General features: G+C 37.1%; 47 protein-coding genes, 3 tRNA genes, 1 other RNA gene and 6 pseudogenes (1 of these 57 running past the window's edge). 29 read left to right on the forward strand and 28 right to left on the reverse strand.

The features are described from left to right. From ACFIKG_RS04840 to rpsL, 4 genes and pseudogenes are all read right to left on the reverse strand, one after another. Positions 1 to 76 (reverse strand): annotated as a pseudogene (locus ACFIKG_RS04840) (elongation factor Tu); the annotation flags it as partial. A 62-nt stretch (positions 77 to 138) separates the two neighbouring features. Further along, complete coding sequence (gene fusA / locus ACFIKG_RS04845) at positions 139 to 2,223, reverse strand: elongation factor G (RefSeq protein WP_375651851.1); 2,085 nt, start codon at positions 2,221 to 2,223, stop codon at positions 139 to 141. Between the two features lie 24 nt (positions 2,224 to 2,247). Next, on the reverse strand, positions 2,248 to 2,718 hold the full coding sequence (rpsG, locus tag ACFIKG_RS04850) for a 30S ribosomal protein S7 (RefSeq protein ID WP_015856589.1): 471 nt from the start codon (positions 2,716 to 2,718) through the stop codon (positions 2,248 to 2,250). A gap of 18 nt (positions 2,719 to 2,736) precedes the next feature. Continuing rightward, the gene (gene rpsL / locus ACFIKG_RS04855) at positions 2,737 to 3,108 is read right to left on the reverse strand and encodes a 30S ribosomal protein S12 (RefSeq protein ID WP_005773262.1); all 372 of its coding nucleotides are present in this window, start codon (positions 3,106 to 3,108) and stop codon (positions 2,737 to 2,739) included. Between the two features lie 495 nt (positions 3,109 to 3,603). Here rpsL and xth point away from each other — a divergent pair, with 495 nt between their 5' ends. From xth to ACFIKG_RS04880, 5 genes are all read left to right on the forward strand, one after another. After that, on the forward strand, positions 3,604 to 4,386 hold the full coding sequence (xth, locus tag ACFIKG_RS04860; RefSeq protein WP_375626583.1) for an exodeoxyribonuclease III: 783 nt from the start codon (positions 3,604 to 3,606) through the stop codon (positions 4,384 to 4,386). Between the two features lie 122 nt (positions 4,387 to 4,508). Beyond that, positions 4,509 to 5,414, forward strand: a complete 906-nt coding sequence (locus ACFIKG_RS04865; RefSeq protein ID WP_375626581.1) for a transporter substrate-binding domain-containing protein — start codon at positions 4,509 to 4,511, stop codon at positions 5,412 to 5,414. Positions 5,415 to 5,555: 141 nt separating this feature from the next. Beyond that, positions 5,556 to 6,308 carry an amino acid ABC transporter permease gene (locus ACFIKG_RS04870; RefSeq protein ID WP_375627146.1) on the forward strand — a complete coding sequence of 251 codons (753 nt, stop codon included), beginning with the start codon at positions 5,556 to 5,558 and terminating at the stop codon, positions 6,306 to 6,308. Between the two features lie 2 nt (positions 6,309 to 6,310). Then, the gene (locus ACFIKG_RS04875) at positions 6,311 to 7,027 is read left to right on the forward strand and encodes an amino acid ABC transporter permease (protein ID WP_375651852.1); all 717 of its coding nucleotides are present in this window, start codon (positions 6,311 to 6,313) and stop codon (positions 7,025 to 7,027) included. A gap of 11 nt (positions 7,028 to 7,038) precedes the next feature. Continuing rightward, positions 7,039 to 7,785 carry an amino acid ABC transporter ATP-binding protein gene (locus ACFIKG_RS04880; RefSeq protein ID WP_375626577.1) on the forward strand — a complete coding sequence of 249 codons (747 nt, stop codon included), beginning with the start codon at positions 7,039 to 7,041 and terminating at the stop codon, positions 7,783 to 7,785. A gap of 102 nt (positions 7,786 to 7,887) precedes the next feature. Here the strand turns inward: ACFIKG_RS04880 and ACFIKG_RS04885 are convergent, their stop codons facing one another. The 6 genes from ACFIKG_RS04885 to ACFIKG_RS04910 all read right to left on the reverse strand — a co-directional run bounded on the left by ACFIKG_RS04885 (position 7,888) and on the right by ACFIKG_RS04910 (position 15,825). Then, the gene (locus ACFIKG_RS04885; RefSeq protein ID WP_375627143.1) at positions 7,888 to 8,679 is read right to left on the reverse strand and encodes a tetratricopeptide repeat protein; all 792 of its coding nucleotides are present in this window, start codon (positions 8,677 to 8,679) and stop codon (positions 7,888 to 7,890) included. A 1,142-nt stretch (positions 8,680 to 9,821) separates the two neighbouring features. Beyond that, complete coding sequence (locus ACFIKG_RS04890; RefSeq protein WP_375626592.1) at positions 9,822 to 12,545, reverse strand: valine--tRNA ligase; 2,724 nt, start codon at positions 12,543 to 12,545, stop codon at positions 9,822 to 9,824. A 137-nt stretch (positions 12,546 to 12,682) separates the two neighbouring features. Continuing rightward, a complete protein-coding gene (locus tag ACFIKG_RS04895; protein ID WP_375626573.1) occupies positions 12,683 to 13,249 on the reverse strand; it encodes a DUF2497 domain-containing protein in 567 nt (188 codons plus the stop codon). Positions 13,250 to 13,497: 248 nt separating this feature from the next. Then, a complete protein-coding gene (locus tag ACFIKG_RS04900) occupies positions 13,498 to 14,703 on the reverse strand; it encodes a TolC family outer membrane protein (protein ID WP_375651881.1) in 1,206 nt (401 codons plus the stop codon). Between the two features lie 153 nt (positions 14,704 to 14,856). Next, entirely contained in the window at positions 14,857 to 15,531 is a 675-nt protein-coding gene (locus ACFIKG_RS04905; protein WP_375651853.1) for a protein-L-isoaspartate O-methyltransferase, read from the reverse strand. Between the two features lie 220 nt (positions 15,532 to 15,751). Beyond that, positions 15,752 to 15,825, reverse strand: a tRNA-Cys gene (locus tag ACFIKG_RS04910). Between the two features lie 184 nt (positions 15,826 to 16,009). Between ACFIKG_RS04910 and ACFIKG_RS04915 the strand changes: the two genes are divergently transcribed. Further along, positions 16,010 to 16,084, forward strand: a tRNA-Asn gene (locus ACFIKG_RS04915). Between the two features lie 1,340 nt (positions 16,085 to 17,424). Here the strand turns inward: ACFIKG_RS04915 and ACFIKG_RS04920 are convergent. The 3 genes from ACFIKG_RS04920 to ilvA form a co-directional block, all read right to left on the reverse strand. Then, a complete protein-coding gene (locus ACFIKG_RS04920) occupies positions 17,425 to 18,807 on the reverse strand; it encodes a DEAD/DEAH box helicase (protein ID WP_375626569.1) in 1,383 nt (460 codons plus the stop codon). 291 nt (positions 18,808 to 19,098) lie between these two features. Then, complete coding sequence (locus ACFIKG_RS04925; protein ID WP_375651854.1) at positions 19,099 to 19,629, reverse strand: hypothetical protein; 531 nt, start codon at positions 19,627 to 19,629, stop codon at positions 19,099 to 19,101. A gap of 35 nt (positions 19,630 to 19,664) precedes the next feature. Beyond that, positions 19,665 to 20,942, reverse strand: coding sequence for a threonine ammonia-lyase IlvA (gene ilvA / locus ACFIKG_RS04930; protein ID WP_375651855.1), 1,278 nt, complete (start codon positions 20,940 to 20,942; stop codon positions 19,665 to 19,667). A 147-nt stretch (positions 20,943 to 21,089) separates the two neighbouring features. On the opposite strand from ilvA, the gene ACFIKG_RS04935 reads away from it, so the two are divergent. After that, positions 21,090 to 21,175: transfer RNA gene (locus tag ACFIKG_RS04935), tRNA-Leu, on the forward strand. 255 nt (positions 21,176 to 21,430) lie between these two features. Here the strand turns inward: ACFIKG_RS04935 and ACFIKG_RS04940 are convergent. Beyond that, positions 21,431 to 21,583, reverse strand: coding sequence for a hypothetical protein (locus ACFIKG_RS04940; RefSeq protein ID WP_375648425.1), 153 nt, complete (start codon positions 21,581 to 21,583; stop codon positions 21,431 to 21,433). 49 nt (positions 21,584 to 21,632) lie between these two features. Between ACFIKG_RS04940 and ACFIKG_RS04945 the strand changes: the two genes are divergently transcribed. The 4 genes and pseudogenes from ACFIKG_RS04945 to ACFIKG_RS04960 all read left to right on the forward strand — a co-directional run bounded on the left by ACFIKG_RS04945 (position 21,633) and on the right by ACFIKG_RS04960 (position 23,277). Then, the gene (locus ACFIKG_RS04945) at positions 21,633 to 21,761 is read left to right on the forward strand and encodes a hypothetical protein (RefSeq protein WP_375627136.1); all 129 of its coding nucleotides are present in this window, start codon (positions 21,633 to 21,635) and stop codon (positions 21,759 to 21,761) included. Between the two features lie 130 nt (positions 21,762 to 21,891). Next, the gene (locus tag ACFIKG_RS04950) at positions 21,892 to 22,245 is read left to right on the forward strand and encodes a hypothetical protein (RefSeq protein WP_375651856.1); all 354 of its coding nucleotides are present in this window, start codon (positions 21,892 to 21,894) and stop codon (positions 22,243 to 22,245) included. 186 nt (positions 22,246 to 22,431) lie between these two features. Beyond that, a pseudogene (locus ACFIKG_RS04955) lies at positions 22,432 to 22,752 on the forward strand (hypothetical protein); the annotation flags it as partial. Between the two features lie 12 nt (positions 22,753 to 22,764). Next, a pseudogene (locus ACFIKG_RS04960) lies at positions 22,765 to 23,277 on the forward strand (hypothetical protein). Positions 23,278 to 23,417: 140 nt separating this feature from the next. Here ACFIKG_RS04960 and ACFIKG_RS04965 read toward each other — a convergent pair. Both ACFIKG_RS04965 and ACFIKG_RS04970 read right to left on the reverse strand, forming a co-directional pair. Next, positions 23,418 to 23,830: pseudogene (locus ACFIKG_RS04965) on the reverse strand (type II toxin-antitoxin system HicB family antitoxin). A 79-nt stretch (positions 23,831 to 23,909) separates the two neighbouring features. Then, positions 23,910 to 24,089, reverse strand: a complete 180-nt coding sequence (locus tag ACFIKG_RS04970; RefSeq protein WP_375626563.1) for a hypothetical protein — start codon at positions 24,087 to 24,089, stop codon at positions 23,910 to 23,912. 266 nt (positions 24,090 to 24,355) lie between these two features. On the opposite strand from ACFIKG_RS04970, the pseudogene ssb reads away from it, so the two are divergent. Further along, positions 24,356 to 24,828, forward strand: a pseudogene (gene ssb, locus ACFIKG_RS04975) (single-stranded DNA-binding protein). Here the strand turns inward: ssb and ACFIKG_RS04980 are convergent. Beyond that, a pseudogene (locus ACFIKG_RS04980) lies at positions 24,762 to 25,068 on the reverse strand (hypothetical protein); the annotation flags it as partial. The pseudogenes ssb and ACFIKG_RS04980 overlap by 67 nt on opposite strands. 592 nt (positions 25,069 to 25,660) lie before the next feature. Between ACFIKG_RS04980 and ACFIKG_RS04985 the strand changes: the two are divergent. The 4 genes from ACFIKG_RS04985 to ACFIKG_RS05000 all read left to right on the forward strand — a co-directional run bounded on the left by ACFIKG_RS04985 (position 25,661) and on the right by ACFIKG_RS05000 (position 31,000). Further along, the gene (locus tag ACFIKG_RS04985; RefSeq protein ID WP_375626562.1) at positions 25,661 to 26,269 is read left to right on the forward strand and encodes a fumarylacetoacetate hydrolase family protein; all 609 of its coding nucleotides are present in this window, start codon (positions 25,661 to 25,663) and stop codon (positions 26,267 to 26,269) included. Positions 26,270 to 26,350: 81 nt separating this feature from the next. After that, the gene (locus ACFIKG_RS04990; protein WP_375651857.1) at positions 26,351 to 26,656 is read left to right on the forward strand and encodes a hypothetical protein; all 306 of its coding nucleotides are present in this window, start codon (positions 26,351 to 26,353) and stop codon (positions 26,654 to 26,656) included. A gap of 832 nt (positions 26,657 to 27,488) precedes the next feature. Then, complete coding sequence (locus tag ACFIKG_RS04995; RefSeq protein WP_375627125.1) at positions 27,489 to 28,889, forward strand: amino acid permease; 1,401 nt, start codon at positions 27,489 to 27,491, stop codon at positions 28,887 to 28,889. Between the two features lie 719 nt (positions 28,890 to 29,608). Continuing rightward, complete coding sequence (locus tag ACFIKG_RS05000) at positions 29,609 to 31,000, forward strand: amino acid permease (protein WP_375627123.1); 1,392 nt, start codon at positions 29,609 to 29,611, stop codon at positions 30,998 to 31,000. Between the two features lie 114 nt (positions 31,001 to 31,114). Here the strand turns inward: ACFIKG_RS05000 and ilvC are convergent, their stop codons facing one another. The 3 genes from ilvC to ACFIKG_RS05015 form a co-directional block, all read right to left on the reverse strand. Continuing rightward, on the reverse strand, positions 31,115 to 32,134 hold the full coding sequence (gene ilvC, locus ACFIKG_RS05005) for a ketol-acid reductoisomerase (RefSeq protein WP_375627121.1): 1,020 nt from the start codon (positions 32,132 to 32,134) through the stop codon (positions 31,115 to 31,117). A 1,068-nt stretch (positions 32,135 to 33,202) separates the two neighbouring features. Next, positions 33,203 to 33,937: a pyridoxine 5'-phosphate synthase gene (locus ACFIKG_RS05010; RefSeq protein ID WP_375626555.1), complete on the reverse strand. Its 735-nt coding sequence runs from the start codon at positions 33,935 to 33,937 to the stop codon at positions 33,203 to 33,205. 84 nt (positions 33,938 to 34,021) lie between these two features. Further along, positions 34,022 to 35,143 (reverse strand): ATP-dependent RecD-like DNA helicase, encoded by a 1,122-nt coding sequence (locus ACFIKG_RS05015; RefSeq protein WP_375627119.1) that lies wholly within the window; start codon positions 35,141 to 35,143, stop codon positions 34,022 to 34,024. 1,037 nt (positions 35,144 to 36,180) lie between these two features. Between ACFIKG_RS05015 and ACFIKG_RS05020 the strand changes: the two genes are divergently transcribed. The 5 genes from ACFIKG_RS05020 to ACFIKG_RS05040 all read left to right on the forward strand — a co-directional run bounded on the left by ACFIKG_RS05020 (position 36,181) and on the right by ACFIKG_RS05040 (position 39,481). Next, positions 36,181 to 37,107: a D-2-hydroxyacid dehydrogenase family protein gene (locus ACFIKG_RS05020; RefSeq protein WP_375627117.1), complete on the forward strand. Its 927-nt coding sequence runs from the start codon at positions 36,181 to 36,183 to the stop codon at positions 37,105 to 37,107. A gap of 279 nt (positions 37,108 to 37,386) precedes the next feature. Next, a complete protein-coding gene (locus ACFIKG_RS05025; protein WP_375651858.1) occupies positions 37,387 to 37,803 on the forward strand; it encodes an MFS transporter in 417 nt (138 codons plus the stop codon). Positions 37,804 to 38,137: 334 nt separating this feature from the next. Then, positions 38,138 to 38,359 carry a hypothetical protein gene (locus tag ACFIKG_RS05030; RefSeq protein WP_375648639.1) on the forward strand — a complete coding sequence of 74 codons (222 nt, stop codon included), beginning with the start codon at positions 38,138 to 38,140 and terminating at the stop codon, positions 38,357 to 38,359. Between the two features lie 149 nt (positions 38,360 to 38,508). Further along, positions 38,509 to 39,003, forward strand: coding sequence for a hypothetical protein (locus ACFIKG_RS05035; RefSeq protein WP_375648640.1), 495 nt, complete (start codon positions 38,509 to 38,511; stop codon positions 39,001 to 39,003). Between the two features lie 205 nt (positions 39,004 to 39,208). Beyond that, complete coding sequence (locus tag ACFIKG_RS05040; protein WP_375627113.1) at positions 39,209 to 39,481, forward strand: hypothetical protein; 273 nt, start codon at positions 39,209 to 39,211, stop codon at positions 39,479 to 39,481. Positions 39,482 to 40,096: 615 nt separating this feature from the next. On the opposite strand, the gene ACFIKG_RS05045 is transcribed toward ACFIKG_RS05040, so the two are convergent. The 7 genes from ACFIKG_RS05045 to ACFIKG_RS05075 all read right to left on the reverse strand — a co-directional run bounded on the left by ACFIKG_RS05045 (position 40,097) and on the right by ACFIKG_RS05075 (position 49,150). Beyond that, the gene (locus ACFIKG_RS05045; RefSeq protein ID WP_375627111.1) at positions 40,097 to 41,896 is read right to left on the reverse strand and encodes an acetolactate synthase 3 large subunit; all 1,800 of its coding nucleotides are present in this window, start codon (positions 41,894 to 41,896) and stop codon (positions 40,097 to 40,099) included. 269 nt (positions 41,897 to 42,165) lie between these two features. Next, positions 42,166 to 43,038, reverse strand: coding sequence for a tRNA (adenosine(37)-N6)-dimethylallyltransferase MiaA (gene miaA / locus ACFIKG_RS05050; RefSeq protein ID WP_375651859.1), 873 nt, complete (start codon positions 43,036 to 43,038; stop codon positions 42,166 to 42,168). A 933-nt stretch (positions 43,039 to 43,971) separates the two neighbouring features. Continuing rightward, positions 43,972 to 45,498 (reverse strand): Do family serine endopeptidase, encoded by a 1,527-nt coding sequence (locus ACFIKG_RS05055; protein ID WP_375627107.1) that lies wholly within the window; start codon positions 45,496 to 45,498, stop codon positions 43,972 to 43,974. Positions 45,499 to 45,649: 151 nt separating this feature from the next. Further along, on the reverse strand, positions 45,650 to 46,588 hold the full coding sequence (gene hflC, locus ACFIKG_RS05060; protein WP_375627105.1) for a protease modulator HflC: 939 nt from the start codon (positions 46,586 to 46,588) through the stop codon (positions 45,650 to 45,652). 2 nt (positions 46,589 to 46,590) lie between these two features. After that, the gene (hflK, locus tag ACFIKG_RS05065) at positions 46,591 to 47,730 is read right to left on the reverse strand and encodes an FtsH protease activity modulator HflK (protein ID WP_375651860.1); all 1,140 of its coding nucleotides are present in this window, start codon (positions 47,728 to 47,730) and stop codon (positions 46,591 to 46,593) included. 119 nt (positions 47,731 to 47,849) lie between these two features. Further along, positions 47,850 to 48,359 (reverse strand): dihydrofolate reductase, encoded by a 510-nt coding sequence (locus tag ACFIKG_RS05070; protein WP_375651861.1) that lies wholly within the window; start codon positions 48,357 to 48,359, stop codon positions 47,850 to 47,852. Further along, positions 48,356 to 49,150 (reverse strand): thymidylate synthase, encoded by a 795-nt coding sequence (locus tag ACFIKG_RS05075; protein WP_375627102.1) that lies wholly within the window; start codon positions 49,148 to 49,150, stop codon positions 48,356 to 48,358. The genes ACFIKG_RS05070 and ACFIKG_RS05075 overlap by 4 nt, the downstream gene beginning before the upstream one ends. A 194-nt stretch (positions 49,151 to 49,344) precedes the next feature. On the opposite strand from ACFIKG_RS05075, the gene ACFIKG_RS05080 reads away from it, so the two are divergent. The 3 genes from ACFIKG_RS05080 (at position 49,345) to ACFIKG_RS05090 (ending at position 54,529) form a co-directional block, all read left to right on the forward strand. Beyond that, positions 49,345 to 50,652: an MFS family transporter gene (locus tag ACFIKG_RS05080; protein ID WP_375626091.1), complete on the forward strand. Its 1,308-nt coding sequence runs from the start codon at positions 49,345 to 49,347 to the stop codon at positions 50,650 to 50,652. 607 nt (positions 50,653 to 51,259) lie between these two features. Then, positions 51,260 to 52,570, forward strand: a complete 1,311-nt coding sequence (locus tag ACFIKG_RS05085; protein ID WP_375626092.1) for an MFS family transporter — start codon at positions 51,260 to 51,262, stop codon at positions 52,568 to 52,570. A 651-nt stretch (positions 52,571 to 53,221) separates the two neighbouring features. Next, positions 53,222 to 54,529: an MFS transporter gene (locus ACFIKG_RS05090; protein ID WP_273790760.1), complete on the forward strand. Its 1,308-nt coding sequence runs from the start codon at positions 53,222 to 53,224 to the stop codon at positions 54,527 to 54,529. A 67-nt stretch (positions 54,530 to 54,596) separates the two neighbouring features. On the opposite strand, the gene ACFIKG_RS05095 is transcribed toward ACFIKG_RS05090, so the two are convergent. After that, complete coding sequence (locus ACFIKG_RS05095) at positions 54,597 to 54,902, reverse strand: DUF2853 family protein (protein WP_375627097.1); 306 nt, start codon at positions 54,900 to 54,902, stop codon at positions 54,597 to 54,599. A gap of 97 nt (positions 54,903 to 54,999) precedes the next feature. Here ACFIKG_RS05095 and ssrA point away from each other — a divergent pair. The 5 genes from ssrA to ACFIKG_RS05120 all read left to right on the forward strand — a co-directional run. Further along, positions 55,000 to 55,356, forward strand: a transfer-messenger RNA (tmRNA) gene (ssrA, locus tag ACFIKG_RS05100). 181 nt (positions 55,357 to 55,537) lie between these two features. After that, positions 55,538 to 56,083 (forward strand): SspB family protein, encoded by a 546-nt coding sequence (locus tag ACFIKG_RS05105; RefSeq protein WP_375648164.1) that lies wholly within the window; start codon positions 55,538 to 55,540, stop codon positions 56,081 to 56,083. 8 nt (positions 56,084 to 56,091) lie between these two features. Further along, a complete protein-coding gene (locus tag ACFIKG_RS05110) occupies positions 56,092 to 56,274 on the forward strand; it encodes a DUF4169 family protein (RefSeq protein WP_273788068.1) in 183 nt (60 codons plus the stop codon). Between the two features lie 10 nt (positions 56,275 to 56,284). Continuing rightward, the gene (locus ACFIKG_RS05115; protein WP_273788067.1) at positions 56,285 to 56,536 is read left to right on the forward strand and encodes a ribbon-helix-helix domain-containing protein; all 252 of its coding nucleotides are present in this window, start codon (positions 56,285 to 56,287) and stop codon (positions 56,534 to 56,536) included. A gap of 120 nt (positions 56,537 to 56,656) precedes the next feature. Continuing rightward, on the forward strand, positions 56,657 to 57,671 hold the start of the coding sequence (locus ACFIKG_RS05120; RefSeq protein WP_375651862.1) for an ATP-dependent helicase. The gene runs 1,325 nt beyond the window's last position; only the first 1,015 of its 2,340 coding nucleotides appear in the window; it begins with the start codon at positions 56,657 to 56,659; the stop codon falls past the right edge of the window.

Genomic DNA, 57,671 nt, shown 5'->3' on the forward strand with positions numbered 1-57,671 from the left:
TCTTCCCATGATCAACGTGACCAATCGTACCAATATTAACATGCGGTTTTGTTCGTTCAAACTTGCTCTTCGCCATCTGAGCTCTCCATTTTCCGTCCAAGCCAAGGACTAAGTTAAAAATTAATTACCAACCTGAAATTACGCGTATTTCTTTTGAATCTCCAAAGCAACAGCCGAAGGTACAGGCTCGTAATGATCAAACTGCATTGTATACTGTGCACGCCCCTGACTCATAGAGCGAAGGGTATTCACATAACCAAACATATTTGCCAAAGGAACCATTGCATTCACAACCGTTGCAATACCGCGCGCTTCAGTTCCCGAAATCTGTCCTCGACGAGAATTGAGATCACCAATAACATCACCAACATAATCATCTGGTGTAACAACTTCCACCTTCATGATCGGTTCAAGAAGCTGCGCACCAGCCTTCTTTGCTCCATCACGAAAAGCTGCACGAGCAGCAATTTCAAAAGCCAAAACCGAGGAATCAACATCGTGATAGCCACCATCAATGAGTGTCGCTTTTACACCAAGCATAGGAAAGCCCGCAAGAGGACCTGACCCCATAACACTTTCAATCCCTTTTTGGACACCAGGAATATATTCTTTAGGAACAGCACCACCAACAATCTTTGACTCAAAAATAAAGTCATCACCATCATGAGGCTCAAAAATAATTTTTACACGAGCAAATTGACCAGCACCACCCGATTGTTTCTTATGCGTATAATCAATTTCCGCCATTTTAGTAATTGACTCACGATAAGCAACTTGAGGCTGCCCAACATTTGCTTCAACCTTAAATTCACGGCGCATACGGTCAACAATAATATCAAGATGAAGCTCACCCATTCCAGCTATAATAGTCTGACCAGATTCCTCATCCGATTTAACACGAAATGAAGGATCTTCGGCTGCCAGACGATTAAGAGCAATACCCATTTTTTCTTGATCTGCTTTTGTTTTCGGTTCAATTGCAATCTCAATAACGGGCTCTGGAAATTCCATCCGCTCCAAAATAACAGGCTTCAAAGGATCACAAAGAGTATCACCTGTTGTCGTCTCCTTAAGTCCTGCGAGAGCAACAATATCACCAGCAAATGCTTCTTCAATATCCTCACGAGAATTTGAATGCATTTGAAGCATACGCCCCAAACGCTCTTTCTTCTTTTTCACAGTATTCTCAAGAGAAATACCTTTCTGAACTTTACCTGAGTAAATACGACAGAACGTCAACGAACCAACAAAAGGATCATTCATAATTTTAAAAGCAAGCATAGATAGTGGAGCATCATCTGAAGATTCGCGTGTCGTCTCAGTCTCAGTCTTCACATCAATACCACTAATTGCCGGAACATCAACTGGAGAAGGAAGATAAGAAACAACAGCATCCAAAAGCGGCTGAATTCCCTTGTTTTTAAAAGCTGTACCACAAAGAACCGGATGAAACTGAACTTCTACTGTCCCCCTACGAATGAGAGAAACAAGCTTTTCATTGGTTGGCATAACACCTTCCAAATAAGCCTCTGTCGCAGCTTCATCAACCTCCACAGCCATCTCAATCAATTTCTCGCGATATTCTTCAGCTTTCTCTCTTAAATCAGAGGGAATTTCACTTATCACCGCCGAGGCACCAATAGAACCATCCCACTTTAAAGCCTTCATTTCTACAAGATCAACAACGCCTTCAAAGTCATTTTCAGCACCAATCGGCAACTGCAAAACAAGCGCTTTAGCACCCAACCGAGAACCAACCATCTCCACACTACGATAGAAGTCAGCTCCTATTTTGTCCATTTTATTAACAAAAACCATACGAGGCACACGATATTTCTCAGCCTGCCGCCAAACAGTTTCCGTCTGAGGCTCCACACCAGCATTTGCATCCAACAAGGCTATCGCACCATCAAGAACACGCAAAGAGCGCTCAACTTCAATCGTAAAATCAACGTGCCCTGGCGTATCAATAATATTAAAGCGACGCTTCCGACCATCACGCCCTTCCCAAAACGTCGTTGTCGCAGCAGACGTAATCGTAATACCGCGCTCCTGCTCCTGCTCCATCCAATCCATCGTAGAAGCACCATCGTGGGTCTCACCAATTTTATGATTCTTACCGGTATAGAACAGAATACGTTCAGTCATCGTAGTCTTACCAGCATCAATATGCGCCATAATACCAAAATTACGATAATCTTCAATTTTATATTCGCGAGCCATTATATTTGCCTTAGTTTAAAACTTCTACCAGCGATAGTGAGAAAAAGCACGATTAGCCTCAGCCATACGATGAACATCTTCACGCTTTTTCACGGCAGAACCGCGATTATTAGCCGCATCCATCAATTCACCAGATAAACGCTCAATCATCGTCGTTTCATTCCGACCACGTGCCGCAGCAATCAACCAACGAATAGCAAGAGCCTGACGACGATCAGGACGAACATCAATCGGAACTTGATAAGTAGCACCACCAACACGGCGTGAGCGAACCTCAATATGAGGAGCAACATTCTCTAAGGCCCGATGAAATAGAGCCACAGGATCTGTTTTTACTCTTTTTTCTACAGAATCGAGCGCACCATAAACAATACGCTCTGCAACTGATTTTTTACCATCAAACATAATGGCATTCATAAATTTCATAATAACCAAATCACCAAACTTAGGATCTGGATTAATTTCACGCTTTTCTGCTCTATGACGACGGGACATTAGCTTTGTCTCTCAATATTATTTTGGACGCTTTGCGCCATACTTTGAACGACGCTGTTTACGATTCTTGACACCCTGCGTATCAAGCAAACCACGAATAATGTGATAACGAACTCCTGGCAAATCTTTCACACGACCACCGCGAATCATCACAACAGAGTGCTCTTGAAGATTATGTCCCTCTCCAGGAATATAACCAATCACCTCAAATCCATTCGTCAAGCGAATCTTAGCAACTTTACGAAGAGCAGAATTAGGTTTCTTCGGCGTTGTTGTATAAACACGCGTACAAACACCACGCTTCTGCGGATTCGACTGCAAAGCAGGAACCTTATTACGTTTAACTGGCGCTACACGCGGTTTGCGAATCAACTGGTTTACGGTAGGCATGCAACCTTCCTCTTTTCGATCTATATTCGTCTCACCCAATCGGGCTTTTCTATTTCATTTCTATCCACTCCAACAAAATTGGAACAGATATCTAAGTCTACACACAAAATCGGGCACACCTGCAAATAACAGTTCACCCGACCACAAGCAGAGAAGGCAATAGCCTTTTGCACTAGCATTTGCTTTTAATCTTCTTAACACCTGTGAATAATCTTCCGGTTCATATCCAAAACACCTGATCACATCCACATCGGTTATGTCCATCTCTAATAGCGAGAACACTTACATTCGTCAAGAACTAAACAGCAGAAAGTTTTTAAAAATGAAAATAAATTAAATTTTAAAACTTTAAATTTGCTTTTACCGCTACTCTTGATAAATCAATTTACCATAGTAATATCCCTATAAATAAAAGAAGCAGCAATGTGACTGTAATAAAACATGAATGCAGTAAATTAAATTGAATTACATGCTTGATATCTAATGATGAGCGCCATGAAAATAGTAACGTGGAATATTGCTGGAATAAAAGCACGACATGAAACATTATGTCAATGGCTGCAGCAAAGCCAGCCGGACATAGTCTGTTTACAGGAAATTAAAAGTATTGATGAAAATTTTCCACGCGATGCAATTGAAAATTTAGGTTACCACATAGAAACACACGGACAAAAAAGTTTTAATGGTGTTGCGATTCTCTCTAAAAAAACACCGGATGAAGTGATCCGTCGATTACCAGGCAATGATAATGATGAGCAAACACGTTACATTGAAGCTGTTTATTCAACAAACAAAGGTGTTGTTCGTGTTGCATCTCTCTATTTACCAAATGGGAATCCTATTGAGAGTGAAAAATATTCCTATAAAATAGAATGGATGGAAAGATTATATACACATGCAAAATCATTGCTTGCGTATGAAGAACCCCTTATTCTAGCAGGTGATTATAATGTCATCCCCGCTCCATTAGATGCAAAAAAACCTCAAGAATGGTGTCAAGATGCCTTATTTCTTCAAGAAACAAGAAAAGTATTTCAACGTATTCTTAATTTAGGTCTTTACGATGCTATCCGGAATGTCACCGATACTCCCTCCTTCAGTTTTTGGGATTTTCAGGCGGGTGCTTGGCCTAAGAATAATGGGATTCGCATTGATCATTTATTATTATCACCAGAAGCTGTTGATCAACTTATTTGCGCTCATAGTCAAACAGAAGTAAGGGGATATCAAAAACCGTCCGACCACGTTCCCGTTTGGATTCACCTTAATATCAATTAAGAAAGTCCAACCCCCATTATGAAACACCAAAAAAATTCCACTCAAACATAATAACTATGCTACACCATGTAAACAGTATATCTTAAACAGCTAAAGTAAAGATAAATGAATGGAGTCCATAAATGAAGAAATCATTATTAATGTTTATTGCAGCAACGGCCATTGGATTCACAAGCGTCGCGCATGCTGAACATGATACTCTTGAAAAAATAAAACGAACAGGGGAAATTACTTTAGGTGTCCGTGAATCATCTGGTTTAGGCTACGCCCTTGGTAATAATAAATATGTAGGTTTTCATACAGAAATGGCAGAACGTATCATTGATGATATCTCAACAAAAATTGGTAAACCAATTAAAATTCATTATCTTCCCATCACTTCTCAAAATAGAATTCCTCTCTTAAAAAATAAAACCTATGATTTTGAGTGCGGCTCAACAACAAATGATATTGCCCGCAGTAAAGAAGCAGCATTTGCTTATACGACATACATTGAAGAGGTCCGGATTGCTGTAAAGAAAAACTCTAACATTAAATCTCTTGACGATTTAAATGGAAAAACAGTCGCAACGACCACCGGTACAACATCTGTTCAACTTATTCGTAAAAACAAACGTGCAAAAAACATTCAGTTTAAAGTTTTAAAGGGGAAAGATCACGGAGATAGTTTTTTATTATTAGAATCTGGTAAGGCAGATGCTTTTGTTATGGATGCTTCAATTCTTGCTGGACATATTGCTAAATCAAAGAATCCATCTGATTATGTCATTCTTGATACTGTACTTTCAGTCGAACCTATCGCCTGTATGCTCAGATTAAATGACAAAAAATTTGAACAAACAATCAACGATAGTATCGTACGTCAGATTAAAGATGAATCACTTGAAAAGCTTTACAATAAGTGGTTTATGAAACCGATTCCACCTGCTAACACTGTTATGAACCTTCCCTTGTCAAAACAAACAAGATATGCTTGGGATCACCCAAATAATAAGCCTCGAGAAAGCTACACAGAGAAAGATTTATAAAATTTAATAAAGAAGAACCACACTCTTTAAAAATTGAGTGTGGTTTATATTTTAATTCACTTTTTAATAAATTTAGCCTATGTAGATGCGCTTAATTTATTGTCCTATTTGTGAATGACTAATTTGAGGGAATATCAATTAATGGACTTTTCTTTCCTTTGTAGAGATGACCTTACCCAAACACTGGTAACAGGATGCATGGGAACTCCCGGCGTAAGTCATACCTATTTAGATACACTTCTCGATGGCTTAAAAAATACGGTTATATTGTCTATCACTTCACTTATATTAGCTGTATTGTGTGGTGTTATTATAGGAACAATGCGCACTTTACCAAAAACATCTATAATCAATTATATATTTCGCATTATCGGTACTATTTGGGTAGAGATTATGCGTAATATTCCCCTTCTTGTACAAGTATTTTTGTGGTATTTTGTTGTTCCTAAGATTTATCCACCAGCGATGAAATTTTCCCCCATTCTCTTAATAACATGCGCATTGGGATTCTTTACATCTGCACGCATTGCAGAACAGGTTCGTTCAGGCATTGAAGCGATTCCTTCTGGACAACGTTATGCTGCTATGGCAATGGGATTTACAACTTATCAAAGTTATCGCTATATAATACTACCACGTGCTATACGTACAATTATGCCGCCTCTTACTTCAGAAGCAATGGGCATTGTAAAAAATTCATCTATAGCATTCGCCGTTTCAATAAACGAGCTCATGCAATTTCAATACCAAGCAATTGAAGAGGTAAGCCATGTTTACGAAAACTATTTGCTTGTTACGATTCTTTATATTCTAATAGCCTTATTCGTATTCATTGTGATGACCGTCATTGAACAAATACTCAAAATTCCTAATTTTCAAACAAAGGGAAATTGAAAATGATGAATTTCATAAGCTCTCAGTTTGGACTTTATTTTCCTTTCAATTTTTCCGACTTTGATTTTTCCTTTTTTACCTTTGATGTATTTCGTTCTTACATTTTATCAGGTTTGCTCTTTAGCGTTTTTCTAACTCTTTTTGCAACGGTATTGGGGTTTGTTTTCGGCGCCCTTTTAGCAATGATGCGCCTTTCTTCCATAAAACTTCTTTCTTGGTTTGCAATCGTTTACATAACAGCTATGCGTTCAATACCACTTGTGATGGTTATCTTATGGTTTTTCGTGCTTTTGCCTTTTTTAACCGGTACATCCATCGGTGCAAATAAATCAGCACTCATTACCTTTACCGCATTTGAAACGGCTTATTTTGCAGAAATTATGCGTGCTGGCATAAACTCAGTTTCGCAAGGACAAAAATATGCGGGACAAGCTCTCGGAATGACATATTGGCAAAGTATGTACATTGTCATTCTTCCTCAAGCCTTTAGGGACATGCTACCAGTTTTTTTAACACAAGTTATTATCCTTTTTCAGGATACAACCCTTGTTTATGCAATCAGTGGCAACAGTCTTTTAAATGGTTTTGATATTGCTGCTAATAATTTTGGTGTAAAGCAAGAAGCTTATATCTTAGCAGCTGTTTTCTATTTTGTTATCTGTTTTACACTGTCACAAATAGTTTTGTATTTACAAAAAAAAGTATCCATTATTCGCTAATAGGAAAAAAAATGTCTACTCATATGATCGAAATAAAAAATGTTTCTAATTGGTATGGCGAAATTAACGTCCTTAAAAACTGTACAACCAACATTAATAAAGGAGAGGTCGTTGTCGTTTGTGGTCCATCAGGATCAGGAAAGTCAACACTCATTAAAACTATTAACGCTCTCGTTCCTTTTCAAAAAGGTGAAATTTGGATTAACGGAGTACCAGTTCATTCAAAAAAAACGAATCTGCCTAAATTGCGAAGTCAGGTGGGAATGGTATTTCAACACTTCGAGCTTTTCCCCCATTTATCTGTCACAGAAAATTTGACAATTGCGCAAATCAAAGTCCTAAAACGAAGCAAAAAAGAAGCACTTGAACGTGGATTGTTGTATCTTGAACGCGTTGGGCTGATTGAACACAAAGATAAATATCCTGGTCAACTTTCTGGAGGGCAACAACAACGTGTTGCTATTGCACGTGCCTTAACTATGGATCCACTTGTCATGCTTTTTGATGAACCAACATCTGCTCTAGATCCTGAAATGGTAGGTGAAGTGCTCGATGTCATGATTAGCTTAGCAGAAGAAGGTATGACGATGATTTGTGTAACCCATGAAATGGGATTTGCACAAAAAGTCTCGGAGCGTGTTATTTTCATAGATCAAGGAACAATTCTTGAAGACTGTTCATCTAAAGAGTTCTTTTCTGATCCACAAGCGAGAACACCAAGAACGCAAGAATTTTTGTCTAAAATCTTAAGTCATTAGCCGTTATATTATCACAAAAAGCTATCTCTACTGTAAACTTAGACACAAGACAGTAGAGTTTAATAACGGATGAGAGAATGTAAAAATATTACAATCAGATGTTTAAAAACTGTTATTTTTTAAAATATCAGCAACCAGTGAAATTGCTGTACGTCTCTCAAATTCATTACAAAGAGCAAAAGCCTGTTCTTGCAAAGGGCGAATCCAATTTCTGTCTTTTACATTAGCTTTTTCATAGGCAGCAGTTAACAATGCTGCCCCACGGACAATTTTTCCTTCTTGAAGCAGCATATTTCCAAGCATTGCTTGGGCGGAAGGATTTCCTTTTTTTGCTGAAAGTTGAAACCATCGTGCTGCTTGTATAAGATTCTTCTCCCTTCCCTCTCCCTTTAAAAATATTTTTCCTAAATGATACTGAGCTTTAGAATTTCCATAGTTCACCGCAGCCTGCATATAAAGATGAGCAGCATAAGAAGGATCAGGTTTCACAGGTGATTGAGGAATACCTTTTTTTATATATCCCGCAAGTTTAACCAATGCATCAGAAACATAACTTTCATCCTCTGAACCAAGATCAGTGCCTTTTTCAACAATATATGCAAAAAAATAATATGCCTTATAATCATTTTTAGGGACACCATCACCATTTGCATAGATAGAGCCTAGTTTCCAATTCGCACCAATATGGCCTCTCTTAGCCGCACGACGTAATGCTGCAATAGCCTGATTTATATGCCCATCTTTATAAGCAGACATACCACGTTTAAAAAAATAAAACGCACCATCATTCGCTTCTTGCAAGCTATTGACATCTATTGCATAAACAGTCGAAAAAAATCCCCCTAAAATCACAACAATAGTGGCTTTTTTCCATATCTGAAACCTATTAACCATTTCCCCCCTATCTCAATTTTAATGATTATATCTGTTACAAATTTCTTTGTAGATATTTAAACCCTTTTTCTTAGTAAAAAGCACACGCGATTTCAAAATAAAAATTTTAAAAGAAAAGATCAATAAATAAAAACCATCCAAAATGTTCGATAAAATTAAGTATCCATTTTTATATATAACAAATTGATTTTTAAATATAAATCATTATCCTATATTTTGTAACACCTCCTTTAACATTCTAGGATTTATTGATTTTAAAATTTTATACGTATAAGTAAAAATCGCTCAATAAAATAACGTGCATTAAACAGCAACTTGAGAACGAAGAGAATACATGATGAATGGTAAGCATTTAAGTATAAAAAACAATACGAAAGATAGATAAATATAATGATGATCGTTAACTTATAACTTCACAACTGCCTTACCACCTTAAAGATGAAGTTTTTTGCCACCGTCAATCTATAAACAATACAGCTTTTTGCTTAACAGATTCCACCTAACATCATTTCACATGGAATTACTTCATACTTTATACACAAGCCCTACCTCAGAATACTCACCATTACATACAACAAAAATACCACATGTGTAATTTTACATGCCTTATATTGCTACTCTAAATGATGATGTTTTACAGTAATAAAACAACGTACTGATTTATAATGATAATTTACTTTTTTGCATATTGAATGAGTCCCTCGAATATCGTAAGATTCTCTTATTCAAAACCTGTTCCATGTTGAATCAATCAAAACCATCCGCTTGCACATTACAAGCAGAGAGAGCTATGTGGATAAAAACTCTGTGTAAGAAAGAACTAACAATGCCTCTCATGAACGGTCTTAAGTGCCAAGTCCTTGTCCGGATTGGGGCGGGATAGCGCCACAGCGCTTGTTACTTTACAAGCGTAAAGAAGGGGAGCTCAATAGATTTACCGTTATACTATTCATGATCTCCGTCATGAGATAGGCTTGGGTACCTTAAAAGATGTTTTTTTAATGATAAACAGAAAACTATGGATTTCAGTAGAGATTTTATGATCGTTCATGAAAAACTAACAAAAGAAAAAGTCTCTTTAAAGAAGATCTATACCAAACCTAATGGTATGAAATCATCCACAAAAAAGTAAAAAGTTGAAATCAATCCAACCGCTCTAAAGCAACAAATATCTTCTTCTGCGCTGCACGCAGTTCTACAACCCTGTTCCGTTCACGCTCAACAATTTCTGCTTTCGCATTTGCTATAAATTTGGGGTTGTTTAACTTAAGCGATATTTTCTCAATATCTTGTTCAATTTTACTGACATCTTTCCTCAAACGAACACGTTCAGCCTCCAAATCGATCAACTGTCCTAATGGTAAACAAAAAACAGCCTCTCCCAAAATCATTTGTGCCGACACTTCCGGAACTTTATCAGAGAAATCAATAACTTCAATACGCGCTAATTTTTTAAGAAGTGCATCATAACGCTTCACACGCTCTCGCGTTACTTCCCCTCCTTCAACAACAACAAGAGGTGCTTGTGTTGCCACTGGAATATTCATTTCAAAACGTACAGACCGAATCCCTGTAACGACATCAATAAGCCAATTAATATCATCAGCAGCTTCTTCATCTATCAATGTTTCCTCTGGCCATTTTGTCAATGCGAGCATATCCTCACGCTTGATGGCTTGCGTTTCTGTAAGAGACCACAACTCTTCCGTCATATGAGGCATAAAAGGATGAAGAAGTTTATAAACTTCATCTAAAACCCAAGCAGTACAAGCTTGAACCTCATTTTTAGCATCTTCATTTTCCCCCTGAAAAATAGGTTTGAGAAGCTCCAAATACCAATCACATAATGTATTCCAAACGAAACGGTAAAGTGTGGCAGCAGACTCATTAAATTTATAGTGTTCAATACCAGTCGTCACTGCTGAAATCGTTTTAGATAACTCTGTTAAAATCCAACGATTAAGCGCCAATTTTGCTTGTTCTGGCTTAAAAGTTGGATCATGCTTCACACCATTCATCTGTGCAAATCGGGTAGCATTCCACAATTTCGTAGCAAAATTACGATAACCAGCAATACGAGAAGCGTCAAGTTTTACATCACGACCTTGTGCTGCCATAATAGCTAAAGTAAACCGAAGTGCATCAGCACTATATTGATCAATAAGCTCTAAGGGATCAATAATATTTCCCTTTGATTTTGACATCTTCGCACCCTTTTGATCCCGAACAAGAGCGTGCACATAGACCGTTGGAAAAGGAACGTCACCCATAAAGTGAAGTCCCATCATCATCATACGAGCAACCCAGAAAAAAATAATATCAAATCCTGTCACAGACAAAGATGTTGGGTAAAAAGTAGATAATTCAGTCGTTTTATTTGGCCATCCTAATGTTGAAAAAGGCCAGAGAGCTGATGAAAACCAAGTATCTAAAACATCCGGATCACGGATTAATTCAACAACCTCACCATAATGAGCATAAGCTGAATCTAAAGCCTCTTTTTCACTTTTTTCAACAAAAACCGTCCCATCAGGACCATACCAAGCAGGAATCTGATGTCCCCACCACAATTGGCGAGAAATGCACCAAGGTTGAATATTTTCCATCCAATTGAAGTAAGTCTTTTTCCAGCTATCAGGAACGAACCGCGTTTTGCCTTGTTGAACAGCCTCTATCGCTGGCTTTGCTAATTCAGCAGCATGAACATACCATTGATCTGTCAAAAACGGCTCAATAAGAACACCACTGCGATCTCCATGAGGAACCATATGGGTATGATCATCAACAGAGGCTAAATATCCCTGTTCTTCCATCAAAGAAACAATCTTCTGGCGCGCAACAAAACGATCAGATTTATCGAGATTTTCTACTAACATTTTTAATTCATCTGACAAAATCAAACCATCAAAAAAGGCTTCATTTTCACGGAGAAAAATCTCGGCTTTTTGGGTAAAAATATTGATCAAGCGTAAATGATTACGCTGTCCTACTTCAAAGTCATTAAAGTCATGAGCTGGTGTGATTTTTACAGCACCACTTCCAGCTTCAGGATCAGCATGCGTATCACCAACAATTAATAACCTACGACCAACAAGTGGCAAAAGAGCATTTTTACCGATAAGATTTTTATAACGCTCATCTTCAGGATTAACAGCAATTCCTGTATCACCAAGCATTGTTTCTGGTCGTGTTGTCGCCACTGTTATAAAAGTTGTCGCATCATTTGGATCAAAAATTTTACCCTCAAGTGGATATCTAAAGTGCCACAAATGTCCTTGAACTTCTTTTTGCTCAACTTCAAGATCTGAAATAGCTGTCAACAATTTAGGATCCCAATTGACGAGGCGCTTATCCCTATATATCAACCCTTGCTTATAAAGCGTGACAAAGACTTCACGAACTGCCTGCGACAACCCCTCATCCATTGTAAACCGCTCACGCGACCAATCACATGAAACCCCAAGGCGACGCAACTGGTTTGAAATAACGCCTCCAGTTTCATAACGCCACTCCCAAATACGCTCAATAAACTTTTCTCTCCCCATTTCTTGACGCGTTGGCTCTTGGCGTTCTGCAAGTTGACGCTCTACAACCATTTGTGTAGCAATCCCAGCATGATCCATACCAGGCTGCCACAAGACGTTTCTGCCACGCATCCGCTGAAATCTAACTATTATATCTTGAATTGTCGTATTGAGCGCGTGCCCCATATGAAGTGAACCCGTAACATTAGGAGGTGGAAGCATAACGCAAAAAGGTTCTGCACCGCTTTTAGAACCAGCTCCCACTTTAAAGGCCCCACGAGTCTCCCATCTCTTTGCAACCCGTTGCTCTATAGAGGCAGCATCATAGTTTTTTTCTAACATTCTATCCATCCATAACGCCGCTGAAAAACACAATACATGATCAAATCCCGATCAAAAACCCGTGATTTTCAGCCATTCACTAGAGAGCTCGCAAAATCGCAAACAAAATTCTCATAAAATGAAAAACATAAAAATAATTAAGATGATTTTTTAATCGCTTTCACAATCTCTTCACGCAAAATATCTTCCAGCAAAATAGGCAATTTAGACTGTAACCATTCTGCTATAGCCGGACGCAACACATCCTTTGCAATCTTTTCTGCAGAAGAAATACAATATGCAGACAATTCCACATGACCATCCCCTCTAGCTTCTGACTGTGATTTCCTTATCTCATCTTCATATTCTTTTGCTTTATAAACAGAATTCCGTTCTTCAGAAGAAAGCTTCATCTTTTGCATATCCATACCAACTGTATTATTCTCTGCCTCTATATCCTCTTTCTCTTGCGTTATCTTCCCCCCTTGATTTTCAGAAGAAAGACCAATACGATCAGCTAAAGCTTTCATAGCATCATCAACCGATAAGGTTGTATCATAAATACCTCCTGATGCAGCTTCTGAACGACCTTCCGAAGCGTTCACTGCAACATCTTCATTTAAAAAGTGATCAGATTGAACCGCATTTTCTTCGATTATTTCACGAATAGATGTTAAAATTTCATCCATACTTGGCTCACGTAACACGCTTGAACTCTGTACCATACTTTACAACCTCTCAAAGACGCAACAACAAATAGAATCATACTTTCAGTGTATGCAAAAGAATCATAAGATCAACATGCCTCTCGGGATATTTTCAAATATGCTTGTCATAAAGAGGACGCTACACACAATTTTCTACACTTATAAAAATAACATCTCACCGTTCTATTTTTAAACATACTCAACTATTGATTTACCAATCTTTTAAAAACTAAAATAATTTAAGATTAAAGAAATACTTTTATGTATTATCGGATATATTTAATTGTTTTTAAACCTAAATAATTTGCAGTCAATCTACCAATAGAAGATTGAACACTATAGCTTGCCACAACAGCATTACGCTCCGCCATTGCAAGCGCAATCTGAGCATTAATCAATTGAGTACGAGAATTTAAAACATCCAGCGTCGTTGCTTGCCCTACGCGATTTTCTTGAACACGGCCTTTCAGAGCAATTTCAGCAGCACGAACACTTTCACGGTAAGCAAGAACAGATGAGCGTGCGCCCTCCAACTGAAACCAAGCAGAGGTAAGTACTTGCCTAGTATTACTATGCGCCAAATCGAGTTGAAGCTGCGCCTGTCCAAGCTGTTCCCTTGATTGACGAATTTGCGCAGACGTACGCCCTCCTTCAAAGATTGGGACACTTACTGACAATCCTATTGATTTAGAAACTCCATCCTCTCCAGCACCGCTGTAGATTCGATTATAAGATGCTGTTGCAGAAAAATCAACTTTAGGGAGCAATGCTCCTTCTTTCGCCTTTACATTGTAAACACTTGCATCGACTAAATATTTAGCATAAAGGATTGCTGGATGCATCACAACGCTCATTTGGTAAGCCATATCAAGGTTGACGGGAAAATCTTTGGCTAGGGGTGGGCGTTTTAACTTTTCAGGATCAGAACCAATAACTTGTCGATACACTGCCTCTGCTGCTTTTACATCAGCACGAGCAAGACTCAGCTCTGAAACAGCCACAGAACGTGCAGCTTGAGCTTGAGCAAGATCAACATGCCCTCCTTCACCCACATCAAATTTTGCTTTATTGGAACGAACTTGTTCTTCAAGAGCTGCCAAATTTTCTCTCCGAAGATCGGCAACACGACGTGCGTGATAGACATTAGCATAAGCGGTCACTGTCTCCAGAAACGTATTTTGTTCAACATTACGAAGATATTCACGCTGAGCCTGCAACTTAATTTGAGCTGAAGAAAAGATATTTTGCGTGATAAAACCATCAAATAATCTTTGATTTAATCTCACGCCTATAGATCCAGAAGTGACATAAGGACCTGTAAAAGACTTATTCCGACCATAGTTCCCAACCCCCTCAACTTGTGGCAATAACCCTGATCGGGCAATGACAACATCATCACTGGATATACGGACAGCTGCACGTTCACTATTCAACTTAGCATTATGCTTATAAGCCTTAGAAAAGGCATCCATCAATGTTTCAGCACAAACAGTATCTGATAGTAAAATACTCAACCCCAGTAATAAAGACACCTGAAACTTTTTGTTTACTCTAAACACAATACACACAATAACAAACCCCAAATAAATTACGAAATTATCTTTTATTCACAAAACAAACAAGCACTAAAACACAAAACCAGGTGTTTTTAAAAAGCAAGGAAGAGGCTTTACAGCGAGGTTAAAAGCACAACGTGCCGAAATGATCCCATCTTCTTTTATATAGATTTGTGCAACAGCAGCATTTCCGTACCCTTCAACCACAACAAGACGTCCACAGTCTTTCATTTGATCAAAGATACCTTGTGGAATAAAATCAACAGATCCCTCAATGAAAATCACATCATAAGGTCCCTCAACGGCATATCCTTGCTCTAATGGACCATGAACGACAACCACATTATCACATTGATTACGTTCTAAAGCTTCAAGAGCACGTTCAAAAAGAGATTTATTACTTTCCAACGCAATCACAGACCCTGCAAGTTTTGCAAGCAACGCTGCACAATAACCACTATTTGCACCAATATCTAAAACAACATCTGATGATTTTACAGCGGCAAGCTGTAGTAATTTCGCTAGAGATGCAGGTTTCATCAAATAGCGTGCAGGAACCCCATCTTGTACTGGACATAGAACAATGTCGGTATCAAGATAACTTAATACTTTCATATCTTCCGATACAAAATCTTCACGAGATACCGTTAAAAACGCTTCAAGAACTGATAAATCCGTTACATCAACTGTACGAATTTGATTGTCAACCATTTTGCGACGAAGCTCAGCAAAATCTGCAACCATAACGAATATTTTCTCCTAACCTACAAAAAACAAACAAAACAGCGACAAAGATGGACGAAGATCTCTTAAACTATGAGCGTTACGAAAAAGGGTGCTCCAGTCAACAATTAGATTTTAACTGTATGATCTCTCATAAAAAAATGTCTTCACAACTATAGAGGGAAATAATCTATTTTCCTATACCTCATCTCCCCTAAAAGCCGTTTCGTTTAAAATCGGCTGGAGGCCTCGCCCGGAATCGAACCGGGATACAAGGATTTGCAGTCCTCTGCGTAACCATTCCGCCACGAGGCCTCGTCAACAAACATAAAGGTTTCAATAAGGGAAGGCAACGCATCCGTCAAGGTGTAGAAATCTTCTCTCGCCTTTTTTCCTCTTATTACACAATTTATCATATTTTTTTAAAAAAAGTAATTTTATCCTTTGCAAATCAGTATTGCTTTGCTATAGCCTTTTCAACTAAATGATTGGGCACCATTCCCCGGTAGCTCAGCGGTAGAGCAACCGGCTGTTAACCGGTTGGTCGCTGGTTCGAATCCGGCCCGGGGAGCCACATTCTTTTCTATCACAAATAACTTATTGATTTTCCGTATGTTTTTTACAGTGAGGGATTCGTTAATAAAAGCTATGGAATAAGGTTTTTACAATAAAGTAGAAACGCAATATCCTACGGGATGTATTTTTTTCAATGAACGCAAAAAACCATTGATTCATTTTAAAATAGCACAAATAAGATTACTTTTTTCAAACTACCGCGCCTCTATCAGAGAGCGCTGCAATTATTTGCACATTATAAAATAGGGCTTCTTTCACGAGAAGGAATTATTAAGCTCCATCAGCAATGAAAAAAATCTCATATAATTTTTTGTCCAAGGAAAAATGATTTGTACTCCATAAAGCAATTAAACTTAAAAACCTGCTCATGAAGCAATCATTTTGAAAAATGGAAGAAACAAGAATCAGGGAATATATTATCTCCATATATCCCACATAACCTCCTCCCCATCCTAAAAGCAAAAAACATCAAACAAGTCTGTAAACATTCCGGCGTCTTATCTAACAGGTTGTTCCTCCTGCTAACCACTTCAACGCTTTACAAACAACCTTGCCCTGGATATTTCATCCCACTGTCATAAAACATTTAATACATAAAGTCTTATCGGCTTTAAATTGTTAAGAATCCTGAGAAAGCCTTCAGAAATCATGACATTCTTGCTATTGTATTATGCAGTCACACGCTTTTCTAAAGAGATATCTCTTAAATTCCCCCCAAGCCCATTTCACAATAACTCCCGCAAATGATATAAAATGAAATCGATTAATCATCCCATCTTTATTTATAATAAAAGCCATACCATCATACTATTTTCCAACTCTCAATCTTAGCAATACCCCTCGCCTTTGAAAGAGTTTATAAGTATCATTTTATTTATTTCTCAAATGTTTATCTATACGATAATTTCACATATAACGTGCAAATGAATACTTTTGATTGATCCACATAAATAGCTTAAAAATGAAAAATTTTTACGATATAATGAATTATTTATATATAAAACAATGGCTTATTATTAGAAATCAATTTTTAAAATTAAAAGTTATCATTAAAGATAAAATACATCTTTTAAAAAATAATTTTATATAAATAAAATCTATTTTCATTCCCATTTTAAAAATGGAAATAAAGAAAATAAATAATCGCCTCTACAATAATAATTTCTTTTTAAAAGATTTTTAAATAATCCAAACACTTAGAGGTTTTCATTTTTTAGAAATGAAAACCTCTAAAAGACCTTCTTATTTTGGCAAGAGTATTTTATACCTCTTTTCAATTGAGAATAAATCAACAAAAGTAAAAAATCTCCAGTACATAATCTTTTTTCAAGACTTTATCTAGGCAGCCTTCTTAACTGATTTTCGAAAACGAAAAGGCTTTGCACGCTTTGCCACCGCTTTTGCTTTTTTATGCCTCTCATTTGGAGATGAAGAATTCTTTCGCTGCAACTGTGCGGCATCATCTTTTCGACCTAAAAACTGTTTTTGACGTTTAGATTTTTTAAAACGGCGTTCCTTATCGTTTTCTTTTTCTCTACTTTCTGGCAAAATTGGCTTTTCTGGAAACACTGCAAATTGTTCTGGAACTGACTCAACCGCCAATTTCATACGAATCAAGCGCTCTATAGCACGCAACCGTTCCCTTTCTATCTTCTCATCAAAAAGTGTAAGTGCTTCGCCAGATGCACCATTACGTCCTGTACGACCAATACGATGTACATAACTTTCAGCTTCATCTGGTAAGTCATAATTAATAACGTGGCTTATCCCTGGTATATCAATACCGCGTGCAGCAATATCTGTTGCCACAAGGATCCGCACAGATCTTTCACGAAAAGCTTTTAAAGCAGACTGGCGAGCACCTTGTGATTTATTCCCATGAATTGTTGCGACTGAATACCCTATCTTTGCCAAACTACGTGTAACAGAATCAGCCCCATGTTTAGTTCGGGTAAAAACAATAACCGAATTAAAAGCTGGATTTGTCAAAAGTTTACTTAAAACATTCTTTTTTTCATTCGTAGGAACACAATATAATTTTTGGCAAATCTCTACAGCCGTAGTACCTTGAGGAACAACTTCAATTTTAACAGGATCATTGAGTAAACATTTTGCAAGCACAGCAATTTCCCTCGGCATTGTTGCAGAAAAGAGTGCTGTCTGACGCTCTTGATGCAAAAGCTTTGCAATTTGCTTGACATCATGAATAAACCCCATGTCCAACATACGATCTGCTTCATCCAAAATCAAAAAACGAGATTGGGAAAGATCAACACACTTTTCACCAACAAGATCTCTCAAACGCCCTGGAGTCGCTATCAAAACATCCACACCTGCTTCCATACGTTTAATTTGTTTTAAACGTGATACGCCCCCAAAAATAAGACATGTTGAAAGATGAGCTCCCTTCGCCACAGTGCGAATCGTTTCATCAATCTGGACAGCAAGTTCACGCGTTGGAGCTAAAATCAAAGCGCGTGCAGTTTTAGGACAGCGTTTATCACCCAAAGCCAAAATCTGACTTAAAATAGGTAAACCAAAAGCCAAGGTTTTTCCAGAACCTGTCTGAGCAACACCTAAAATATCGTGTCCTTTCAACATTACTGGAATAGCTTGTTCTTGTATAGGTTTAGGTTTACTCATCCCAGCAATGAGTAAATTTTTAATCAAAAGAGTAGGCAAACCTAACTTTGTAAAAACATTTTCTTCTTTTATAGGCAAAATACAATCTTTCCTCAGCTGAAGAACTCAAAACAAGTAACCAACTGAACTCTCCACTCAAGAATCCGCGCAAGAGAAATCCCTGACATTTTAAATGAAGCAACGCTTTAAAAGCGGCCTGCGCAGCTCATGAGCACCTTGAAATCAAGATAAAGGCGTATAAACTTCACTTTAGAAAAAGCCAACAAACCAGCCTAAATGCCTTCACCCCCATTATCCCTGGATTATGATAAAAAAGCAAGAACTTTACGAAATACATTTATCATGAATAAAAAACAATATTTAGATCGTTTACTTTTTAATGATTGTGTCCATCGGTAAATGTACCTTGATAAAATCAGGATAAATCTCGAGAAAAACTGGATTTTGTAAAGTTTTTTGACCGCCATAAATTAAATACCATTGGGTTTTATCAAAAATCGCCAAAGTTTTATATCGAATGATGCGATCCTTCATCTCAAGAACTGTTGGAATTAAAGCATACAAAGTCCCGTTATCAGTTTGTAAATACTCTATATTTTCTTTATCTAAATAATAAGAACCAGAAGGCAAATCCTCAAATTTCCTATGCAACTGTTGAAGAAAATCACTACGTAAAGCACTCTCTGTTGTATTCAATCGATGTGCCATCTCTTTATAAAGTCGCTCAGGCATATAATGAGAAATAGGCGCAAAATCCCTGTTTTTTATAGCATTATTGACATCAACAACAACTTTTGAAAGTTCAGCTTTTTGTATTATTGTGGGCTGAGATGCTAAACTCTGTTGATTAACAATCAAAAAGAAAAATAGACTCAGCAGCAAATAAAAAATAGGTTTCATCATTATGCTTCTTGTTTTAGTAAAATTTCAGTTTCTCAAATAACGAAATCAAATAATGTTTGATCATCAGTAATATCACGATAACGCCAACCTAACGCTTGAAATTTTTCCTCTAAAAGACAAAAATTACCGTATTTTTTTGTTTCAATCGCAACCAATACAGAACCAAAGTTTCTCGCTGATTTTTTAAGATATTCAAAACGTACGATATCATCATCTGGTGATAATGTGGAAAGAAAATGACGCAATGCACCAGGATGTTGCGGAAAACTAAAAATAAAATATTTTCTCAACCCTTGGAAACGTAAAGAACGCTCTTTAATTTCTGGTAAACGCTCAAAATCAAAATTACCTCCTGAAATAACGAGAAGAATTTTTTTCCCCTTTAACTCTTGAGGAGGAATACTGTTAAGCGCGTCAATCGATAAAGCACCAGCCGGTTCAAGGACCACACCTTCAACATTAAGCATTTCAACCATCGTAGAACAAACACGATTTTCAGGAACCGTAATGACAGAATCAGGGGAAAAATTCTTTAGAATTGTATAGTTTAGCGCACCAATTTCAGCCACAGCAGCACCATCTACAAAAGTGTCAATATTTTCAAGCTTGACGCGTTTTCCACTCTCCAAACAAGCAAGCAAACTTGCAGCTCTTTGCGGCTCAACAAAACGAAGCTTTGTTTTCCAACCATATCCATGTAAAAACTTGCTCACCCCACTTGCCAAACCACCACCCCCTACCGGCACAATCATTAAATCTGGCTCACTTTCTCCATTGAGTTTTTTCCATTGTAAAGCAGCTTCACAGAGCACTGTTGCCTGCCCCGTAATAATGCGAATATCATCAAAAGGTGGAGCCATTACACCACCGCTCTCCACAACAAAGGATTGCGCAGCTTCATAACATTGATCAAATGTTTCACCAATTAAACGAATATCAATGAATTCTTTACCAAAAATACGTGTTTTCTCAATTTTTTGTTGTGGCGTTGTCATAGGCATAAAAATCACGCCTTTACGTTTAAAATAACGACAAACAAAAGAAACCCCTTGCGCGTGATTCCCCGCTGAAGCACAAACAAATGCAGAATCTGGTGGTAGACTGCTAAGCATTTCTGAAACAAAATTGAAAGCACCCCGAATCTTATAAGACCGCACCGGTGTTAAATCTTCACGCTTTAAATAAATTTCTGCATCATACTTTTGACTAAGAAAATCATTTCTTTGAAGTGGTGTTTCAGCAAACACGTGATGCAATCCCACCATAGCTTTTGTGACGTCTTGAATAAATTGACTCATAACACTAATCATTTCATGCTTTATTTACATTATAAAAGCTTTTTCTAGCGATAAAGAAAACTATTGTCAGTCAAAATTTCACTAAAAAAATGAAAAATGTTTCTTTTGTCATTAATTCTTGATTCAATAAAAGATATAGCTTATGAGAGAACTCTCATCGCGGACGTGATGAAAACGGTAAACATAGCAGACTTAAAATCTGCCGGTCGAAGACCTTGCGGGTTCAAGTCCCGCCGTCCGCACCAGAATACTTTAATTTCCCTTATTTCCCAATGATTTATTAAAAATCAATAAAAATCAAACCACCCTCTCAACCACCTTTCGCAACGCCATTATAACGCTATCAGACGGCACCACGATGATGCTAAAATACGAATCATTGCTGCTTTTTGAAGTACCTTTTTAGCACTTTGAACTCCTCCTCATCTTTTAGGGTGGAGAGGCAGTCAATCTTGATTTTCTCATCCTTAAGGATGAGGAAATGAGTCATGTTTTTAACGTTAAGCAGCTTTCACAACAGGGCTCGATAAAATTCGCTTAGCTTCTGTTGTAACTGATTTGTAATGCTTAAACTCTTCTTCAAGGTCATTTGCATCTAACAAACGCCTCATCAATAATCCTAAGATTTCTCCAACACCAGCAGCATCATTCACGCTCTTAACAGGAGTAAGATAATACGAAGAAAAGTAAGTGAGGTATAGAATGGAGATAGATGAAAAAGACAAAATAATAGATAAAGAAGCTGAAATAGTACATGCACAAAAAGATATAAATCAAAAACAAGAAGAATCAATTCGAAGATTAACTGCTTCCAAGCTTATTTTTCCTTGAATGGCAGTTAAAAATTTGGCCAAAAAGTAGTTTTAAGTATTTTCTCACAAACATTTTTCAAGACAGGCAATCACAACACGCTCTGTCATAGCTCACATATAAATTACGCAACAGCCTTAATGGGGGGAACATGATCATCAATACACAAACCATTCTCTGCCTTGATCTAGATACCAAGACAGGCTGGACAATTTCTCGTATAGACAGCAATATAACGAGTGGCACTGTCAATTTTGAATCCTATCGTTTTGAAAGCAATGCCTCAAAAGGAGAAATGATTAACGCGGCATGTGCAAAAGGACATGCGCTACAAGATCACTTAGAAAACAATCTTTGGGCGAAAGCCAATCTTGTACGCAAGGCTGTTTTGAACACCCGTGAAAAAAATCTGAAAGAAAAGGCAATGAGAGAGAATTCAAGACCACTCACGTTGGTTGAAAAGCAAAAGCTTGAAGGGATTTTAATGATCTTGGAGGAACAATGAAAAACATTGCAGGTTAGCAAACTAGTAAAAATGCTGATCGTTTTGTGATTAGATGTGCGTTTAAATCGACATAAAAGCACCGTACAAAGCGATTCAAGATTTTATGATAAAAAATTTATAATATAAAACGCTCTGTACGGTCAAATTTGAGGCAAATAGACAAATTTGTAAAATTAGAATTAAAGCATATCCATTTTAAAACATCTGTTCTTAAAAAACCGTAAACAGCCCATGCGAAAGAGGTTTGTTGCAACGGCGGTGGGATATGCACCATGGAGGAAACGGAGCAGAGGAGTATTTTTACAACCTCTACGAATATGAAGACGGTACAAGAGAGTGTGAAAAATTTGATACTGATCAGTATTACAAAGCACCTAAGTAATGCGGATTTAGTACCAAAGCGCAAGTAAAAGCATGAGCTTATGGTGGTCTATTCCGAAAAGCGTTCTCAATTACAAACCTCTTATAGACGAGATCAACAGAGAGATCAAAAATTATCGAAAACCGCAGGAAATTAATATGTTTACAGATAAGCAGCTAAGAGCCTTGTTTGGCGTTATAACTTTTATATTTTTTATGTTTTTCAGGAATAAAAATTGACTTTATTCAGAATATTTTGACATTTGCGTTTGTTTCTTTGGTAATAGTCACAACGGTTTTTGCAATTTTATGCAATTCTAATATTCCTTCTGAATTACAGAGCAACCCAAAATACAAATGCGGCAATACAACAGGTTGGAAGACATTAACACGTGATTTACAACAGTACATGCACAGACTCTTAAAGCTAATAAGTTTAGCGCTTGTCGTTTTAATTTTCCCAAGTAGTTATAAAGAAATGGTTTCTTTACCTGTCATTTCTAAGTACGTGGAGTACAAGTTTTATTTTCATTGGATACTGTACTTTTTTAATACTCAGATATTGCTGTTTGGTATTCTCTTTTAGTCTGTGTATTATTTCTTATGTTACGTACACGCAGTTTAATAAATATATCTATTTACACACTACAGTGCTCCATTAAAAAGCCATAGTAAAATTCCGATTTTATAAAACTGTTCAGATTAAATGGCGTTGTCTCTTCTCAACGTTCATAGATAAAATCAACAAGGAGATAAAAAACTATCGGGGGCTGCTTAGCTTCAGAGACTAATTTTCTAAGTGAAGAGAAAGTTCAAGCTGCATCTTTGATTGTAATAATGACTTGCTTGCCAAGAAGACTCAGTGCTTTCTCTAGTGTTTGAAGCTTAGTTGGATAATTTAGATCAAGAATGCGTCTTTACCCAAACAATTGCCAATTCTGTTTTTGTGATATTCGCTTCATTAAAGGCTTCTACTACTGCAAGTTTAAGAGCATTCCACGCATCTACCCTAACCTCTACAAGGTCTTTATACTGTTGTGGCATTGGTAAAGGCAGACCACGCATAGGACAAGCTCCGTAATGCTAACCCTAAAGATTCAACAGCATTCTCTAATGCCTCAGTTCTATTTTCTCCAGCTGTTATTGCTTCTGGTACACCTGGAAAGGTTACAATAAAACTACCATCTGAATCAGATTCCAGTTTTGCTTGATAAGTATATTCCATGTTTATGTCTCCTCGTCATAATCAAAATACTTTTGAAACAAAAAATTTAAGCCTTTGAGAAAACAGCTCATACCCCCAACTACTTTTTTATTATTTTCACATAAAGTGGAGTCAAGTCATCAGATTTTATAACGGTTGTCTTGTCTCCAAAAGTTACCAAATAATGTGACCCTTTGCCTGCATCAGGAGCTTTACTGTAATGAATGCCTCTTTTTCTGGCTTCTTTACGTAATTCCCTAAGCAGCACTTCTCGTTTCATTTAGCCTCACCATTTCTTCATAAAATGAAGATCGAACAAAAAAGTTTAATACAGACTCTTAATGAAAGGATATTTACTGAAAAGTTAAAAGCAGAAACAAGAAAGCCGTACCATTTATGTGACATGGTCTTTTGATGCATGATTTGTCAAATAATATTGTAATGTAATACTTTAAAAATATTATTAATAAACTTAAACGATTGAAAAAGTACGAATTATGTTAAGATTTTTACATATTAAATTGCTAATTTAATGGGGCTACAAATATGCTAAATAAAGTGATGTTAATTGACTATTTAGCTGCTAATACCAAAAGCAAAACAATGAATTCTAGAGCCGAGGTAGTCAATTTTCGTATGGCAACTTCTAAGACCTATATAGATAAAAGACCAATCAAAAAGTAGAGAAAACAGAATGGCATTCAGTTGTGATTTTTAATCCATATTTGGCAAAAATTGCACTTCAATATCTAAACAAAGGTTCAAAGATTTACGTAGAAGGCAAATTACAGACACGCAAATGGTAAGATAAAAATGGGCATGACCGTTACTCAACAGAGATTATCTTACCACAATTTAAAGGCGAATTATATTTACTTAATGCAAAGAAAGATTTATCGACATCCCCTACCCCTTCACCCATTACTTCTCAAAATTATGCTATCGTTTCAAAAGCCCGACGCATGAGATTTGGGTCATCACTCAAGTCAACCTTCAGATCTATTTTAGCAAAGGCTTGATGACAGCCTATGATCTTGATTTTATCATCAAGAATAAGTTTATAATTCTCATCTGTTATCAGATGTTGAATGGATTAACTGACTTCCTCTTCATCAACACCCCAAATAATAATCTTATAAGGAGCTAAAAGTTCATTCTTAACGGCTTTGGAGAATGTATAGGTAATAAAGCTCTTTTCCATAGAGCTCTTCTTCGTCCATAGATGCCACAACGGCATTGATCTCATTGGCTTGCTTTTTCTCAAAGCTTTTGAGCATCAGTTGGTAGCTGGTAGAGCGAGATCTGAGACATCGAGCTCGACAGCATCATCTTGTGTTTTACGACGCTTGCCAACTTATGTATCAGAACATACCGCAAAGAAACACAAGGGGGCTTGTGCAGGTGCGATCGCCCTCTCATTCATATTCCTGAAGCCTAAAAGTACTGAGTTTGAATCAGCTTTTTTCGCTTTTAGTGCTCATCGAACTTGGACATAGCAAAATCTCCCAGAATTCTGAGACACCCACAGAGTGGGCTCATTTTATGATCGAACTTTAGGGTTTTCAGACCCTACTGATCGCTGCGTAGACGACCAAAAACACCTTTAAAGTATTGAAGGAATTTCACGCGATTAGCAACCAAAATGAAAGCAGTGTTTCTTATCTCTTAAAGACTGTAAGATTGGGCACTCTTCAAAAGAGAGATAATGCCAAGAACTGTCATCGTGGTTAGTTATCAACCCACACAATACCTCTTGTTCAGAAAACGCACAACACGAGATAAGAAAAAATGTTGTTTGCAAAGTTCTCTCTTACCTATACAAAAAGAAAATAAAAAATTTGGAGGGCTCCTATGATAAATGACATTTACTGTGTTGGACGCAATTATGTTGAACATGTTCATGAACTAGGCAATGTTGTTGAAGATGAACCCGTTATCTTTAGCAAGCCAAACAGTTCACTCGTTTTAGACAATGAAATTTATCTCCCTGATTTTTCAAAAGAAATACATTTTGAAACTGAAATTGTGCTCAAAATCTCAAAGGATGCTTTCATGGTCACGGAGGCAGAAGCAGAAGAATGCTATGATGCCATAGCAATAGGTCTTGATCTCACAGCGCGGGATTTGCAAACAAAACTGAAAGAAAAAAAGCTGCCTTGGCTTTTATCTAAAGGATTTAAAGGCGCCGCATACGTCTCTGACTTCATAAACAAGGAAAAAATAAACAACCCAATAACCTTTGCAATGAAGCTGAATGGCGAAACAAGACAAGTTGGCAATACGCAAAATATGATCTTTAGCTTTGAGAAGATAATATCATTTTTGAGTCACTACATTCAGCTAAGACGTGGTGATCTCATATACACAGGTACTCCACAGGGTGTAGGAAAACTTTCTCAGTTTGACAGAATAGAATTATATCTCAAAGATCAATTAATTTCAGAGCTAAAGGTAAAATGAATCATCAAATACTGACCTTTTTCATTGTTTCATTTTTTTTAGTCATCTCACTTAATTTTAGTCATCTTACTGGGGCCGAATATGGCCCTTATCATCACTAAGACAACGAGATTAGGAAGAAAGAACGCATTTGTAAACGTTTTAGGATTGTGTACAGCAACATATGTGCATGAGACATTTTCCATACCTAAGTGTATCAGCGCTCATTCTCAACAACAAAACACTATTTTTTTAGTAAAATTCATGGGTGGCAGCACTTTATTATACATGGGCTTTAAATCGATTAAATCTGGAAAACACAGCTTAAATTCAAAACAATATCAACAAATGAAAAGAGTGCTATTGGTAAAACAAAACTTTTCACCAGCTATATGGACGGTTTTTTGACACAAATACTAAATCCCAAAGTATCAATATTTTATATAACGGACTTCCCGAAATTTTTGTCTTCTGGCGGTGGAATTAAAAAAGGCTTTGAACTTGTCACAATACATTCTTTCAACATCTTTGCATGGTTTACTTTAACGACCATTTTTATATCATTTGCCAGCTCCGCTTTAAAAAGCGGCGGATAAAAGGCGCGATTAATATAGCGACAGGAACAATTTTATCTTTTGATAACAAATTGCAAAGCTAATAGAGCAATCTTTTCCTGATTCTGTCTCTCACGATGAATAGCTCAACCTCTAACAGAGCTTATACAATCCCCAGTTTTTTTCTTTGTATAACTGAATTCGCTGCATTTCTTTATCATAGTCTCAAGGATTTTTGTGTAAACGATGTGAATTTCTCGCAACCTTTTATAAAATGTTATCACTATCTAAACAAAATCCTTATTCATCACTTTAGAAAAAATAAGCTATGATATTCCTCTTTTCGTTTATGAAACAAAAAAGTGATTTTAAAAATCATTTTAAATTTCTATCATTAAGAACTGTTTCTTAAACTAAGATGAGAACCTTTGAGCGCTATTTGAGCCAAAATTAAAACTCTCACCATTATGAATAATAACAATTAAAAACTCCCTATTCAAATATCTGTTACGTTATTTAAGAGGAAAACATCCTCTTTTTTCAAAACCATATTCTTGTCTTTATCCACACAAAATTATAAAAAACGTTTTTTTCCTTTACACCTCATTTATATCATGCTTCGATACAGAATGATGCATTTTTTAGTGTAATTTAACCTCAAAATAATTAAAGGGAACCCCCAAAAAATGAACTGTAAACAAAATTTAAAAGATGGTCCTAAGATAAAACTACAACGTGGCCTGGATAACCGTCACGTACAACTTATAGCCCTCGGTGGAGCTATTGGAACAGGTCTCTTCATGGGATCAGGAAAAACAATTAGTGTGGCAGGACCTTCCATCATACTCGTTTATGCGATTATTGGATGTGCCCTATACTTTGTAATGCGTGCTATGGGAGAATTATTGCTTTCTAATTCACAATACCGGTCCCTTATTGATTTTTCAACCGATATGCTAGGACCGGGAGTCGCTTTCTTTGTGGGCTGGAACTATTGGTTAAGCTGGGTTGTAACTGGAGCTGCAGATATTATTGCTATCATTAACTATATGCATTTCTGGTGGCCAACACTTAATCCATGGATTGTTGTTTTTGCTTGCATTGGTTTCTTTTTAATCCTTAACCTCCTTGCCGTAAAATTTTTCGGTGAACTTGAATTCTGGTTTGGTCTTATCAAAGTCGTAGCAATTTTGGCATTAGTTATTGTTGGATTCTATATGATCGCTACAGGCTTTACCTCTCCAAATGGTACTGTTGCCTCTCTTAACCATGTATGGAACGATGGAAATATCTTCCCGCGAGGAATTACAGGTTTTTTTGCTGGATTTCAAATTGCCATTTTTTCTTTTGTTGGTATAGAAATTGCTGGAACAACGGCAGCTGAAGTTAAAGAGCCTAAAAAAGTTCTCCCTAAAGCAATTAATGCAATACCAGTGCGTATTGTACTCTTTTACATCCTTTCTCTCGCTGTGATTATGTCCGTTACACCTTGGAATCAAATCGTTCCAGAAAAAAGTCCCTTTGTCTCCATGTTTTGGCTTGCAGGCATTCCAATAGCTGCTGGTTTGGTCAATTTTGTTGTTCTCACCTCCGCTGCCTCTTCAGCAAATAGTGGTATTTTTTCGACTAGCCGCATGATATACGGGCTTGCAACACAAAAAGGTGCTCCTCCAATTTTAGGGAAGCTTTCCAAATACCATGTTCCAGCCAATGCTCTGTTCTTTTCCTGCCTATGTATTTTAGTAGGATACACAATTGCATCATCATCTCCAAGCATCATAAGTGCTTTTACAATTGTGACGAGCATTTCAGCGATTGCATTTTTATTCGTATGGTCCGTCATTTTGATTAGCTATATTGTGTATCGTCGCAATCACCCTCATCTACATGCTGAATCCGTCTACAAAATGCCGGGAGGTGTTATTATGTGCGGAATCGTGTTAGTTTTTTTTGCTTTCATGCTCTATTTGTTGACATTAGAACATGATACCCTAACAGCTTTAAAATACAGTATCTTTTGGTTTATTTTCTTAGGTATAATGTATTTTATATTTATAAGAAAAAAAATCGCTCCAAAGAACAAATAAAATCTATACAAAACATCTCAAAAAAGGGTAACTAAAGTTACCCTTTTTCTACTTAACCTCCTCCTCACACATCAAAAGACGAGAGTTCCTCGCAAGTCTGGGTTTGTAAACAATCCAACTTTGTTCAGGGGGATGCTGCTAACCACTTTATATGGTTCACCTACATAAGGCTCTACGGGCTAGCCCCGCCCTAAATACCCCCCTACATTCTAAAAATACTTAATGTGTAAAATTTTATATGCTTTATATCACTACCCTAAACAACAGTATTTTACTGCATTATAGGATAAGAAACGCGCTATTCTGTAAAGAATTCTCTATAAACTTCACTGACATTGTTTACTAATAAAACATGAGATTTTATCTAAAACCGCCCCCCTAAAATTTATATTCAATTTTTTATCAAAATTAAAAATACAGCTCTAAACAGGATATATCTTAGTAGCTATCTACAATAAAATATATTCTATGAAAATATTTTTCTATTTATAATAAATATTTATAATATATGTATAAAACATAAAAATTATAATATAATTTATATTTTAGTTATTATTTATAAAGTAATTATTCCATTAATTCATAATGTTTTTCTTTGTTCACATATAGTCATAGAAAAAAATTCCTTTACTCCTTAACCATAGTGTGTTCCGATAGAAGGGATTACCTTTTTTAGGATAATTTTTATTTAAAAATAACTTAAGGGGAACTTCCCAAAAATGAATGAACAAAATTTAGAAAAAAAACCTAAGAAAAAATTGCAACGTGGGCTAGATAATCGCCACATCCAACTTATAGCCCTGGGTGGAGCTATTGGAACAGGTCTCTTCATGGGATCAGGAAAAACAATTAGCGTCGCTGGTCCTTCAATCTTATTAGTTTATGCTATTATTGGTTGCGCTATATACTTCGTAATGCGTGCTATGGGAGAATTACTGCTTTCTAATACGCAATATCGATCTTTTATTGATTTTTCAACCGATCTTCTTGGTCCAAGTGTTGGATTTTTTATCGGCTGGACATATTGGTTGTGCTGGATTGTAACCGGAACTGCTGAAATTATTGCTATTGTTAGTTATACGCACTTTTGGTGGCCTGAACTCAATTCGTGGATTCCTGTTCTCATAGGTATCCTTTCCTTTTTAATATTTAACCTCGTAGCCGTAAAACTATTTGGCGAACTCGAATTTTGGTTTGGCCTTATCAAAATCCTAGCAATTTTAGTATTAATTATTGTAGGATTTTACATGATCTTTACTGGCTTTATCTCCCCGAACGGCACCGTTGCCTCCCTTGGCAACATATGGAACGGCGGAAATATCTTTCCTCGAGGCATTACAGGATTTTTTGCCGGATTTCAAATTGTTATTTTTGCTTTTGTTGGCATTGAACTCGCTGGAACAGCTGCAGCTGAAGTCAAAGAACCACAAGAAGTTTTGCCCAAAGCTGTCAATTCGATACCAATCCGTATTATTTTCTTTTATATTTTCTCTCTCATTGTGATTATGTCCGTCACTCCTTGGAATCAAATCATTCCAGAAAAAAGCCCATTTGTAACAATGTATGCACTTATTGGTATTCCAACCGCTGCTGGTTTGATGAACTTTGTTGTTCTAACAGCTGCCGCATCTTCAGCCAATAGTGGTATTTTTTCTACCAGCCGCATGATATACGGTCTCGCAGCGCAAAAGGGAGCACCTAAATTTTTAGGAAAACTTTCTAGCAACCGCGTTCCAGCCAATGCATTACTCTTTTCCTGCTTATGCATCTTATTAGGTTATGCAGTTTTATCGCTATCACCAACAATCATAAGTGCTTTTACAATTGTAACCACAATCGCAGCAATTTTGTTTATATTTGTATGGTCTATAATTTTAATCAGCTATATTGTCTATCGTCGCAACCGTCCTCTCCAACATGCCGTATCTCCTTATAAAATGCCTGGAGGTATTTTTATGTGTTGGACTCTTCTAATCTTCTTTGCATTCATTATTTATTTATTGTCATTAGAAGCTGATACTGCCATAGCTTTAAAATACACTCCAGCGTGGTTCATATTTCTAGGAATTCTATACTTTCTTTTTGGAAAAAAGAATTATGCAAAAAAATAAAAAATAAAGCTTATGTCGCACAAAACATATAAAAAAGGGTAACTAAAGCTACCCTTTTTTGATATTTATCTATAAAATTATAAAAGCTATTGACAAAACATCTCTGTAGAAGCTTCAATTACGCTCTTTATCAACCAAAGCGTTAGATTTTATCCAAGGCATCATAGAACGAAGTTTTTTACCAACTTCTTCAATAGGGTGATTATCATTTAAACGCCGCATACTTTTAAAATGAGCAGCACCAGCTTTATATTCTTGAATCCAATTTGATGTAAATTTACCTGTTTGGATATCTTTCAATATACGTTTCATTTCTGCTCTGGTTTCATCCGTAATTACGCGTGGACCAGACATATATTCGCCCCATTCAGCTGTATTAGAAATCGAATAATTCATATTTGCAATGCCCCCTTCATACATGAGATCAACAATCAGTTTAACTTCATGTAAACACTCGAAATAAGCCATTTCCGGTGCATAACCTGCTTGTGTTAATGTTTCATAACCTGCTCGAATCAGTTCAACAAGACCTCCACAGAGAACCGCTTGTTCACCAAAAAGATCAGTTTCGCACTCTTCTTTAAATGTTGTTTCAATCACCCCAGCACGTCCACCACCAAGACCACATGCATAAGACAATGCTACATCATGAGCATGCCCTGAAGCATCTTGTGCCACCGCTATTAAGCAAGGAACACCACGACCACGTTGGTATTCATGACGAACTGTATGCCCTGGACCTTTAGGAGCAATCATCACGATATCAACGTGTTTTTTAGGTTCAATCAAGCCAAAATGAATGCTCAAACCATGCGCAAAAGCAATCACTGCCCCATCACGTAAATGATCATGAATATGCTCTTTGTAAATATCAGCTTGCAATTCATCTGGTGTTGCCATCATGATGAGATCTGCCCATTTTGCTGCTTCTGCAACACTCACCACTTCAAAACCATCTGCCATAGCTTTCTTAACTGTTTCCGACCCTGAACGCAAAGCTATTTGCACATTTTTTACACCGGAATCTTTCAAATTTAAAGCGTGCGCACGCCCTTGAGAACCATAACCAACAATGGCTACTTTTTTCCCTTTAATAAGATTAACATCCGCATCACGATCATAATAAACAAGCATAAAAACTTCCTTCTTTTTCTATTTAAACTGGATTTCAGATTATTTTTATTAAATAAGAAACATTATCTTCAGTGCATCACACACTTATAAAGACAAAAAACACCGCTTATAAGAACATAGCAATTGAATAATTTTTAAAGTTTACATATTGCATAAAAAAAACTGTAGTCCCCAAACATACCCAAAACATATACAGATCCCCAAATCAACTTCAACTACTATTCTACAAAAAGAATAATTACGCAAAACAAGATTTCTAAAGAAAATATATTTGCTAATATTTTACTCTTCTATCGTGCAACAAAAAACTATATTCTAAAAATTAAGATAAAATATACAATTTTTAACATGAACCAAATCAATACGGATAGCAAGAAAAATTACAAAATAACAAGTATTGTTTTAATACAATATTCAAAAGCATATACAACAATATTTTTAGAATAATAAAGAGAACATTTTAATTTTTACGTTCTTTAATATCCACGCTTCTCACGCGAAAAAGAACACCCCCATACTGCCATTATGTTATTCATTTATGGCGCCTTATAAAGAACTTTTAATGTGCTCGAGCCCTTTTCTAGGCCCCCTATAATCGCCTAAGATTTATTGCACACCACTCTCTTTACTTCATAAAGCTACAAGTCAATATCATCAAAACCCTTATATGCCAAAAACTGCCACAACATTGAATTAGCCAATAAAATGATGATAGCAATAGACTTCATATCATCCATGGATGATTTTACATTATACTATTTACAGATAACCCGTAAAATGAGCTCAAACATCAAGAAAATTTGTGTATTGATCCATAAAAACCCTACGCACTCTTTTACAAGGAAAATACCTTCCAATCCCTATTTCTTCTCCCTAATAGATAGTACAAATAAAAAACATCGCATACACTCAAAAACAAAAGATAGAAAGCAACCAATAAACAGAGCAACAATAGAATATTTATAATGCACGCTAATAGTGCTAGTTATCTAAACATATATTATTTTTTAAGATAAATTGGCAAAGCTTTATAAAAATTTCTCTTTCAATTTCATAGAGAGAAAAAGATTACGATAATAACCGAACAAAACGCTGAACAGTATCACGCATTCCATACTCTAATGCATCGGCAATGAGCCCATGGCCAATAGAAACTTCATCAAGCCAAGGAATACGATTGATAAGAGCAGGAAGATTAGCAATCGTCAAATCGTGACCTGCATTGATACCTAATTGCAGTTCTTTGGCTTTTTTTGCTGCTAAAACAAGTTTATTGAGCTCTTGATCCTGTTTTATTTTTTCCTGAAATGCACCACCGTAAGGTCCCGTATAAAATTCCACACGATCAGCCCCTATTGCTTTAGCAATATCAAGACCGTCGATAGTAGGATTAGCAAAAAGTGATACACGAATCTTTCTTTTTTTCAAACGCTTAACAACGGGTGCCAAAAATTCCGCATCATGAGAAAAATTCCAACCATGATCAGACGTTGGCTGATTTGGATCATCAGGAACAAGGGTAATCTGATCCGCGTAGTTTTCAGCAATATCCAAAAATTGATCACTGGGATAACCTTCAATATTAAACTCAGCCGCAGGAAAATTGTTCTTGATTAAACAGTATATATCTGGCAAATCCGCAAAACGAATATGCCTTTCATCGGGGCGTGGATGAACAGTCAAACCTGCTGCTCCAGCAGCAAGCGCTATATGCCCAATATGCGTGATATTTGGCCACGGAAGATTCCGTCGATTACGCAAAACAGCAACAGCATTAAGATTAACCGAAAGTTTTACCGCCATGCCCATTTCCATTTTTCTATAGTGTGTAACAAGATAGAAAAAAGGCATTTTCCATCTGAAACTTAGATAATATACATATTTTTTCTATCGAACAATCATTAAACGTTCTGCTGCGCGCGTAATTCCCGTATAAAGCCAGCGCGCATACATATCACGAAATGCAAAACTTTCATCAAACAAAACGACGTTATTCCATTGAGAACCTTGCGCTTTATGAACCGTTAATGCATACCCATAATCAAAATCATCATATCGCTTTTTTAATTGCCATGAAATTTCTTGATCAGGGTTTTCAAACGCTGCTTTTAACAGTTTAATCTTTGCTACCCCACGCTCACTTTCTTCTGGTTTCACAAGAAGATTAATACTTGGTTTAACTGTTTCCTTCTGTGAAGTCATCACCTTCCATAAAGAGCCATTCAACAAACCTTTAGTAGGATCATTTCGCAAGCACACAAGCTTGTCTCCTGCTTGCGGATAATCTGCTGTAAATCCTTTTAACACACGCAAACGCTGATTATAAAGGTAGCGCGTACGATTAACCCCTACCAATACCTGATCAGCATCCAAAACCAATTGTTGATTGACCTCTTTACGTGTAACAACGCGCGCTTCTCCATAGTCACCATAAGCAATATCGCGTCCTTCACGCACATCCATAGCAAGACGTATAATCGGATTATCCCGCGCTTGCCGATGAATTTCTGAAAGAAGAAAATCTGGTTCTCCATTAGAAAAAAATCCTCCACCTGATATAGGAGGCAATTGACCTGGATCACCAAGAACAAGAATTGGCGTCCGAAAGCTCATTAAATCACGCGCCAATTTTTCATCTACCATCGAGCACTCATCGACAATAATGAGCTTAGCTTGTGCAGCTGCACTCCTCCGATTTAATGCAAATGTCGGTGCAATAGACTTCTTTCCCGTAACTTCATCGGAAACTTCTTCTTCCCCACGCGGACAATAAATCAACGAATGAATAGTACAAGCATTACTGGCACCTTTAGAGCGCAAAACCTGTGCCGCTTTGCCTGTAAACGCCGCAAACTGAACAGAACCATCAACTGTTTCAGCAAAATAGCGTGCCAGCGTTGTCTTACCCGTCCCCGCATAGCCAAAGAGGCGAAAAAGTGGAGAACGCCCCTCTTTCAACCACGCAGCAACAGCCTTCAATGCATTATCCTGTTCCGGTGAAAACTGCATGACTTACCAACATAAAATTTGCATAAAAAGAGCACTATTTTGAAAAAAAACAACTATCAAGAAAAACTTTTTTATTAAGAATTGCTGACACACGCCCATCTAACAACTTTCATAGCACAATTATCAATTATTTACCCATTGCTTTTTCAAGATATTGTAGCAATCTAAATTTTATCTATACATCGATCTTCTTGGTAACACCTTATACTTATCAAATAAAATATCATTTTTTACAACAGTAACACCAACAATGGAATATGCATGTCTTAAATTTAAAATAATACCTATATACGCTTTTTCTAACCAAAATTTAGAATGAGAAAAAGAGCATTGCAATTGCAAAACCCTCGCTAGAAAAAATGTCCTTAACAGGATAAGAATAATGTAATTTTATGAATACTATTTTACACAATCACTCAGCTTTCTTGCACATAAAAATAAAGTACATCCACTATTACGAAATAATAATTAAATATATCAAAAACCTTTTGGCGGAAATAGAAATAGCTCTCAACAAAACGACTTAACCCTATGATGATACACCTATATATTTCCTATTTCCCTCTTATCACGATTTTAATAAATTTACTCTTCATGCTACAAATAAGTTATATCTCAACGAATAAAGAGAGACATCACGCTTATATAAAGCCCGCTTTATCTTGCACAAATATGTAGCGTTTTCTGTTTCGACAATAAAATCTGGTTCGTAAGTATGGCCTTCTTGGTAGTCTATTATAAGAAAAATGGGACATGGGTTTCAGTCCAGCGTAGCACTTCAGGTCCGTCCTCTAGAATATGAGAAAAGCGCAATTCTCCATCTACTGAGTCAAACTTTTTGTCGCAATGTTTTAAAGTTTATAAAAACTAACTGATTAATGCTATTCTTATTGCTAGAAACAACAATGAAATCAAGGGGTATAATTTGTTAATAGGCTTGGCGTTATGTCAAAATATCAGCGATGAGATTGCTTTTTGGTTGTTTTAGAAATGAAATAATGAGCTCAAATATTGATGAATGAAACGGGAGATTTAAATTGAAAATATTAATTCCAGATGACTATCAAAAAGCTACCCTAACATTACAGTCTATTACAAAATTAATGAAATCGCATGAAGTGCTTGTTATAAATAATTTAGCTAAAGAATGTGATTTAGAAGATAAGCTCAAAGAGATAGATATTCTTATCTTAATCAGAGAGCGGACCATGGTTGATAGAAATCTTCTCCTGAAACTGCCAAATTTAAAATTAATCTGCCAAACAGGCCCCATAGGTTCACATATTGATATAGAAGCTTGTAGAGACTTAGGAATTGAAATATTAGACGGTGGTGGAGATCCAACTTCTGCTGCTGAATTTGCGTGGCTCTTAATTATGTCTGCGCGTAGAAAACTCTGTAAATCTGTGTCTGATATGAAAAAAGGACGATGGCAAACAACATTTGGCAACCAAATGAAAGGGGCTACTCTTGGAATATTCGGGTTTGGGCGTATTGGTAAAATGGTTGCTCAATATGCTCAAGCTTTTGGCATGTCCATTTTGGTTTATGGGAGCGAACGTTCAACGCAAGAAGCAAAAAATTTAGGTTATCATTTTACGCATTCAAAAGATGAATTTTTTACACGTCCTGACATTATATCCGTACATTTACGTTTAAGCGATAAAACCAGAGAAATCATTCAATTAGATGACCTATTGAGCATGAAACCTCATGCTATTTTTGTCAACACAGCGCGTTCAGCTTTGGTTGAAAAAGGGGCGATAGAAAAAATACTAAGTTTGGAAAATTCAACTTACTTTGCACTGGATGTTTATGACAGCGAGCCGGTATATGAGAGCAAATTATTGCAATCAGATAGAGTTCTTTGCACACCGCATCTGGGCTATGTGACTGAAGAAAGCTTTGAGAATTATTTTGAAAAAGCTTGCCAAAATATAGCGTCTTTTATGAAGAGCGCTTAATGCCGGATGAGCCAATGTTTGTAAAATTTATCTTATATCGCTAGCGTATCAAATTTGCACGACACATAATAGCTTATTTCCTTAAATTAAGCATATTCCTTAGCTTTCATATTAAGACCAATCGTATTGACAGATTTTTATGTAATCAGCATAAAATACCTAATTTATTGTTGCAAGCATTATTAAAAAAAGGCTACTTTATTGGAATACACTTTAATTGGAGGGGGCATAGTGAGCAATAATAAATTTATAGAAAAAAATTATTATAGATGGATTATATTGCTTGTTGCCACTATCGCTCAAGCATCAGCTTGCTTCTTTGTTCAAGGGATTGGTCCTTTAGCTGAATTTTTTAAGAAGGATTTCTCGCTTAGTGACTCTCAGATAGGTTTGCTGTCTTCAGCAGCGCAATTCCTACCTATTATTGGGTTACTTGTAGCTGGCGAATTACTAGACAAGTTTAACGAGCGCTATATTGTTGGAGTTGGAGCGGTCGGTGTTTCTGTCGCTCTTTTGTTGGGAGCAATCGCAGATAACTATATTTCCCTTTTGGTCTGTTTGCTAATTGTAGGGGGATTTTATAGTTCTGCTCAACCCGGTGGCGCTAAATCTGTTTCTTCATGGTTTCCACAATCGCAGCGCGGATTTGCAATGGGAATAAAGCAGACGAGGCTACCATTAGGTGGGGGACATTAGCTGGGATAGTTCTTCCTGCTAGTGCGCTTGTCTATGGCATACAAGGTGCGTTTTTGGTCAGTGCCATAGTTTCTTTTTTAGGTGGATGTATATTATTATTTTTTATCACTCACCAGCAAAAGTTGTAGCTCTCGTTCCAGAAAGTAAGGCAAGAGTTTCGTTCCATGCAAAGGTATTGTCTCGTCTTGCGATGTTGGCTGCGCCATATATGCCGTATATGAAGAATATTATTTTTTCAGGCGTTTCACTTGTGATAGTTTAATATGTTTTAACCATTTTTATAATGATTTATTTTTATAGAATCTATCACCTGTCTTTAGATAAAAGTGCTTATTTGTTCTTTGTTTCACAGGCTTCTGGTGCCTTAGGAAGAATTATTTTAGCAGCGTGGAGTGATCATTGTAGAAAAGGACGATTTTTTCCTGTCTTCTTTTGCATGATTGCAGTCGTTTTTGGATTTTTAATATTAATTTTGGGTATTAGTGGATCGATAATTTATTTAACTATTTTATCTGCTTGGTTAGGTTTTTTTGGATTAGGATGGTATGGCCCTTGAGTTGCTTATATTGTAGACTCTTCGTCGAAAGAAAGCGTTGGACTTTCTCTGGGTTTAGCAATGTATGTAAATCAAATCGCAATTATTACTGCTCCACCATTATTTGGATTAATCCAAGATTTTACAGACACTTATTTACTAACTTTGAGTTGAGCAATGGCGAAAGAGACAAACTTTGGGAGGCTTTAGACCATGTTATTTATGATCCATACGGTGGTATTGAATATTCGGTTAAGCTAAAAAAAATAGCATTTTCGCTGCTACCCCATAGAATATTGACAATTCTTATGAATCAAAAGATGTCTATTACCCCTAGAGCATATTTAAGCTTTGAAAACCTTCCAATTGATAGACAAATTAATACGTCACCTAATCCTTATAATTTAGATGCGTCTTGTAAAAGTGGCTATATTAGCGAAAATTTAATTATGATGTTTTCTTTATTAATCGGAGAGCCTTATTCAATTAAATTTGAAGGCGAACATATAGTAAACAACCTAGTTCCTTTAGAGGATAATAAAAAAGATTATACAGGATTAGGATCTGAAGTTGAGTTAGATTTTCATATAGAAAATACTGCACTAAAATTTATAACGAGTTTAAATTTATCTCCTAAAGGGATATTTTTCTGGTGTTCGCAATGATGTTGATGGCCCGTTAACGAGAATATCTGGTGCACATCTAGCTTTAAAACTTTTAAGTGAGAAGGATTTGAGTAGCTTAAGGGATAATTTATATATAATTAATTTTCTCTATAGAGGAGAAATTGGGTAACCTCTACAAGTAAAGTGCCTCCTAGTTCGAGAGGACGGTGAATTCCCAGATATCAGCGCTGTTTTTTATCTGGGCATGTTAGAGCCACAGTCAAAAAAAGCTAAGGAAGCTTTAAATCATTTTTATGAAGCTATGAAGACTGTATCTTTTGGAATTGATGTACAACTAGGAAGATTATTATACATTGATAACAGAATGGCTCTACACTCTGGAGGTAAATTTTTTGGATCATTTGATAGTTATGAAAATCCAATGCGGTGGATTCAAAGAGTGTTTGTGTCTGCAGATTTATGGAATCATAAATATGTAGAACAAATAAAAGAAAGAATATTTGATTTTCAATGTTAATGTCCTGATAATGATACGATGTTGAGTATTATTCCGGTTTATATATATTGACTACACATCTCATATGTATGGATTTCCCCCGCATAATCAGGTGAGATTACTACCTGATTATAAGCTATGGTGGCCAATTGATTTTCTATGGCTGCGTTTGATCTTTGTTATATTTGCCCTTCCTTTCAAGCCGCTAGGGGGATTTTCCTATCAATCCCTTGAAAGAGCGATTTGGAGTAATTTCATAATGCGAAACCAAAACATAGTGACAAACTTTTCTATTGTTTTCACAAGTATGACGGTTTGCATGGTTGCCCCCTTCAAGCACGGTGGCTTTTTTCTTGCACAATGGAATCTTTCATATATGAGACAACATAATTAATTTATAACAGACAATTCAATATATTATCTAAAAAATGCAACGAAATAGCTATTAATGTGAACATATGAATTAAAAAAACAAACATCGCATACAAATAATAATACACCCCATGTCTTTAAACAAAGAATGAAAATCATAAAATGAGCTCTAAGGATAATAGGAACTCTCCACAAAGAAGAGACAGAGATGAAGACTCCAAAGACTTCATCACCATCCTTTACTATTTTGTTAACATATTCATTTTATACAAGAATCTTTCCCTCGGAAGAAACAGCATTTGCAACAGCTTCCTCGCTTGCCTCATCGGGTAATAACATCTCATTATGAGCACATCCCGATGGGATCATAGGAAAACAGTTTTCTAAATGATAAACACGACAATCGAAAAGAACTGGCTTATCACAGTCAATCATCTGCTGAATTTTATTATCAAGTTCATCGGGTTTTGAACAATGAATTCCCACGGCTCCATAAGCTTGTGCCAATTTCACAAAGTCAGGCATAGATTCCGTATAAGAATGAGAAAGACGATTACCATGTAGCAATTGCTGCCACTGGCGAACCATCCCCATATACTGATTATTTAAAATAAAAATTTTCACTGGTGTATCATGCTGAATAGCTGTTGCAAGTTCTTGAATATTCATCTGAATGGAGGCATCACCAGAAATACACACAACAAGCGCATCAGGATGTGCTATTTGAACACCGATAGCCGCCGGAAGACCATACCCCATCGTTCCAAGACCACCAGAAGTCATCCAATGTTTTGGTTCATCAAAATGATAATACTGTGCTGCCCACATCTGATGCTGTCCGACATCCGTTGTGATATAAGCACATGCATCTTTAGTAAGAGCATAAAGTCGTTCAAGAGCATATTGTGGCATGATAACATCTTTTTTTTCCATATATGCCAATGAATTACGAGCTTTCCAGCGATTAATTTGCGTCCACCACGCCTCACGGACTTCACTGTTAAACGCTGGTTTCTGTATCTTTAAGAGTTGCGTCATATCTCCTAAAACACAAGCCACATCACCAATAAGGGGCACTTTCACTTTTACGATCTTATTAATAGAAGAAGGATCAATATCAATATGGATAATACGCGCATGAGGTGCAAATGCATCCAATCGCCCTGTGATACGATCATCAAAGCGCGCACCAACAGCCAACATAACATCACAATCATGCATGGCCATATTAGCCTCATAGGTTCCATGCATCCCAAGCATTCCAAGCCAATTTTTGCCAGAAGCGGGATAAGCACCAAGCCCCATGAGCGTTGATGTAATCGGAAAATCACCCAGTTGAACTAAATCGCGCAAAAGCTTTACAGCTTCCATCCCTGATGAAATAACACCACCACCAGAATAAATAACAGGACGCTTTGCTTCTACTAAGAGAGAAACAGCCTCTTCAATAGCCTGCGCATTCCCTTTCGGCTTTGAATAAGAACGCATAAATGTCGGCGCTTGAGGTGCTCTATAAATTCCTGAAGCAAATTGAACATCCTTAGGAATATCAATCAAAACCGGTCCAGGACGACCTGATTGAGCAAGAGAAAAAGCTTCATGAATAATAGCCGCAAGATCATTGACGTTTTTAACCAGCCAATTACGCTTCGTACAGGGCTTTGTAATTCCAACCGTATCAGCTTCTTGAAAGCCATTTGTTCCGATGATCGTTGTCGCTACCTGACCAGAAAAACAAACAAGAGGTATAGAATCCATAAGAGCATCTTGCAAAGGTGTAACAGCATTCGTTGCGCCTGGACCAGAAGTCACAAGCATAACGCCTACCTTTCCAGTACTGCGTGCATAACCTTCAGCAGCATGCCCTGCAGCTTGTTCATGGCGCACCAAAATATGCTGGAGTGTATCTTGGTGATAGAGCACATCAAAAATAGGCAGAACAGCCCCACCAGGATAACCAAAAATATGTTTAACCCCTTGATCTATAAGAGCCTGAATCACTATTTCAGCCCCCGACATTATTTTTCCATCTGCACTCTCTTGCTTTCTTGGATCATTTCTCATTTTTCCCACTCACCTACTTGATAGGACAATAAAAAAGCCCCTAACGGAGCCCATAAAAAAAGACCCCAAAGGAGCCCATTACACAACACATACTGTATGATCACCCCCATTATTCCAACGTATAAAATATATAAAAATTTCCTTGTAGAAAGATTTCTAATTCCATTGATACCATTCGTCAATAAAAAATTATATTTTCTAAAAAATTCTTTTTCACGAATTATCTTTTATCTTTCGATAAGTTTCTTTGCAAAGCTCTAGCTCTTTTATCAAAAAGTAAGCATCCATTCTTCATCAAATTGATTACGAAACCATGTCATTTGTCTTTTTGCGTATCTCCTCGTTTGTGTTTTCACCGCTTCAAGAGCATTCTCAAAGCTTCTATATCCATCCAAATAAGCCATAAATTCAGGTATACCAATAGCCTTCATTGCTGGTAATGAAGGGGAAAGCTTAAGATTCTTCATAATCATCACCTCTTCTAAAGCTCCTCTTTCAATCATAGAATCCAAGCGTTTATGAATACGTTCATAAAGCAGAAGACGTGGTGGCATGAGAAGAATTTTTTCGATGAAATTCGGCGCTATGAGAGGTGTTGTTTTTTGTTTCTGCCACCAACTGAGCGTCTTACCGGTTGCATCATAAACTTCCAAAGCACGGACAATACGTTGACCATCGTGCGAAGAAATTTTTTCAGCAACAACAGCATCAATCTGCAACAACTGGCGATAAAGATTTGCAACGCCCTCTTTATCAAGCCGAAGTCGCCACTTCTGCCGCACAACATCTGGAACATGAGGGATTTCCGAAATCCCCTCTAAAAGAGCACGAAAATAAAGTCCTGTTCCACCAACAAAAATAACTGATCTTAAAGAAAAAGTAGCCAATAGCTTCTCGACATCACACAACCATTGCCCTACTGAATAATTCAAAGTAGGACTCACATGACCATAAAGATAATGTGGAACAATCGCAGTATCAGCCTCTGTAGGCCGTGCCGTTAAAATATTTAAAACATCATAAACCTGCATTGAATCAGTGTTAATAATGAGAGCATTTTTTTCTTGAGCCATTTTCAAGGCAAGTTCTGACTTCCCACTTGCCGTTGGTCCCGCTATTAATGTAACTGTTCTCTGTGTCATGAATAGCAATTTCTCCCAATCAATAACTTATTGCAACACACAGCCCCCAAAGCCCCCTATGAAACTTATAAAAAAAGAAAAAATTGACTTAATAACGACACCAAAGGAATTTCCAAGCATTTTTGCTATCATAATTCAATAATAAATTACAGCCATAATCATTCTGTCCGTTAGTCCATTAAAAATAAACATATTCTTTGTCATCATTTATGAAAATAATACTGAGCTTAACCTATACAATCAAACAGCTTTATTTTTTCCTATAAAAACAGCATGTTACTCTGGTTTATAATAAGAGATTCAGAAATTGTCTTCTGTACGCTCTCTTTCTTATAACTATTTTTTCATCCATCACCAAGAAAGGTATAAATATATATAACTAATTTAGTCTAATATCATTTTTCTCTAGGATAACTTTTTTCAAAATGAAGTAAAAAAACGTTCTCTATAGCACACAAAGTACAATCACAAAGTTCTAAAAGTCTCACTAAAGAAAACATGATTTATAATAATTGCACCCTTTATTTATAATAGTTGAGCGTTTTGCAACCTGAATAAGAGCTCCCAATATCATAAGATTTTCTCATTTTTATCCTTCTCATAAAGTGCCATATCAATACCATTCACTTGTGCATCAAAAGCAGAGATAAAAATTTGACTTAAACACAAGACATAGATCTTTTATGCAGCACTTCAAAGCCTAGGCTGTTGCAATATTGGGAACTAGCAAATCTATTATGGTACCAACTTGTACTTTTATTTAATGCAAAAATAGAGCTGCCCAACGGATTTTATATTATACAATCCATGCCTTTTTGTCATGAAATGAGCTTGAGAAATATTGGACATCACATGGTTGAGCTACAAAGTAGCCACATACCAAGGCTGATAAAAAACAAAAAATTAATTTTTAAGCCTCAATCCATTGGGGTATCAATCCATTAGGAGCGTTAGGAACCGTAACTCTCCATCTGGACGCGCTACGATGAATAGAGCATTTTTGCGTCCAGCTTCACGTAATTTATGAATACGTTTTTTAGCCTCATCGATTGTTGTGATAGCACTCTGATTAATATCAATAATGACTTCACCAACGCGAATACGCTTTTTATCCGCTGCGCTATTTTGTGCAACAGATGTTACCACTAGTCCTCGAAGTTTATCTGAAATTGAATAACGATGACGCAAATCCTCTGTCAATTCAGATAGCGTCATTCCCATAAATTGCATTGTCACGCTTTTCGACAGATCATTGTCTTTTTTATCATCAACTTCTTCTTCTATATCTTCATTTGCATCTGTTTCAATCAAACGTCCAAGCTTAACTTTTACTGTTTTTTCTTGCCCATTCCGTAAAACAGTAACATCCACCACTTTTCCTTCTGAACTTTCTGCAACTAAACGCGGCAAATCACGTGCATGCTTAATTTTTGCATTACCAAAGGAAAGAATAACATCTCCAGTTTGTAACTGGCTATTATCTACATTATTTTCTTCCGTCTGTTCTATTTTACCAGCCACTAATGCTCCTACAGCATTGTCCAATTTTAAACTTTTTGCAATATCCTCTGTTACCGGCTGAATACGAATAGCCAACCAACCACGCCTTATTTCTCCAAAATCACGCAATTGATTAATAACAGCAAGGGCCATATCCGATGGAATAGCAAACCCAATACCGATAGATCCTCCAGAAGGTGAAACAATTGCTGTATTAATGCCAATGACTTCACCATTTCTATCAAATAACGGACCACCAGAATTGCCCCGATTAATTGCTGCATCTGTTTGAATAAAATTATCATAGGGACCAGCATTAAGATCACGGTTACGTGCAGAAATAATACCAACCGTTACACTTCCACCAAAACCATAAGGATTACCAATAGCCATAACCCAGTCACCAATACGTGCTTTTTCTGAGTCACCAAAACGCACAGCTTTTAATTTTTTACGTCCCGCATCCACTTGAAGTAGTGCCAAATCAGTTTTGCTATCCTTGCCAAGAAGCTTCGCCTTGAGTTTTGTACCATCTGTAAAATTAACTTCAATATCATCAGCATCAACAATAACATGATAATTTGTAACAATAATCCCTTTTTGCGCATCAATCACAAAACCAGACCCCAAAGAACGCACCTTTTGAAATTGACTATTTTTTTGACCATCTTTGGGTGTAAAAAAATCATTAAAATATTCCTCCAGCAATGAATCTTTGGGAATAACGGGTACCGAAGTATTTTCATCCTGTTCGGTTCCTTCAACAGTCTGTGCCGTAGAAATATTCACAACCGTCTCCAAAAGCTCAGAAGCTAAATCAGGAACAGAAAGCAATGTCTTGTTTGTCTCTGCGCTCCAAGACAAATTCACTGATCCTGATAAAAACAAAACCACACACAAAACAACTCTTGTGATAAAAGACTTCAAAAACGTATTTCTACTCACGATACTTCTATCCATGACATGCCTTTAACCAAAGCTGAAAAGAGCCCCACTAAATTTATCTATGTAAAACCAGCACGGCTCGATACTCTCTACGACTTTTATCATAAAAGAAAATGGTCACAGATCATTCTTTTCATGCAAAATCTCGTATCTGCAATCCATTATTTTATCTATTCTCTCCCGATTTTGAATCCGTTTTACTGAGGCCAGTATTCATTGTCGGTAAGAATGATTTATTTGCCTGCGGCGGATTACGAAAATAGAAAAAGAAATCCTCATTTGGTGAAATCACCATCGGAGTATGCTCTAAATTCTTGTATTGTTCCATCGCCAACCAAAAATCGTAAAAAGATGGATTAGCCTCCCTCGCATTCAATAAAAGACGAATACTTTCAGCCTGACCTTCACCACGGGTAATTTCAGCATCACGCTTTGCAGCTGCTACGATTTCTTCATATTCACGATTAGCTTCTGCCACAATACGATCTCGCTCCTGCTGACCACGAGCACGGATATTTTCCGCAGCAGCTTCACGTTCAGCTGCCATTTGCCGATAAACATCTTCTGAAACAGCATCCGTCAAATCGGTTTTACGAATACGCACATCAACAATGGTAATACCCAACGAACCTGCATCTACAGAAAACTGCTTCTGTACTTCAGCCATCATCGCACCTCGTTCATCCGATAAGGCTGCTTTAAATTCTCGCTTGCCATAAACAGCACGTAAAGCGTCAATAAACCGTGGTGCAAGGTTTTCACGTGCCGCAATTTGTGGACGCCCAGAAGCAATGCGCTGTAAAAACAACTTAGGATCTGTAATACGGTAAATAAAGAACGCATCCACCTCATAATACGCACCACCACGAACCTGTACAGATTGTGTAGGAACATCGTAACGCAACAACCGATTATCCACAATGATGATCTTATCTATAAAAGGCGCCTTGAAATAGATTCCAGGGTTAGATTCTACCTGAACAATTTGTCCAAAACGCTTAATTGCTACTTGTTGACGAGGATAGACGATAAAAACGGACATCCACAAAATCATCAAAACAAACACTATAGCACTAAAAACAAACAAAAAACGAGATTGCTGCATAATTAATATCCTCCAGAAATGCGAGAATCCGAAAGCGATGCAGGACGCGCTGATGTTGCCTTCAATTTTTCTGATGAATTGCTACGCAACAATTCGTTCAAAGGTAAATAGGGCACCGCTAGAGAATTTGCCTGATCAAAAACCAACTTATTTGGTGAAGAAAGAATACGCCCCATCGTTTCCATATAGAGACGGTAGCGAGCAGCTTCTGGTGAAATCGCAGCCTCACGAGCTATCGCCTGAAAACGTTCCGCACGCCCTGTTGCCTCTTCAACCATTTGTGCCTTTTCACCTTTTGCGATTTCTCGTGTGCGTGAAGCTTCACCATTTGCTAAACCAATTTTCGTAAAACGCACACGATTCCCCTCTTCAATCATTCTTCCACGTTCCTGCTCCGCCTGCTGAACAGAATTAAACGCAGCAGCAACCTTTGTTGGAGGAGCAGCTTCACTGATAGACACACGGCTTATTTCAACACCAAGTTGATATTTATCTACAGTCAACTGAATAATCTTTCTGACGTCATTAGCAACTTCTTCTTTCTTGTCACGTAAAACATCATCAACCGGCCGCGAACCAATGACCTCACGCATTGCACTCTCAGCAACTTGGCGAACTGTTCCTTCTTGATCATTCACATTGAATAAAAACTGACTAGGGTATGAAATGCGATAGTAAACGGAAAAATTAACATTAACAATGTTCTGATCACTTGAAAGCATTAAGCCATCACTTTGTTGCGCCTGACCAGGCTTCCCACCAATCGCAATTGTTTTTTCCGTTAAAGGTACTTTCATATAGGTCTCAATTGGCCAAAAATGAAAATGCAACCCATCACCAATAATGCCTTCTTTAGGGATGCCAAAGCGCAACTCTACCGCTTGTTCATTTTGCTGAACAATATAAATTGACTGGTATAGCCAAAAAAACACAATAAGCAGAAGGAATAAAACAGAAAAACTGCTTCTCCCGAATTGTTTAAACTGATCCTGCCCTTTGCGCAAAATATCATTAAGATTAGGACCATTTTCGCCACCATTACCGCCACCAGAACCAAAGAGATTCTTAGCTGGTGTTTTTTTGTCACCACTGTTTTTATCGCCACTCCACGGGCCACCACCATTTTGATTTGTCCAGGGCATTATCACCTCTTTAACTGATTACCACTACTCGAACACCAACCATTTGCTTGATCTTATAGGGTGTCTCTTACCTCATTACAATACAACTGATAACCCCTTCCACTTCATATTACAAAAAATTATTTCCGCTCATAAACCACAAAACGTGTCGGATGACTATCTTTTTCTCCTTTTGGAATATCTTGTGTTTCTACAATAGTCCATTTTTCTTTATCAAAAACAGGAAAAAAACTATCCCCTTCTATAGAAGCTAAAACTTCTGTAAGGAATATTTTATCAGCCATATGCAACCCTTGTTGAAAAATTTCACCACCCCCAATAATAAAAACTGCATCTGCACCATTTTGAGAAGCCACACTTTTTGCGATAGAACAGGCTTGCGACAAAGAATGAGCAATAACAGCGCCTTCAGCCGTGAATGCACAATTACGGGTAATAACAATATTTGTACGCCCTGGTAAAGGACGCCCAAGAGAATCCCATGTTTTTCGCCCCATAATAATGGGGTTACCAAAAGTCAAAGCTTTAAAGCGTTGCAAATCCGTGGATAAATGCCAAGGCATCGCACCTTCACGACCTATAACACCATTTTCTGCAACAGCTGCAATTAAACAAACTGGAAAAGTCATACTGCTACCGGTGCCTTAATATGTGGCTGCGCTTCATAATTAAGCAATTCAAAATCCTCAAATTTAAAAGAAAAAAGATCTGTTACCGCTGAATTTATAAGCATCAACGGCAAAGCATTTGGTATACGAGACAGCTGGTATCTCGCCTGTTCAAAATGGTTAGAATAAAGATGAGCGTCACCCAGAGTATGAATAAAGTCTCCCGCTTTAAGTCCGCTTACTTGGGCAATCATCATCGTCAACAACGCATAGGAAGCAATATTAAACGGAACACCTAAGAAAATATCTGCTGAACGCTGATAAAGCTGACAGGATAGCTTCCCATCAGCAACATAAAATTGAAAAAAACAATGACAAGGAGGCAAAGCCATCTCCTCTATCAGTGCGGGGTTCCAAGCAGATACAATTAAGCGACGAGAATCAGGCGTTTCTTTAATCATCGTCAAAAGATGACTGATTTGATCAATCTGCCGTCCATCGGGAGCAGGCCAAGAGCGCCACTGATAACCATAAACAGGACCAAGGTTCCCTTTCTCATCAGCCCACTCATCCCAAATTGACACACCATGTTCCTTCAACCATGCAATATTTGTATCACCCCTCAAAAACCACAAAAGCTCATAAATGATCGAGCGCAAATGCAATTTCTTCGTTGTTAACAGAGGAAAGCCAGCTTGCAAATCAAACCGCATTTGATACCCAAAAATTGATCGTGTCCCCACACCGGTTCGATCTGTACGATCAATGCCGTTATTTAAAACATGCGATAAAAGATCAAGATAGATTTTCATATAAATATTATGGTTGATTCTTAACGTTACAGGAAATAGAAACTTCAAAATTTATAAAAATACAATTCAAAAAAATCCTCCTCCCAAACATCTTTTATAGGAAATCATTATTATACGATTGCATTTTGATGAATCAAATCGTAAATAAATTTTAAAAGAAACAAGTTAGGTATGATCATAAAAGGGATAAATTTATGGAGAATGAACCAACTTTAGCACCACATGATACAAGAAAACGTATCTGGGCTATCGTGTCCAGTGCATCAGGTAATCTAGTAGAATGGTATGACTTTTATGTTTATTCCTTTACGTCCATTTACTTTGCATCACAATTTTTTCCCTCAGATGGCAATGTCGTTACACAACTTTTAAAAGCGGCTGGTGTCTTTGCTATTGGTTTTCTTATGCGCCCAATCGGCGGATGGCTTTTTGGCTTCATTGCCGATCGTTACGGACGCAAACGCTCAATGCTTATCTCAGTTTTTATGATGTGTGGTGGTTCGTTCTTAATCGCCCTACTCCCTACCTATGAAACCATTGGAGTAGCAGCAGGAATTCTTCTACTTTTACTCAGAATGCTTCAAGGGCTTTCTGTCGGTGGTGAATATGGTACAACAGCAACTTATATGAGTGAAATCGCCCTCAAAAATCGCCGAGGATTTTTTAGCTCTTTCCAATACACCACACTGATTGGTGGTCAACTTCTAGCCAGTCTTGTTATATTCATTTTAGCGCTTTATCTCACTGAAGATCAGCTAAAAGCATGGGGCTGGCGTATCCCATTTGCCATTGGTGGACTAGGAGCAATTGTTGCGATTTATCTACGCCGCACGCTCCATGAGACAACGACCAAAGAAAGTCGTTCTAATGCACAAGCTGGTAGTATTAGGGGACTCTTGAGCAACCACCGAAAAGCTTTTTTTCTAGTTATCGGCTTTACCGCTGGAGGATCGCTCACATTCTACACCTATACGACTTACATGCAGAAATATCTGATTACAACCACCGGCTTTGATAAACATACAGCCACAACTGTGATGACTGCTGCACTCTTTGTTTTCATGTTACTTCAACCTGCATTTGGTTTTATGGCTGATAAAATTGGAACAAGAACTTCACTCCTTATTTGGAGTGTCTTATCTATTATCTTTACCATTCCCGGACTTAATGTGATTGGTAGTACTGATAGTACATGGATTGCTTTATCAGTCATTATTGGAATGCTATGCATTATGAGCTTTTATACATCCATCTCTGGCATTGTAAAATCAGAAATGTTTCCCGCTTCAGTACGAGCAATAGGAGTTGGGCTCTCTTATGCTATTGCCAACGCACTGTTTGGCGGTTCTGCTGAATATGTCGCGCTTGGATTAAAAGATCTTGGATATGAATCTGTCTTCTATTTTTATATAACCGGCATGATGATTATTGCATTCATTTCTGTTCTCTTAATGCCAGATGCCCGGAAAGAGGGTTATCTTCAAGGTGATAGTATCCATTAAATTTTCTAAACTAAATCAAGAATCCCGATTTTTCGGGCTTCTTGATTATGATAATACTGTAAAATCAATTTATAGACATGCCTTTCATATCATAAACATCTCTCGTGTCATAAAGGAGAGATATCCTCTTCTTTGATATAAACCATGATGAATAAAGTACCTCATGCCATGACCCTATATTTTTCATGATACCAATAAATCCAGTACACTTAGCTTTAAAACATCAAATCTGCTTTAATTAATATCCTCTTTTCTTTATCAAAAATAAGCAAAACATCGTTTCCTTATTTGTCTAATAATGGACATTAAAGCGCATCTATTATCACCAATCAATCATCTCTCAACCCCCCTTTCTGATCTGAATGATCGATGACACCGTTAAAGATACAATAAAAATCTAAACATATCCTCCTATAAATATGAGCACTGTTTTTGTTCTATGACAAAAATAAAAACTGGAAACATCATGAAAATAAGCCGCTTCCACCCCCTCTTTTTTTAAGAAACATCTTTTAAGAAACATCGCAATACAATTGAATTTTTATGGCTTAAACTGTAAACAACTTTAAAGAGAAGAAAAGTTATAGATCTAAAAGGGGAATACTTCATGAATAATCAAACAACTTTAGATCCACATGATACAAGGAAACGTATTTTTGCTATCATATCCAGTGCATCAGGAAATCTGGTAGAATGGTACGACTTTTATGCTTACTCCTTTGCATCGGTTTATTTTGCATCACAATTTTTTCCTGAAGATGAAGATATCGTTACACAACTTTTAAAAACTGCAGGAATCTTTTTTATTGGCTTTCTTATGCGTCCAATTGGAGCATGGCTCTTTGGATTCATTGCGGATCGTTATGGACGTAAACGCTCAATGCTTATTTCTGTTTTTATGATGTGTGGTGGCTCTTTTCTCATTGCCATACTTCCCACTTATAAAACCTTGGGAATAACAGCAGCATTCCTCCTCCTTTTAGTCCGCATGTTTCAAGGACTTTCCGTTGGCGGTGAATATGGTACAGCAGCAACTTATATGAGCGAAGTTGCACCCAAAAATCGTCGTGGGCTCTTTGCATCTTTTCAATATGCAACAACGATCACAGGTCAACTTCTCGCAAGTTTTATAATATTTATTTTATCCCTTTACCTTACGGAAGATCAGTTAAAAGCGTGGGGCTGGCGTATTCCTTTTGTCATTGGTGGCTTTGGAGCAATTGTTGCAATTTATCTGCGTAGTTTGCTCCATGAAACAACAACCCACAAAAGCCGCTCTGAACAAAATGCTGGTAGTCTTAGAGAACTTTTTCGCAATCATAAAAAAGCTTTCTTTTTGGTTGTTGGCTTTACAGCTGGTGGATCACTCACATTTTATACATACACCACTTATATGCAAAAATATCTGATCACAACCACGGGCTTTGATAAACAAACCGCAACAACGATAATGACTGCCGCCCTCTTTATTTTTGTGCTACTCCAACCCCTTTTTGGTTCCATAGCCGATAAAATTGGAGCAAGAGCTTCACTCATTAGTTGGAGTACTTTATCCATTATCTGCACCATTCCTGTACTTAAAATGATTGGGAATGCCCATAATGCATGGGCAGCACTCTTAATCATCATTGGAATACTCTGTGTTATGAGCTTTTATACGTCCATTGCTGGTATCATAAAAGCAGAATTGTTCCCAGCCTCAATCCGCGCAATTGGTGTTGGATTTGCTTTTGCCATTGGGAATGCACTATTTGGCGGTTCTGCTGAATATGTAGCGCTTGGATTAAAAAATATGGGATACGAATCTGTTTTCTTTTTTTACATAGTTGGTATGATGGTCATTGCACTCATCTCTATTCTCCTTATGCCCGATATAGATAAAGGAGGATATCTCGATAAAGACAATAAACTTCATTAAACTTATTTTCTGGATAAAAAAGCCCAAGAAATTGGGCTTTTTTTGATCTCCTCTCCACCCTAATAAAGAACGAAAAGTCCGCCCCGCATTCGTCTTATAAACAACACAGTTTCTCTTAAATTGTCTATAGTTACTGCCTTCTTTATGTAATTTACTTGATAAGATTCTATAGGCAAGCCCTATCCTAAATATTTATCACGATATCTAAAAAACACCTTATACGGAAAACCTTATCTGAGCCTTACCTCACCCTCATAAATGATGATGTGTTATGATACAACAAGATAAGTAAGGACACAAAAATGCCCTTTTACATTATTTAAGCTTTATACAATGTCTTCAGTTTTTAGGCTTTCTGCTCATAAAGACCATCTCTTCTATGATCTTCCCGTATGCCAATAATTGCATTCTTCTCATAAAGTTTAAAGGTATCTTGATCTACTTTTCAATGTTCTCTCCCTTTAAATGCAACGTGATAACTTTTTATTCTATAACACAAGTAAAAATCTTAAAACGAATGACAACCTGACTCTAATAAATCATCTTAAAGAGTTTCCCTAAGAATTATTATAATACAATTGAATTTTTCTGGAAATCATAAACAATTAGGTTTAGAAAATATAAACTATAAATACAAAAGGGGAACAATTCATGAAAAATGAAACAACTTCAGCATCACAGGATGCAAGAAAACGCGTTTTTGCTATTATAGCAAGCGCATCAGGAAATCTCGTAGAATGGTATGATTTTTACGTTTACTCATTTGCATCGATTTATTTTGCATCACAATTCTTTCCCTCCGATGGTGATACGATTACGCCACTGTTAAAAACCGCGGGTGTTTTTTTTATTGGCTTTCTTATGCGTCCTATTGGAGCTTGGTTTTTAGGATTTGTCGCCGATCGTTATGGACGTAAACGCTCGATGCTTATATCCATTTTTATGATGTGTGGTGGCTCTTTTTTCATCGCCATACTTCCCACCTATGAAACCTTAGGAATAACATCAGCAATCCTTTTACTTTTAGCTCGGATGATGCAAGGACTTTCAGCGGGTGGTGAATATGGTACAGCAGCCACTTATATGAGCGAAGTTGCCCTCAAAAAACATCGTGGGCTTTTTGCTTCTTTCCAATCTGCCACCCTTATTACAGGTCAACTTCTTGCTAGCTTCATTATATTTATTCTAGCATCTTATCTCTCTGAAGATCAGTTAAAAGCATGGGGATGGCGCATTCCTTTTGTGATTGGTGGTTTCGGGGCAGTGATTGCGATTTATCTGCGTCGTTCTCTCCACGAAACAACCACGAAAGAAAGCCGCTCTCACAAACACTCTGGCAGTCTTAAGGAACTTCTCACCAAGCATACAAAAGCCGTTGTCGTAATTGCATGCTTTGCATCAGGAGGATCACTCACATTTTACACCTTTACAACTTATATGCAAAAATATCTGATCACAACCACCGGCTTTGATAAACATACCGCAACAACGATTATGACAGCTGTACTATTTATTTTTATCCTATTCCAACCCATAGCTGGTATCATAGCCGATAAAATTGGAACAAAAACTTTACTTATCATTTGGAGTATACTCTCTGTCATCTTTACATTTCCTGGACTCTGGATAATCGGTAATACGCATAGTATATGGGTTGCCTTTTCCGTCATTATTGGCTTGCTCTTCATTATGAGCATGTATACATCCATCTCTGGTGTCGTAAAATCAGCAATGTTTCCCTCTTCAATACGCGCATTAGGCGTTAGCATCTCTCATGCCATTGGCAACGCCTTATTTGGTGGTTCTGCTGAATACGTTGCGCTTGGATTAAAAAAGTATGGTCATGAATCACTCTTTTATTTTTATATAACCGTTGTGATGATCATGGCATTCATTGCTCTTCTCTTTGTCCCGAGTATGCGTAAAGGGGGATACCTCCAAGAGGATGAAAAACATTAAACCTTTTTATCAACGAAAAAGCCCAAGAAGTTGGGCTTTTTTATCATTATCACAAATTTAATATTGTTTAAATTTTATGAAGTGCATTAAGGTGCTTAGCAACTAGATAATAAAAAGTCATACGACTTTTTCTACGCTCTCCAGACATCATTTCAGCCACTTTTGAGACAGCCATTTTAGCACTCTTCTCATCAGCTTCTAAAACATCTTGAACCCATTTTTCAACCTGCTCTAACTCTTTTGGATCCGATGTAGCAACAAGTGATGCATCTTGTTTTTTCATCACTAAAGCTAAACGACGGCTAAGTCGTTCTATTGCTGCTTCATCGGGATTTGAATCATATAGTTTAATATCTGCTAGATTATTTGTCATTTTGCATCATCTCCTCTCCAAAAATCAGCGGACTATACTTTACAGCCGCGTCATATAGCTCCATAAATAATTAGAGCATTAAAAATATTAACAACCCCCCCTTTTCCTAAGACTGTTCTTCATCTATATTTAAAGAGCTGGTTTACCAGCTATGGTAATAAATGGACAATGAAATAAACTCATTGGACCCGGGGGCGGTACCCGGCGCCTCCACCAAAATATAAGAGGCCAAAATTATATTTTGGTGGGGGCGAAATAGGATCGACAAGGGCGTAAAGATTGCTCTTTTACTCGGCATAGTACCACCGTTATCGGACTAAATGAGTAGTTGCAAATGACAACTATGCGGAAGCACGTCTCGCTGCTTAATGCAGTGCGAATGTTTCAATTTAAGTCTTAAACCATCGCAGGTTTAAGCGGGGTTCGGAGGCACCTGGCAACAGAAGCCTTCACTTTTTTAAATGTTATTGATTGATCTTTCAGACATTATCAGACATTATTTACCATAGAGTTTCGTATTTATTCGATTTATTGAGGTGCATCGTAGACAAAATATTGCTAATTTTAAAACGTATTCTATCACACAATATCAATACGCCCCGTTCTGCTACGTGAAATAAAAGGAATAAACTTCGATGGTTAAAGATCAAATCCGTTACGATATTCTCGTTCAGGATGCGCTTCGTGGAGTTATCCGTAAAGTTTTATCGGAAGTTAGCAAAGCAGGTCTTCCGGGAAATCATCATTTTTTTATAACTTTTTTGACGAATGCCCCAGGCGTTAAAATTTCTCCTCGGCTAAAAAATCGCTATCCCGAGCAAATGACAATCGTTTTACAACATCAGTTTAGAGATCTCAGTGTTTCAGAAACAGCTTTCGAAGTAACCCTCTCCTTCAGGGAAATAAACGAAAAGCTCGTGATTCCTTTTACTTCCATTCAGGTCTTTTATGATCCTATAGCAGCATTTGAAGCAGCATTTGATCTGCCCTCAAATCCTGCCTCTGGAGAAAGTGAAAATTCAGAAAATACCTCAACTACGCCCATTACCTTATCAAACACACAAAAAAAAGAAAATACGCTTACAAAAGAACAAAATTTCAGTACAAATAAAGAATCTTCAAATAACGATACAAAACAAAGTGCTGATGTTGTCTCTTTAGACTCTTTTCGGAAAAAGTAAATTTTTTCATGACTGAATTGATTAATCTTCGCCAATTTCGAAAACAAAAAAAACGTACAGAAAAATCTCTTCGTGCTGAGCAAAATCGTTATCGTTTTGGACGAACAAAAACTGAAAAATTTTTTGAGCAACAAAAATCTTTAAAAACGCAAAAATTTCTTGATCAAAATCGTTTACGAAACGACGAATAAAGGTGGAAAAATGCACGAAAATAATTCTATCGATTGGTCAAAAGTCATTCCACGAAAGATATCTGTTCGCGTTGATGGACACGCAACAAGCGTCTCTTTAGAACCACCATTTTTAGATATTCTAAAAGATATAGCCCGCAAAAAAGGACAATCTTTAGCCTTTATTATCACTGATATTGATAGCAAAAGACCACAACAAGTCAATCTTTCGGCTTCCTTACGCGTTTATGCCCTTCAAAGCGTTCTCACCCAACGCCTTTAATGTTTATGCTTATTTTTTACGTTCTCTTTTTGTTTATTCAACTGGAGCTGTTGTGACTTTTTTAAGAGAAGTTTTTTTAATCTAGAACTTCAATGAAAAAAAGACTACAAAAGAGATATAATGAGTAATTTTTCTGATCACAACATACCTTTCTTTGAAGAAGATTCCCCTCCAGACCATGATAAGAAGAGCTCTGGTTTTTTCTCCCATACTCTAAAAGAACAAAAATCATATAACACGGATTATTTAGAACAACTCAATCCAGAACAGCAACAAGCTGTTATGAATACTGAGGGAGCTCTTTTAGTTCTTGCGGGTGCAGGTACAGGAAAAACGCGCGTTTTAACAACCCGTATTTCTCACATTTTACGCTCTGGACTTGCCTCTCCTCAGCAAATACTTGCTGTCACTTTCACCAACAAAGCAGCACGTGAAATGAAAATACGTATTGGTGAACTTATTGGAGAAATTGTTGAAGGTATGCCTTGGCTTGGAACTTTTCACTCCACTGGTGCTAAAATTTTACGCCGTCACGCAGAGCTTGTTGGTTTAAAAAGAAACTTTACAATTCTTGATAGCGATGATGTTCTTCGACTTTTAAAACAGCTTATTCAAGCTGAGGGACTAGACGATAAGCGTTGGCCCGCACGAAACCTTGCCACGATGATTGATTCTTGGAAAAATCAAGGACTTTCACCAGAACATATCTCAAAAAGTGATGCTCATTCCTTTGGCAACGGCATGGGACGCGAACTTTATCACAGTTATCAAAATCGATTAAAAGATCTTAATGCTTGTGATTTTGGCGATCTTCTGCTTCATTCTATCTCTATCTTCCAACATAATCCAGATATTCTTCGCGAATATCATTCTCAATTTCGCTATATTCTTGTCGATGAATATCAAGATACAAATACAGCACAATATCTTTGGCTTCGCCTTTTGGCACAACATCCCCAAGGTCAACATGTTAATCTTTGTTGTGTTGGCGATGATGATCAATCCATTTATGGATGGCGTGGTGCAAAAGTCGAGAATATATTACGTTTTGAAAAAGATTTTCCTTCTGCCAAAATTATTCGTCTAGAACGCAATTATCGCTCAACATCCCATATTCTTAAAACCGCCTCCCATC

This window comes from Bartonella sp. LB28NMGDW (assembly GCF_042194435.1).
In the GTDB taxonomy this organism is placed as follows: Bacteria; Pseudomonadota; Alphaproteobacteria; order Rhizobiales; family Rhizobiaceae; genus Bartonella; species Bartonella grahamii.

Coding starts and splice junctions, on each gene's coding strand:
- fusA (WP_375651851.1), bottom strand. CDS start 2,223: ATGGCTCGCGAATATAAAATTGAAGATTATCGTAATTTTGGTATTATG.
- rpsG (WP_015856589.1), bottom strand. CDS start 2,718: ATGTCCCGTCGTCATAGAGCAGAAAAGCGTGAAATTAATCCAGATCCT.
- rpsL (WP_005773262.1), bottom strand. CDS start 3,108: ATGCCTACCGTAAACCAGTTGATTCGCAAACCGCGTGTAGCGCCAGTT.
- xth (WP_375626583.1), top strand. CDS start 3,604: ATGAAAATAGTAACGTGGAATATTGCTGGAATAAAAGCACGACATGAA.
- ACFIKG_RS04865 (WP_375626581.1), top strand. CDS start 4,509: ATGAAGAAATCATTATTAATGTTTATTGCAGCAACGGCCATTGGATTC.
- ACFIKG_RS04870 (WP_375627146.1), top strand. CDS start 5,556: ATGGACTTTTCTTTCCTTTGTAGAGATGACCTTACCCAAACACTGGTA.
- ACFIKG_RS04875 (WP_375651852.1), top strand. CDS start 6,311: ATGATGAATTTCATAAGCTCTCAGTTTGGACTTTATTTTCCTTTCAAT.
- ACFIKG_RS04880 (WP_375626577.1), top strand. CDS start 7,039: ATGTCTACTCATATGATCGAAATAAAAAATGTTTCTAATTGGTATGGC.
- ACFIKG_RS04885 (WP_375627143.1), bottom strand. CDS start 8,679: ATGGTTAATAGGTTTCAGATATGGAAAAAAGCCACTATTGTTGTGATT.
- ACFIKG_RS04890 (WP_375626592.1), bottom strand. CDS start 12,545: ATGTTAGAAAAAAACTATGATGCTGCCTCTATAGAGCAACGGGTTGCA.
- ACFIKG_RS04895 (WP_375626573.1), bottom strand. CDS start 13,249: ATGGTACAGAGTTCAAGCGTGTTACGTGAGCCAAGTATGGATGAAATT.
- ACFIKG_RS04900 (WP_375651881.1), bottom strand. CDS start 14,703: ATGGATGCCTTTTCTAAGGCTTATAAGCATAATGCTAAGTTGAATAGT.
- ACFIKG_RS04905 (WP_375651853.1), bottom strand. CDS start 15,531: ATGGTTGCAGATTTTGCTGAGCTTCGTCGCAAAATGGTTGACAATCAA.
- ACFIKG_RS04925 (WP_375651854.1), bottom strand. CDS start 19,629: ATGAAACCTATTTTTTATTTGCTGCTGAGTCTATTTTTCTTTTTGATT.
- ilvA (WP_375651855.1), bottom strand. CDS start 20,942: ATGATTAGTGTTATGAGTCAATTTATTCAAGACGTCACAAAAGCTATG.
- ACFIKG_RS04945 (WP_375627136.1), top strand. CDS start 21,633: ATGGAGATAGATGAAAAAGACAAAATAATAGATAAAGAAGCTGAAATA.
- ACFIKG_RS04950 (WP_375651856.1), top strand. CDS start 21,892: ATGATCATCAATACACAAACCATTCTCTGCCTTGATCTAGATACCAAG.
- ACFIKG_RS04970 (WP_375626563.1), bottom strand. CDS start 24,089: ATGAAACGAGAAGTGCTGCTTAGGGAATTACGTAAAGAAGCCAGAAAA.
- ACFIKG_RS04985 (WP_375626562.1), top strand. CDS start 25,661: ATGATAAATGACATTTACTGTGTTGGACGCAATTATGTTGAACATGTT.
- ACFIKG_RS04990 (WP_375651857.1), top strand. CDS start 26,351: ATGGCCCTTATCATCACTAAGACAACGAGATTAGGAAGAAAGAACGCA.
- ACFIKG_RS04995 (WP_375627125.1), top strand. CDS start 27,489: ATGAACTGTAAACAAAATTTAAAAGATGGTCCTAAGATAAAACTACAA.
- ACFIKG_RS05000 (WP_375627123.1), top strand. CDS start 29,609: ATGAATGAACAAAATTTAGAAAAAAAACCTAAGAAAAAATTGCAACGT.
- ilvC (WP_375627121.1), bottom strand. CDS start 32,134: ATGCTTGTTTATTATGATCGTGATGCGGATGTTAATCTTATTAAAGGG.
- ACFIKG_RS05010 (WP_375626555.1), bottom strand. CDS start 33,937: ATGGCGGTAAAACTTTCGGTTAATCTTAATGCTGTTGCTGTTTTGCGT.
- ACFIKG_RS05015 (WP_375627119.1), bottom strand. CDS start 35,143: ATGCAGTTTTCACCGGAACAGGATAATGCATTGAAGGCTGTTGCTGCG.
- ACFIKG_RS05040 (WP_375627113.1), top strand. CDS start 39,209: ATGTTAGAGCCACAGTCAAAAAAAGCTAAGGAAGCTTTAAATCATTTT.
- ACFIKG_RS05045 (WP_375627111.1), bottom strand. CDS start 41,896: ATGAGAAATGATCCAAGAAAGCAAGAGAGTGCAGATGGAAAAATAATG.
- miaA (WP_375651859.1), bottom strand. CDS start 43,038: ATGACACAGAGAACAGTTACATTAATAGCGGGACCAACGGCAAGTGGG.
- ACFIKG_RS05055 (WP_375627107.1), bottom strand. CDS start 45,498: ATGGATAGAAGTATCGTGAGTAGAAATACGTTTTTGAAGTCTTTTATC.
- hflC (WP_375627105.1), bottom strand. CDS start 46,588: ATGCAGCAATCTCGTTTTTTGTTTGTTTTTAGTGCTATAGTGTTTGTT.
- hflK (WP_375651860.1), bottom strand. CDS start 47,730: ATGCCCTGGACAAATCAAAATGGTGGTGGCCCGTGGAGTGGCGATAAA.
- ACFIKG_RS05070 (WP_375651861.1), bottom strand. CDS start 48,359: ATGACTTTTCCAGTTTGTTTAATTGCAGCTGTTGCAGAAAATGGTGTT.
- ACFIKG_RS05075 (WP_375627102.1), bottom strand. CDS start 49,150: ATGAAAATCTATCTTGATCTTTTATCGCATGTTTTAAATAACGGCATT.
- ACFIKG_RS05080 (WP_375626091.1), top strand. CDS start 49,345: ATGGAGAATGAACCAACTTTAGCACCACATGATACAAGAAAACGTATC.
- ACFIKG_RS05085 (WP_375626092.1), top strand. CDS start 51,260: ATGAATAATCAAACAACTTTAGATCCACATGATACAAGGAAACGTATT.
- ACFIKG_RS05090 (WP_273790760.1), top strand. CDS start 53,222: ATGAAAAATGAAACAACTTCAGCATCACAGGATGCAAGAAAACGCGTT.
- ACFIKG_RS05095 (WP_375627097.1), bottom strand. CDS start 54,902: ATGACAAATAATCTAGCAGATATTAAACTATATGATTCAAATCCCGAT.
- ACFIKG_RS05105 (WP_375648164.1), top strand. CDS start 55,538: ATGGTTAAAGATCAAATCCGTTACGATATTCTCGTTCAGGATGCGCTT.
- ACFIKG_RS05110 (WP_273788068.1), top strand. CDS start 56,092: ATGACTGAATTGATTAATCTTCGCCAATTTCGAAAACAAAAAAAACGT.
- ACFIKG_RS05115 (WP_273788067.1), top strand. CDS start 56,285: ATGCACGAAAATAATTCTATCGATTGGTCAAAAGTCATTCCACGAAAG.